Genomic DNA, 57,671 nt, shown 5'->3' with positions numbered 1-57,671 from the left:
CGAGGTCTAAACCAATAACGTACGGTTTTAATGTATTTTCAGTCATGTTACTTTTTAAATTAGTTAGAATTGTTTATTTATGCTGCAAAGATAATGAATCCTTTTGAAAATATCAACTTTTTCTTGTATAAAAAAGTATAATTTTAGAAGTTTTGGGCAAAAATATTGCAAATGTGCCCTTTTTTTTGTAACTTTGCCCGCTGTTATAGAATAATGTACGAAAAATGAGTTTAGCATTTCCAATAGAGATAAACATCCTTGACTTTATATTCAAAGGAATTATCATCGGAGTGATTGCCTCTGCCCCTATGGGGCCTGTAGGCATTCTTTGTATTCAGCGTACGCTCAACAAGGGACGCTGGTTTGGGTTCGTCACGGGCATTGGTGCTGCGTGCAGTGATATCGTATATGCACTCTTCACGGGTCTAGGTATGAGTTTCGTGATGGACTTTGTGAATAATGCGCAGAACAAGTTCTACCTGCAGATTTTCGGTAGTGTATTGCTGCTGGTGTTCGGAATCTATTGTTTCAAGAGTGATCCGATGAAGAATATGCATAAGTCGAGCAATAAGCAGGGTACTTTATGGCATAATGGAATAACGGCTTTCCTGGTTACCTTGAGCAATCCGCTCATCGTGTTTCTCTTTATGGCTACCTTTGCACAGTTTGCCTTTGTGGTTCCGGATATGCCGATAGAAATGGGAGTGGGATATCTGAGTATTATGTTTGGTGCCTTGTTGTGGTGGTTTGGACTCACTTGGCTCGTCGATAAGATCAGAGGTAAGTTTGATACTAATGGAATCCTTATCATCAATAAGGTGATAGGAAGTATCGTGATTATTTTCTCGATCATCGCTCTTTTTGGAACGATGTTTAATCTTTATCATTTACCAGAATTTTAAGTTATGTTTGTAGCACAGAAATTAAGAAAAGAAAGTATTGCTGAATACCTTTTATATATGTGGCAGATAGAGGATATCATCCGTGCCTACGGATGCTCGCTGCCGGTGATTAAGAAAAACTATATCGAACGGTTCGATTTTACTCCTGAGCAGAAAGACGAGGAACTCGATTGGTTTGGAAATCTTATTCGTATGATGAATGAAGAAGGTAAGCGTGAGAGCGGGCATCTTGATATTAATAGAGTGTTGTTGCAGGATGTCGTCGATCTGCACGGCAGACTCCTTCAGAGTTCGAAGTTCCCTATTTACAATGCTGAGTATTACAAGGTGTTGCCTTTTATTGTAGAGTTGCGCAATCGTGGTGATAAGGATATTAATGAGGTTGAGACCTGTCTTGATGCACTTTACGGAGTAATGATGCTCAGATTGCAAAAGAAGGAGATTACCCCTGAAACAGAGAAAGCTATCAAGGAAATCTCAATCTTCGTTGGATTGCTCAGTGATTACTATATCAAGGATCGTACTGAAGGCTTGAAGTTTGAAGATGACGATATGTAATCTGCTGGCGTAACAAGTGTTTTGTAGTAATTAGAGAGTAGTATTTATTTTTTTAGGATATACATATTATAGTATATATTATTGATGAAAGAGATTGAAAGAAGAAGAACGTTTGCCATCATTTCGCACCCTGATGCTGGTAAGACAACATTGACCGAGAAGTTCCTGCTCTTCGGTGGACAGATTCAGGTGGCTGGTGCCGTTAAAAATAATAAGATTCGTAAGACTGCTACTTCCGACTGGATGGATATTGAGAAGCAGCGTGGTATTTCCGTATCAACTTCTGTGATGGAGTTCGATTATCTGCCTGACGGACAGAGTGGAGAACCTTATAAGGTAAACATTCTTGATACTCCGGGTCACCAGGATTTCTGTGAGGATACTTATCGTACTCTCACCGCGGTGGACTCTGCTATCATCGTAGTCGATTCGGCTAAGGGTGTTGAGGCACAGACCCGTAAGTTGATGGAGGTGTGCCGTATGCGCAATACTCCTGTTATCATCTTTATCAATAAGATGGACCGTGAGGGTCGTGACCCATTCGATGTTCTTGATGAGTTGGAGGAAGAGTTGAAGATTTCTGTTCGCCCTTTGTCTTGGCCTATCGGTCAGGGTGCTCGCTTCAAGGGAGTTTACAATATTTATGAGCATCAGCTCAATCTTTTTACACCTAATAAACAGCGTGTTACTGAGAAGGTTGAGGTAGATATTCAGTCTAAGGAACTTGATGAGCGAGTAGGTGAGCGAGAGGCAAATCAGTTGCGCGAAGAACTGGAATTGGTGGATGGTGTTTATCCGAAATTCGATGTGGAGACCTATCGTTCAGCAGAAGTGGCACCGGTATTCTTTGGTTCTGCCTTGAACAACTTCGGTGTGCAGGAACTCTTGGATTGCTTCGTGCAGATTGCTCCATCACCAAAGCCTACCAAGGCAGAGGAGCGTATGGTGGAACCAGAAGAGCCTAAGTTTACTGGCTTTATCTTCAAGATTACTGCAAATATCGACCCTAACCACCGTTCATGTATTGCATTCTGCAAGATTTGTTCTGGTAAGTTTGTGCGCAACCAGCCTTACTACCATGTACGTCTCGACAAGACCGTACGTTTCTCTTCACCTACCCAGTTTATGGCGCAGCGTAAGAGTACCATCGAAGAGGCCTATCCTGGCGATATCGTTGGTTTGCCAGACAACGGCATCTTCAAGATTGGTGATACTCTGACTGAGGGCGAGAAGATTCACTTCCGTGGATTGCCATCGTTCTCTCCACTTCTCTTCAAGTACATCGAGAACGATGACCCAATGAAGAGCAAGCAGTTCCAGAAGGGTTTGGAGCAGTTGATGAACGAGGGTGTGGCACAGTTGTTCATCAACCAGTTCAATGGTCGTCGCATCGTGGGTACCGTCGGTCAGTTGCAGTTCGAGGTTATCCAGTATCGCTTGGAGAACGAGTACAATGCCAAGTGCCGTTGGGAGCCTGTTCATTTGCATAAGGCATGTTGGATTGAGGCTGACGATGAGAAGGAATTGGAGAACTTCAAGAAGCGTAAGTACCAGTATATGGCAAAGGATATTGAGGGACGTGATGTGTTCCTCGCCGATTCTGGCTATGTGTTGAGTATGGCTCAGCAAGACTTCGAACATATCAAATTCCACTTTACATCGGAATTCTAAAATAACAAAAGAATGATGGATGAAGAGTTATCAGAATACAAACAAGGCTGGATAGAAAGATTTGTTGTTTGGCAGAAGGAACATATTTCCGACCGCCAGATGACCCTTATCCTTGCTTTTGTGATAGGTTTGCTCGCTTCTGTAGCAGGTTTCTTCCTGCATGGTATCGTGCATGAAATACAGTTGCTGCTTACTTCCGGGTTCCAGCAGAGCAGTTATAATCTGCTCTTCCTGCTTTTCCCTATCATTGGTATTTATCTTACCTCACTTTTTATCAAGTATGTGGTGAGGGACAATATTTCGCATGGTATTACCCGTGTGCTTTACGCCATCTCGACCAAAAATTCCCGACTCAAGGGGCATAACTGCTGGTCTTCGGTGGTAGCGTCCGGTATTACCATTGGTTTCGGTGGATCTGTTGGAGCCGAGGCACCTATTGTACTTACCGGTTCTGCCATCGGTTCCAATCTGGGACAGATTTTCCGTATGGATAAGAAGACCATGATTCTGTTGGTGGGCTGTGGAGCCAGTGCTGCTATTGCAGGAGTCTTCAAGGCTCCAATCGCAGGACTTGTCTTCACTCTCGAGGTACTGATGGTTGATCTTAGTATGGCTTCACTTCTGCCAATCCTTATCAGTTGTGTCACTGCTACCTGTTTTACCTATATCTTTATGGGTGACAGTTCGCTTTTCGATTTTACTCTTACCAATCCATGGGAGTTGAATCGTACGCCAGCATGTATCTTGTTGGGTATCTTCTGTGGTTTGATGAGTCTTTACTTCATGCGCACGATGTCATGGTGTGAAGGTCTTTTTGCCAAGATGAAGAATCATCCTTATTGTAAGTTGGTTTTTGGTGGACTCATTCTCAGTTCGCTCATTTTCCTTCTTCCTTCTCTTTATGGTGAGGGATATTCGGCAGTAAATGTGCTTCTTAAGGGACAGAATGAGGCAGAGTGGGGGCAGGTGATGAACCGTTCTCTTTTTTCTGGTCATCAGAATCTGTTGATTCTCTATATCGGCTTGGTGACCTTTACCAAGGTTTTTGCCACTTCGGCTACCAATGGTAGTGGAGGATGTGGTGGAACCTTTGCTCCTTCGCTTATTATTGGTGGATTTGCCGGTTTCTTCTTTGCCAGACTCTGGAATGTTTACGAGGTAGGTGTTTATGTACCCGAGCAGAATTTCACCTTGATGGGTATGGCTGGATTGATAACGGGCGTGATGCATGCTCCACTTACCGGTATTTTCCTTATCGCCGAACTTACAGGTGGTTATCAGCTTTTTATGCCACTTATGATTGTGTGCATATCTTCGCTCCTTACCATCAGTATCTTTGAGAGCCATAGTATCTATGCCTTGCGTTTGGCTAGAGAGGGCAAACTTCTCACGCATCATATTGATCGTGCAGCGCTCACTCTGATGAGTATGCAGAGCTTGGTTGAGAAGGATTATCATCCAATCAAGGAAGATTTGCCGATGGAAAAACTGGTGAGCGAGATTAGTCGAAGTAATAATAACTTCTTGCCTGTGCTCGATGAAGCGGGTGTCTTGCTGGGAGTTATCGATATTACTAAGATTCGTCATATCATATTCCGAACCGAACTCTATAAGCATTTCAAGGTAAAACAGCTTATGTTGCAGCCTTCTGCCGTAATTAGCGAGAATGAGAGGATGGATGAGGTGATGCAGAAGTTTGATAAGACTGATGCCGCACAGTTGCCAGTAGTAGATATTAATGGCGTGCTGAAGGGCTATATCAGTCGTACCAAGGTGTATGAAGTATATCGACACATTGTGGCAGATATATCTGCAGAGTAATAATATTAATAATGAACAGTATGACAAAGAAAGATTTAAGAATCATATTTATGGGAACTCCAGAGTTTGCTGTGGAATCCCTCAAGCGCCTTGTAGAGGGCGGCTACAATGTGGTGGCTGTGGTTACGCAGCCTGATAAGCCTGTGGGCAGACATCAGGACACTTTGCAGCCTTCTCAGGTGAAGCTGTATGCTGTAGAGCATGGACTGCCAGTGCTTCAGCCTGTGAAGATGAAGGATCCCGATTTCCTGGAACAACTTAAGAGCTATCAGGCAGACTTGCAGGTAGTGGTGGCATTCCGGATGTTGCCAGAGGTTGTATGGGCAATGCCAAAGTTTGGTACCTTTAATGTTCACGCTGCCTTGTTGCCACAGTACCGCGGTGCAGCTCCTATCAATTGGGCTGTTATCAATGGTGAGACAGAGACGGGTGTTACTACCTTCTTCCTCGATCATGATATAGATACAGGTCGCATTATCATGCAGAAGCGTTTCCCTATTCCTGACGAGGCGAATGTAGAGTATGTATATGATGGATTGATGCATTTAGGTGCTGAAATTGCTTTGGAAACCATCGATCAGCTGATTGCATCAGATGGTAATATTTCGAGCATTGCTCAGGAAGAATTCATTGGTGAGGGTGTTGAGCTCAAGTCAGCTCCTAAAATTTTCAAGGATACTTGCTGTATTGATTTCCACAAGCCTGCTAAACAGGTACACGATTTCATACGTGGTCTCTCACCATATCCGGGTGCCTGGACCAACATCAAGAAGAAAGATGCTGTGAAAGAGCAGGTGCTTAAGATTTTCAAGACTACAGTTAGCGAAGACTCGCGAGGTATGGCACCTGTAGGATGTTTCAGAATAGAAGGCGGACATTTGCAGATAGCTTGTATCGACCATTGGCTCAATATCTATGAGTTGCAGCTTGCTGGTAAAAAGCGTATGGAAGCTTCTGCCTTCCTCAATGGAATGAAGGATATTGTATATTACGAATGTCAGAAAGCACCAGATTCTGATGCTGGATTACGGTAATTTAGATTTAAATTTTAGGGTTCAATTTTCAAACAGTTAAGAAAATGACTAAAGAAGAGGATATTAAGAATGCAGTAGAATGCATGCGTAAGGGTGGAGTGATTCTCTATCCTACAGATACAGTTTGGGGAATCGGTTGTGATGCTACTAATCCTGAGGCTGTGAAGAAAGTATATGAGATTAAGAAGCGCGATGATTCTAAGGCGCTTATCTGCCTCATTGACTCGGCAGACCGTATGGCTCGTTATTTCCGTAATGTGCCTCAGGTGGCTTGGGATTTCATTGATGCGGCTATGCCTGTTAAGCCTACTACCATCATCTTGGATGATGCGAACGGTGTGGCTAATAATCTTGTAGCAGAAGATGGAAGTTTGGCTATGCGAGTTACTTACGAGGAGTTCAGCAAGCAGCTTTGCTATCGTTTCCAGAAGCCTATCGTAAGTACAAGTGCCAATGTAAGTGGCGAGCCTGCAGCTCAGAACTATCGTGATATTTCAGAAGAGATTCTGAATGCGGTAGATTACGTGTGCTGGACCCGTCGTCAGGAGCATAAGCCTCACCAGCCTTCAAGTATTGTTAAGATAGCTAAGAACGGCGAGGTAAAGGTTATCAGATAATCATTTATATTGATTGCTGTATATAAACAAGCCTGCTAGGAGTTTTTTCTCTTAGCAGGCTTTTTCGTAGTCTATACCTTAACTGTAGATATATCATATAGCAAGAATTAATATGATAATATAACAAGAAACCCTGCAAGAAATAAATCTTGCAGGGTTTATCCTGGGTGGAAGGTGGGACTCGAACCCACGACATTCAGAACCACAATCTGACGCTCTAACCAACTGAACTACGTCCACCATATTGGTATGTTTTGCTTATCCGGAAAAGTTGGGTGGAAGGTGGGACTCGAACCCACGACATTCAGAACCACAATCTGACGCTCTAACCAACTGAACTACGTCCACCATTTTCTTGTAAGCGGGTGCAAAGGTACGAAAAAAAAATGATTCCACCAAATTTTTTCGTACCTTTTTTCTATTTTTTTATTTAGCAGGGCCATTTGGCACTACTGGAGCTGCCTTTTGAGCATCTGCACCTGCTGCAGGAGCCGCTTTCTGAGCACCTGCTGCTGCATCCTTGCTAGCACCTGGCATGGCAGGAAGAGCAGTCTGCTCCTGAGTTGCACCCTCCATAACGCTATTTTCGCCTGTTGCCTGCGGAGCAACGTATGCGCAAGCAACGCTGATTACTACCATAAGAGCTGCGAGACCCCATGTAATCTTTTCTACGATGTCGGTAGTCTTGCGTACACCCATGATGGAATTGGTTGAAGAGAAGTTAGATGCCAATCCACCTCCCTTTGACTCCTGGATCAACACGATGAGAACCATCAGGATTGAAACCAGGACGATTAATACTACAAATAATGTGTAAGCCATTTTTTAATTTTAAAACTAGTTTTATTATTATTATTTTATTTATTTTTTATCCCTTTGCAGAGCATATTATTTCTTAGCATTCAGTATCAGCTTCTCCAGAAACCTGAGTTGATCTACATAATAGGCACTCTTTTGTGGGTGTTGCTTATGCAGGCGATCGATAATCTGATAGGCTCTCTCATACTTTCCCTGCTTGATGTAGATTCTAGCAAGGGTTTCTGTAAAGATTCCGCCATTATCGCTAGACTCATTATGAGGAGCTGCTTCTGCAGGCTCTGTGTCTGCTGATGATTTTGGTTCAGATTCCTCTGTGCCGTTAATTTTTTCCAGATTAAAACCACCTTCTTCAATGAAGTCATCGATGAGACTGATTGTACGGGATGGTTGCTCCATCTTCTGTTCTGTCTCAGTCTCCATCAGATATGATACGTAATCTACTGCTGCATCTGCTGGTGTAGGTTTGCGTTTCTCTTTCTTCTTCTCGTTTTCTTCAGCATCGGTAGGGATGGAGTCGAGGAAGTGGTCGATGAGGCTGCTGGTGCGATCTTCTTTCTTCTTGGCATCAAGAATGCCCATACCTTGTGGCTTATTCTGGGTACGCTTGAGCTGATAGTGAGCTGCCTCTATCATCTGGAAGATGACTTTGCGGTCGGAGATATAGATGGCTGCTCGGCGAAGTTCTTCATCGAAGCTGGGGTCGTGGAGCAGGTATAGGTTTTTCAACATCAGCAGGCGAGCCGTCTGATAGTACGGATAAAGAGCCAAGAGCGCACGTAGGTCGTAGAGCGTCTCTCGGTCCATTTCCTCAGGATGTTGTATTAATCTATTTAATTCCACGATGTTTTGCTTTTTTCTTTGAACATTGAATTTTTTACCAGTTAGCTACAGTTGCATTGAATATCTGATCAACCAAATCCTTTACCATCTGGGTAACTAGCTCTTCTTGCACTGATGCCAGGCTCTGAGTGGTATCGTAGGTCTTGGCGGAGGTAAACTGTCGCTCGAAGTCCTCGTTGTGGTTTTTGGTATTGGTGAAGCGGACGTTCACTGTAATGCTCAATTCGGTCTGTGCAGAATATCCCTCTGCACTCACCGACTTGTTACGCTGTGAGTATTGGGTGATTTCTCCCTCAATCTTCAAATCTCCGTTTCGGGAAACCTGGCGCAGCTGAGTGTTGCTGGCAAACTTGTCTTTCAGCTCATTGTTGAACATCGGACCCATTGGTCCCCAAACATACGAGCTTCGGATAGGGAAGTCAGCCAACTGGATGGTCTTGGTCTTGGTGTAGTCAATGCTGGCTCCGTTAAACTTGTAGCTTACGGAGCAGGCAGCAGTAGTTCCCATTACCAATATGACGCCTATTATATATAGGTACGCGCGTAAGTGCTTCATATTTTTATTCTTTATTATTGTCTTTCCCAGCAATGAGTCATTAATCATTTCCGAGTCCGTATTTCTTGATTCTTCGATAGAGGGTGCGGTCGGAGATTCCCAATTCGTCGGCTGCTTTTTTTCTATTGCCATTGTTTCTCTCCAATGCTTTTTCTATCATCTGCCTGCCGAGTTTGCTGAGGTTAAGCGATTCGTTCTCGCTCATCTCTTCGTTGTCGAAATCCTTGATTTCCTCTGCCTCTACTTCCTGAGCTTCTGGTCGGGAATGTATCAGGTCTGGATGAGAGTTCAGCATATCCGAGTGCGACTGTATGATATCCGACGTACGAGATGGTGTCACATCTATTGGATAGTTTGCGGGTATGATACTGTTGTCTATCGGTTGTGATTGTGAGAACCCTTGGGCACCGTTCAGTCCGCGCGCTTCATCAAGTTGTTTTCTCAACGAGTTCATTTCGCGTCTCAAGTCGCTTACGTTTCCTCTCAATTCGTACAGAATCTTATAGAGAATTTCTCGTTCGCTTTCATAGCTGTGCTGCCCTACGCTCTGTTGAGGAATCGGGGCCAGCTGTGTACTCTCCTCATCTTTTGGGATGAATTGGAGAAGTGCATCCAGTCCGATTTCTCTTTCTTTTGAGAGTACCGACATCTGCTCTGTGATATTCTTGAGCTGTCTTACGTTTCCTGGCCACTTGTATTTCAACATCAGTTGTTTGGCATCTTCCGAAAGCGAGATTTTCGGCAAGTGGTATTTCTCAGCCATTTGCATGGCAAAGAGACGGAAGAGCAAGAGTATGTCACCGCCACGTTCGCGCAAAGGAGGCATCTGGATAGGAATCGTATTGAGACGATAGTAGAGATCCTCGCGGAATCTTCCTTCGCTCACAGCCTTGCGCATATTCACATTGGTGGCAGCTACGATACGAACATTGGTCTTTCGGATTTCTGTACCTCCTACTCGGATATATTCACCAGTTTCCAGTACACGAAGCAGTCGGGCTTGGGTCTGGATAGGGAGTTCTCCTACCTCATCGAGGAAGATGGTTCCCTTGTTGGCTATTCCGAAGTAACCTTCGCTTTCACCGATGGCTCCAGTGAAGGAACCCTTTTCGTGTCCGAAGAGTTCGCTGTCAATGGTTCCCTCTGGGATGCTGCCGCAGTTGATGGCGAAGTATTTCTCTCTTCTTCGTGGAGAATTGTCGTGGATGACTCTTGGAATGATTTCCTTACCCACTCCGCTTTCTCCGATGATGAGCACGGAAAGGTCTGTCGGTGCCACCTGTAAGGCAACATCGAGAGCATGATTCAATCCGTCGCTATTTCCGACGATATTGTATCGTTGTTTTATCTTTTGAAGTTCGGAATTATCCATTTAGCTGCCAAAATTACATATTTTTTTTGAATTATCTGCTTTTTTCGTCCAAAAATAGGTTATGGAGAGCAGAAAATAGGTGATTTTTAACTTTTTCGCCTATCTTTCTGCTCTTTTTCCTTAATTTCTAGTCACGTATCAGGCTGATATTGCTGCCGGAAACATACAAGTTCCAGCAGCTAATTTCGCCTTGTTTTTTACTCTTTAGAAGCAGGCTTCTGACCAGCCTGAACTGCAGAGAGAACAGCTGAGAGTGCTGCAGCAGCCTGTGCAGCCTTCTGCTTGTTTGGCTGTTGAGCTTTCTGGTTGTTGTTTTGCTGCTCGTTGTTTCTTGGAGCATTGTTCTGCACCTCCTTCTGCTCGTTGTTTCTTGGAGCATTGTTCTGTGCCTCCTTCTGCACCTCCTTCTGCTCGTTGTTTCTTGGAGCATTGTTCTGTGCCTCCTTCTGCTCGTTACCCTTTGGTGCTCCCTGTTTTCCGTTCTTTGAAGGGAATGGAGATGGAGCGTGCTTCTTAGGGATAGAGAAGCGAACCTTTTCACTTTCGTCTCGCTTCTCGTGATAGAGTTTTGGCAGCGGGTTTGTACCCACCTCGTCGCTTGTTTCGCGATGGCGGAAAGCATCGAGTGCCGTGAAGATAGCATGGCGGAATGATGTTGGGTCTGCCTCGTTGCAGCCTGCCATGAAGTAGCAAGGAGTTGTGTTGGCTGCGGTATGGATAAGTGGCAAGCCTGCAGTGTAGAGCACGCCATCCTCGTTGTAGAGAGCATGGAATGGTACGGTAGCCTGATCGTAGTACATTGCCATGATTCCATCGAATTCGCTGAAGTAACCGCTGCCGAAAAATTCGTCTGCAGGGTAAGGACCAAACGCCTGGATTCCCTTGTCAGCAAGGTGGTCGATAGCCGGGATGATGATTTCGCGTTCCTCTTTGCCACAACTCTGTTCCTCGTTGATGCTAGGATTCAGGGCTAGTACGGCGATACGTGGATTGGTGATGAGGAAGTCGCGCTTCAATGTCTGCCAGAGCAATGTTGTCTTGCTCACGATACTTTCCTGACTGATTGCACCAGCTACTTGAGCCAAAGGAGTCTTTTCTGTGATAGCTGCGATACGGAGGTCGTCTCCGATGAGGATGCTCAGGGAACTGTTGCGGTCGCCGATGCATGTTTCGATGTACTCCTTGTGTCCCTTGAAGGTATATCCTTCTATTTTGACGTTCTGACTGCTTACTGGTGCTGTAATCAAGACATCGTAGAGATTGTTGCGATAGTCGGTCATAGCACGGTCGAGTGCTTTGATGGCTGCAGCTCCTGATTCATCAGTAGGAAGTCCCATATCTACCTTAACCTCTTCATCTACGGCTGCGAGGAGGTTGATACGTCCATCTTCTGCATCTTCTGCTTTCTGGATGATAGAGAACTGGGCTGGCAGATTCATCGCCTTGCGATAATAAGCTGCCACTTTAGGTGAACCATAGATGATTGGGGTGCAAAACTCCAACATCTCTGGCTCACTGAATGCCTTAAAAATGAGTTCATATCCGATACCATTGGTATCTCCGTGGGTGATAGCCACCCTGATTTTCTTGTTGTCCATTAATACTTATTTTATAGTAGAAATCGCAGCTTCGAGCTGCTTGATTAATATTTTCTTTTTCATTTCGGGAGCATAGACGAAGCCAATGATGTAGAGGTCGTAGCCTTGCTGAATTTCTGCTTGGCTTGTTGACTTATGAATGCGATGCATGACATAAGGTCCTCCCATGGCATCCCCCTTCATCTCCCAGAGCCCTCTTTCTGAAAGAACTGGAATCTCCATATACATGCTGTCGGTTTCGCCGAGCATGTTGGTTCGAAGAATGCTGTCAATCTGAGTCTTGTCATTTACATAAAATGCATTTGAATTCTTCATTCTTCGTTCTTCACTCTTCACTTTAAACACAAGCAGGTTTTGCATTCCCGTACTTGCATTATTCGAGATCCAGATGAAGTCTTTTGCTTTTTTGCTGGCGTTCATCGAGACCGGAATCTTCATGTCAATTCCAAACATCTTCTTGATTTCGTCCTGCATCTCCTTGTTTTGTTTGCTGGGGTTGCAGGAGATGATATCTGCCAGATGTTTCAACTCTACCTCATTCACGATTTGGCGGAGTCTTTCGCCATTGAGCCTTTCCTGCAACTGCTGTGTCGAGCGGGCTGTAATGCGGATGATATTCTGCGGTGCAGCATTTTCGTCGTGGCTCAGCCTGACGGAGAAGTCCCGCTCTCCAATATTCACGATGATGCGGGTTCTGACGAGCAGATAGCTGCCCTGTGTCTTGCCCTTTTTTACCTGAATCAGTCGGCAGAGTGGTTCGGGTTGAGGTAGTCCTGTCACATCCTCCGTCAGCATCTTTGTCACGATGCTGTCGGTATCACCCTCGAGTACCACCTCGTAAGGTTGTCCCGTGCTGGCTGGCTTTTTCCTGTTCTTACCTGTTATATCGCAACTTGTCAGGAGAACGAATATAAGATAGAACGGGAAAAGGAACGTTATCGTTTTTCTCACCATTATGTTATTCTCTCTACATCTCCTCTTTCTGCTTCTCATCCTCATGATGTCGGATTTCTCCGATCTTTTTCGAGGTGCTGAGCAGACCGCAGGCTGCGTAGATGTCCTGGCCGCGGCTGGCACGGATAGTGGTGAAAACACCGTGGGAAGTGAGGTAATCACGGAACTGCTCCATCTTCTCATCGTTCACACCCTGCAGCGGGATGTCGGGAATCTGATGGAAGCGGATGAGATTGAAACGGCAATCAAGCCCCTTCACCAGTTTGATGATGGCCTTGGCATGCTGCATACTGTCGTTCACTCCCTTGAATACGATGTACTCGAAACTCAGGCGGCGCTGATGAGAGAAATCGTAGTTCTTCAGAAGCTCTACCACCTGTTCTATACTCATTCCGCGTTCAGCAGGCATCAGTTCTGCACGTTCTGATGGTATCGGGTCGTGCATCGAAATTGCCACATGGCATTCGCTCTCTTCCAGGAATCGCTTCAGCTTATTCTTCACGCCTACAGAACTTACAGTGATTCGTTTCGGACTCCACGCCCAACCGTAATTGGCGGTGAGAATTTCTGTGGCACGAAGCACATTGTCGAGATTGTCCATCGGCTCTCCCTGTCCCATGAATACGATATTGGTGAGCTTATCCACCTCAGGCAGCGAATAAATCTGGTTCAGAATATCGCCGGCAGGCAAACTTCCCTCGAATCCCTGCTTTCCTGTCTGGCAGAAGAGGCAGTTCATTTTGCAGCCCACCTGTGATGAAACGCAGAGGGTGGCACGGTCTTTATCCGGGATATAGACCGTTTCTACGAATTTGCCGCTTCGGGTAGGGAAGAGGTACTTGATGGTACCATCCACAGAGTATTGTGCGTCAGAGAATTCTGCGCATCCTATTTCGTATTCGGCAGCGAGCTTGGCACGGTTGGCTTTTGAGATGTTGGTCATCTCATCAATGCTCTTTACGTGCTGCTCATAGAGCCACTTCGCCATCTGTCCGCCGGTGAAGGCAGGCATGCCGAGATCCTTGGCCACCTGCTTCAATTCAGCAAGTGTAAGACCTAAAAGATATTTTTTTTCATTATTCATACTGCAAAGATACGCTTTTTTGCTGAAAAATTCGTATCTTTGCCACATATTTTAATATAATAAGCTAAAATAAGGTGAAAATGAGAGAAAAAATAGATCTTTTCTTGCCTTGTGACGACCTACAGGAAGCTAGATTTACGACCATAGATCTTCACGAAGACAAAACAGTACAGCATATCAACCTCCTGGTGAGCACTGACTTCGCAGCCCAGCATCCGGTGCCGGAAGGTTGCACCTTCATTGCCGTTGACCGCCTTGAGAGTTCTAACACAGTAGAGAGCATCGCTGAGAACACCGATGCCGACTATGTGTTGATCTGTACCAAAAATACAGATATCCAATGGGGCAATCTCGCATTGGAGCGTTTTCTCCGTGTGGCTGATGACACGGGAGCTGTGATGGTTTACTCCGACCATTATACGAAGGTGTTGGATGAGGAGGAAACAGCCAAGTTCCAGGCTTCATTGGGTGAAGATGCTTCTGAGCAGGAGAAATCACTGAGAGTTTCTAAGTTGGAAAAGCATCCGGTAATCGATTATCAGCAGGGTTCACTCCGTGATGATTTCGATTTTGGAAGCCTCTGGCTCATCAAGGCACAGGCTCTCCGTGATTATGTAGCTCAGCGCGATCGTCAGGAATACCTCTATGCAGGTCTCTACGACCTGAGACTTTATCTGAGTAGAGTGGGAGAAATCTTCCATATCAATGAGTATCTCTATACCGAGACTGAGAGAGACAATCGCAAGAGCGGTGAGAAGCAGTTTGACTATGTGAATCCTCGTAACAGGGAGGTGCAGATAGAAATGGAAAAGGCTTGTACCCAGCATCTTGGCAAATTGGGCGCTCTGATTGATACCTGTTACTATCGTCAGCCGAATTTTGATGAGCAGGACTTTGAATATGAGGCATCTGTCATCATCCCAGTTTTCAATAGAGAGAAGACCATCGCAGACGCTGTGCTTAGTGCAATGAGCCAGAAGACCAATTTCAAGTTCAATGTCATCGTCGTAGATAATCATTCTACCGATCGTACCGGTGAAATCGTGCAGAAAATAGCTGATAGTCCACGTCTCTTCCTGCTCCAACCTACAAGCAAAGACCTTGGAATAGGTGGATGCTGGAATCTGGCCATCTCTAGCGAGTTTTGCGGAAAGTTTGCCGTTCAGCTCGATAGCGATGACCTCTATTCTTCTACCGATACACTGCAGAAGATAGTAGATGCTTTCCATCAGCAGAAGGCTGCGATGATTGTGGGTTCTTATCGTATGTGCAACTTCGATCTGCAGACCCTTCCTCCTGGACTTATCGACCATAAGGAGTGGACCGAGGAGAATGGCTGCAACAATGCCTTGCGCATCAACGGATTAGGCGCTCCTCGTGCTTTCTTTACCCCGTTGGCTAGACAGATACCGTTTCCTAATACCAGCTATGGCGAGGACTATGCGATGGGCTTGGCTTTCTCTCGCCGCTACCGCATCGGCAGAATCTATGAGGAACTCTACCTCTGTCGTCGCTGGGGAGGAAACTCTGATGCTGCTCTTAGTATAGAAAAGGTGAACGCCAATAATCTTTATAAAGACCGTTTGCGCACCATGGAGTTGAAGGCACGTCAGCAGATGCTGTTGGGAAAGGCTGATATCATGGAAGATAGCAGTATCTCCCGATTCTTCAATCGACAGTTGGAGCAATGGGGGGAGGCTCGACATCGTTATCGCGACCTCAAGCACGTAGAGACCAAGACGCTCTCTGAGTTTGTGAAGTTGCAGTGGAATCCGGCCCGTATGGTAAGCACGGGAGCTAAAATCGACAAGAAGGCATTGAGCGAGCGCCCTTGCTTCCTCTGTGCTGCCAATCGTCCGGAAGAACAGATGGTGCAGCAGATAGACGATAAGTTCCAACTTCTGGTGAATCCGTTCCCTATCTTGCCAATCCATTTCACGATCCCGGCACGCAAACACCAGTATCAGCTCATCTATAAGAACTATGGTGAGATGCACAGATTCCTGAGTCTGCACAGCGACTTGATGGTATTCTATAATGGTCCGAAGTGTGGAGCTTCTGCTCCAGACCACCTGCATTTCCAGGCTGGTTCTAGTGGACTTCTTCCTTTGCAGGCAAACTGGCAGCGTCTTTCCCGCAATCTTACCGATATCATCTCGCTGAATGATGATGAGAAGATTGCATTGGTTCGCGATTTCATCGTGCCAGCCTTTGTTATCATCTCGAAGAGTGAAGAGAGTGATGAAACCCTCTTCCGCCGACTTTACAAGGCTTTGCCTCATCGTGGCGACGAGAAAGAGCCAATGATGAACATCGTAGCCTGGCGTAAGTGTGAAGAATTCATCACTGTGGTTATCCCAAGAGAGAAACATCGACCAGATGCTTACTTTGCTGAAGGGGATGCACAGGTGATGGTTTCGCCGGGAGCACTCGATATGAGCGGACTCATCATTACTCCTCGTGAGGAAGATTTCCGTAAACTCACCGATGAAAAGGCTACTGCTATCTTGCAGGAATGCGGTATCAGTCCAGAGAAGGTAGAGACTATCGTTAACAAGCTGAAGGCGGCAAAGGAGGCTAAGGCTGCTGTCGGAGCTTCTGCCTTATATAATAATGGTAAGGAGCCGGAAGTAACTGTTGGAATCGTGAGTGCGCAGAAGGTTCATTTCATACTCAACAAACCTTATCTTGCCAAGGGAGAAATCGTAATCGGTGAGCAGGAGGTGGAATTCTCAGAAGGTGGCGTGCTTTGGAACGGAAATCAGTATAGTTCACTGACTTTCCATCCGCAGAGCTCGAATGCCTCTTTCTCCTTGAGTGATGTAACCATCGGTGTGAACTTCCATTGGGAGCGTAAGGAAACCCAGACTTTCCTGGGTACGCTGAGATTCCTGGTAGAATCTGATAAGATTTTAGCCATTAATGAGCTGCCTGTAGAGAAATATCTGGAGAGTGTCATCAGCAGTGAGATGAGTGCCACATCCAGTCTCGAACTCCTGAAGGCGCACGCCGTGATTTCCCGTTCTTGGCTTTTGGCTCAGATGCAGCATCGCAGAGAGGTGGCGGAGAGTGGCAACAATTTCTTCTCTTTCGTGAAGAAGGAGGATATGCTCATCCGTTGGTACGATCGCGAAGATCATACTCTTTTCGATGTTTGTGCCGATGACCACTGTCAGCGTTATCAGGGAATTACGAAGGAGACCTCACCACATGTGGCAGAGGCGGTAAGACTCACCAGAGGACAGGTTCTGCTGGATGGTGATGAGATTTGTGATGCCAGATTCTCGAAGTGTTGTGGCGGTATTACCGAAGAGTTCCAGTATTGCTGGGAGAATACGCCGAAGAATTATCTCACAGCCGTAAGGGATATTGCCTTGGGTGTAGAGGATGCAAAGGTTATGCCTGATCTTACCAGCGAGGAAGAGGCTGAGAAGTGGATTCGCTCGAACCCACCTGCTTTCTGCAATACGACAGACAAGAAGATTCTTTCGCAGGTATTGAATGACTATGACCAGGAGACTGCCGATTTCTATCGCTGGAAGGTAACGCTCACTCAGGAGAAACTCCAGCAGCTTATCGCTGACAAACTGAAGATGGATTTTGGTGCCATCCTCGACCTGAAGGCCGTGGAGCGTGGTAAGAGTGGAAGAATCAGCAAACTCCAGATTATCGGTACCGAGAAGACCTTCACCATCGGTAAGGAACTCGAAATCCGACGTGCACTCAGCGATTCTCATCTTTTAAGTTCTGCTTTTGTGGTAGATAAACAGGATGAAGATGAGCAGGGAGTACCTCAGCGTTTCGAACTCATCGGTGCAGGATGGGGTCATGGAGTAGGTCTCTGTCAGATTGGTGCTGCTGTGATGGGAGAGGAAGGTTATCTGTATGATGCCATCCTCCTGCACTATTATCAGGGTGCTGAAATCAAGAAACTCTATAAATAGTGATGTAAAATGGTAACAAAGAAAAATAGTCGGAATCCATGGGCTTGGATTCCGACACTCTACTTTGCGGAAGGACTGCCTAACGTCATCGTGACAGCCCTCTCTGTGGTTATGTATATGCAGTTGGGCTTGACTGATGCTGAGGTGGGTCTCTATACCGGATGGCTCGCCCTGCCTTGGGTTATCAAACCCTTGTGGAGTCCATTCATCGACCTGCTGAAGACTAAGCGTTGGTGGGTATTGACGATGCAGGCGCTCATCGGAGCAGCTCTTGCCGGCATCGCTTTCTCGCTGCCTACTGCCTTCTGGTTCCAGGCCACGATGTGCTTCTTCTTCCTCATTGCCTTCTGTAGTGCCACCCACGATATTTCGGCGGATGGTTTCTATATGATAGAGTTGGATGAGCATACGCAGACCAAGTTCGTGGGTTTGAGAAATACCTTCTATCGCCTTGCCATCATCTTCGTGAATGGATTCCTGGTGATGCTGGCTGGTGTTCTCCAGGTGCTGTTCCGTAACCAGATTCGCTTCTCATGGGCGCTTATCTTCTACGGATTGGCAGGTATCTTCATCGGATTGTGGCTCTATCATAGCCGGTTCATGCCGCGTCCGAAGGAGGATGTGCAGACCGATAGAACGGTGGGCGAAGTGGCGCACGAACTGAAGAATATGTTCCGCACCTTCTTTGTGAAATTCGGATTGGGAGAAACCATCTGTGTGATGCTCTTTCTCCTGCTCTATCGTTTCCCGGAAGCACTCTTGAATACGATGACCAAAACCTTCGTTCTTCGTCCTAATTCGCAGGGCGGACTGGGATTGTCTCCGCAGGAATATGGCTTTGCCAATGGCACTGTTGGACTAATCGGTTTGCTGCTGGGTGGAATCATCGGTGGTATTCTGGTGAGTAGGGATGGTATGAAGAAATGGCTTTGGCCGATGGTTTGTGCCATTACCCTGCCTGATGTGGTTTACATCTATTTGAGTTACTCACTCAATAGCGACATCATCGTGGTTTCGAGCTGCCTCTTTATCGAGCAGTTCGGTTATGGTTTGGGCTTCACGGTTCTTACCCTTTATATGCTGTTCTATAGCCAGGGCAAGTTCAAGACATCCCATTATTCCATCTGTACAGGTATCTCTTATTTAGGTTTGATGTTGCCAGGTATGGTTTCGGGATATCTGAAAGATATGGTAGGCTATCGCTTGTTCTTCATCATCGTGATGGCATGCTGCGCCATCACCTTCCTGGTTACCGCTTTCCTGAAGATAGATCCTGAGTTCGGAAAGAAAGAGAAGGAAATCAAGGAGGAAATAGAAGAGGAAGAAATGGAAGTGATAGAATAATATTTCTATAGAAGACAGAATCTATCTCTATATGAAGATAGAATCTGTTTTCTATATATAAATAGGTGAAAATCTGAGAAAAGGTCGTTGGGTATCGTCCCAACGACCTTTTTACGTTAAAGTATTTGAAATCTTTTTCTTCTGCCCTTGTGATATCATTTTAATATCGTATATTTGCGATATCAAAATGATATCAACATCAATAACGTAATAAATAAAGTAAAATTATGGAGAATAAGGAATTTACGTATCAGGGAAAGACCTTGAATGGCATCCTGATGTTAGTGTTAAACATCATCGGCTTTCTGGCTGGAGTTGGCTTGTTTATATTTGCCTGCGTTTCGCAAGAAGGCTGGCTGGCAAATGTCTGTGGTGTTTGTGGCGTACTGCTTCTCGTCCTGAGTATCATCTGCGTCTGCGGTTTCATCCTGGTAGAGCCGGGTCAGGCTCGCGTGTTGCTTTTCTTCGGTAAGTATCGTGGCACTTTTACAGAGCCGGGTTACTATTGGCTGAATCCGTTTATCAGTCAGAAGAAGCTTTCGCTTCGTGTGCGCAACCTCGATGCCGAACCTATCAAGGTGAATGACAAGACGGGTAATCCGATTATGATTGGTATGGTGCTGGTATGGAAACTGAAGGATACCTACAAGGCTATCTTCGAGATTGATACCCAGACGATGGCAGAGGGTTCTACGGGGCAGGCTGGCATCGGTGCTTCTGCTGCACAGATCATGAACATGCTGGGCCGCTTTGTTCAGATTCAGGCAGATGCCGCTCTCCGACAGGTAGCTGGACAGTATGCCTACGATGATGACGAGGGTGGAAAGTCGAATCAGATTACGCTTCGAGATGGAAGTGATGAGATTAATAAGGAGTTGGAGGCTCGCATCGATGAGCGATTGGCAATGGCAGGTATCGAGGTGGTAGAGGCCCGCATCAACTATCTGGCTTATGCTCCGGAGATAGCAGCCGTGATGCTTCGTCGCCAGCAGGCTTCAGCCATCATCTCTGCCAGAGAGAAGATAGTAGAGGGTGCCGTGTCGATGGTGAAAATGGCATTGCAGAAGTTGAGTGATGAGGATGTGGTAGAGCTTGATGACGACAAGAAGGCTGCCATGGTCAGCAATCTGCTCGTAGTGCTCTGTGGCGATGATACCGCCCAGCCTGTAGTAAATACGGGAACATTGAATCATTAAAAAAGTATGGCTAAAAAGGAAACAAATACGAAGAGTTTTATATTGCGCATTGATTCGGAAACGATGAGTGCCATTGAAGCGTGGGCGGAGGATGAGTTCCGCTCAACCAACGGCCAGCTGCAATGGATCATCGCTGAAGCGCTGCACAAGGCTGGCAGACTGCCTAAGAAAAAGAAGGCTGCATCAAAGAAAACGAAGGAAGAAGTCGATTCAAATCAAATAGGAGGGGAAAAGAAAGATGAAGAATAAAATATTTAGTTTTGTGTTTGATTTATTCAAAAATGGCGATAAGGAAGAGCGGGTTGGCATCTTTGCGCAAGTCAAGATCTATCGTTCTACAAGTGCCAGGGTCTTTGAATTTATTGTAGGAATACTGGTTCTTGCCATGTGGCTGCTCACCATCAGAAACATCATTCATGCCACATCTGATGATTTGCCTTATCTTCTTCTGTTGGCTGGAATGGGTACTTTTTTCCCTATTGCTTGTTTGCTTCACAGCTATCATCCAAAGGCCAATGATTTTCCTTTCGTCAAGATAGTCAATGCCCGACAGGTATATTACCTGTCCCTGTTGGATCGCTATGCAGCTTTATGGTCAGCCCTCTTCTGGTTATGGATTAGTTGTATGGATTTTATCGGAAGTGAGCCTGTATTTGTGGGTGGAGTGATCGTTTGCTGTGTTCTTTTATGTCTGAACGGTGTATTCTTTTTTTATAAGATATACCAGTTGAGAAACCTGGTAGAAGTAGAGGATCCTGAGCCAGCTATCAAAAACGAGAAACTCTTGACTATCGGTGTGTTGGTATTGACGGCGGTTTTAGGTTTTGCGTTGCATCTCCTGCCGATTTGGGATTGTATGCCAAAGATATTAAGTGGATTTTTAAGAGGAATCCTCGTCATAGCAATGGTAGTAGGTATCGTCTGGGTATGCAAGAGATACTTCGGACTTTTCCGTGAAATTGATAAAGACGCCTCCGATTCATCCAGGAAATAGAGGCGTCTCCGAGTCGTCGCAACGGTTATTTATTCCCCGATAATCGTTGCGATGAGGTGTCGGCTTCCGCCTCCCTCTCTGAATTCACAGAAGTAAATCCCCTGCCATGTACCAAGGTTCAGTCTGCCATTGGTAATAGGAATGGTGAGCGATACACCCACCATGCTCGATTTGGCATGCGCCGACATATCCGTAGGTCCTTCATCCTGATGCAGGTATCTTGGGTCGCCATCTGGAACCAGTCTTTCGAAGATACCCTTTAAATCATGTCTCACATCCGGGTCGAAGTTCTCGTTCAGCGACAATCCGCAACTGGTATGTCTTACGAAGAGATTCAGTATCCCCGTCTTAGGCAGCGCTGGCAAGTTCCTCATCACCTCGTTGGTTACGAGGTGAAAGCCGCGAGGAAGCGGGCGCAATGAAAATTCTACTTGCTGTATCATATCATTCTTTGTTTTTATATTTCAATTGTTTGTATCTTTCTGATTGTCAATTTACAAAGGTAATTATAATTTTATTATTATAATACTATTATAATGCAAATATAGGAAAGTTTAACCATTAAAGGATATCTCTTTCAATCAAGTCGAGTACATCTCTTTTAATCAATTCGGGTATTTCGCTTGCTATCTGCTATCCTGAAAAATCTTCTTTTTTAGAAGAAGGAAAAAAACAAGAAAAATAATCCCGAAATAATTTGGTGGTTTCAAAATAATGATGTACTTTTGCACCCGAAATCAAGCATTAAGAGTTGCCCAGTTGCGGCACACCAACCGAGTTTCGCATAGAGATAACCACGGTGGTAAAAGAATGCGTAAGTGTTTAACAACTTAAAATAATTATCTTTATGAATCCGAATTCAGATTTAAAGAACAATGAGAGTGTAATGGCAGCTAATGCCGAGTCATCAACAATTAAGGCAGCTAATGCTGAGTCATCAACTGTTGGTGCAGGTTATGCCGAGTCAAGAATTTCAGAGTATGCTGCCCGTTTTGCCGCATACAGCGATGAGCGTTTGAAGCAGACCGTGGATCACGAGCGCAAGGTTCGTGGTTGGGGCAGCGAACGCAGCTACTTCCTCGCCGCCCTGCGAGGTGAGTGCGAGAAACGGGGCATTGATTACTGCTAATCAAGCCCCATCTGTGTAAATCTGTGAAATCTGTGGGAGTTTATGACTTGAATTCCTCGATGAAGGGTTGCAGGTTTCCACCTCTTGGCGAGTTATGGTCTTCAAGGATGGAGAAGGCGATGAGCTTGTACTTGTCCTTGAACTCCTTCTCGTTGATGACTTCGTGAAACAGTCTTGCGATATGTTTCGGAGGATTGTGAAAGGCACCGCAACCGAAAGCACCGAGCACGATGCTGTCGTGTCCGTTCAGCAAACCGATACGCAGCATCGTCCGCATTTTGTTTTTCGTCAGAGCGGCATCTTCTTCGCAGATGTTCCCATCTCTATCTAAATCAGGATGATTGATGGCAGCTACTGCCACGAACGACATATAATAAGGAGTATCGAGCAAGGCGAAGTCATCCTTAACTCCAGCTCTGAACACGGTAGCGTATGGCACATAGATGCCTCCGAATCTCACAGGCATCGGATATTGGAACTTGCTTTTTTCCAGACCGTAATCCTCGGCATATTCTGCATAACGATACATTGAGAGAAAGAGGTTGGTGCTGCGGAAGAGGCTCTCCTCCTGAGCCCGGCTTCCGTTCTTCACTCCACCGCCCGGGTTGCGACGGCTTGCCAGGTTGAGAACCACGGGATTGTATCCTTCCTGTTGCAACAGATGACCGCAATGAATGCTGTCGTCATTCTTCACGATAATCTTGGTGGAACCATCTGCAAGGGTAGGTATGTTTGAAGCATCCAGTGGCTTGGTATAGAATCTGCTTCCCTTCAGCATCTTCGTGTTGTCGGGCAGTTTCACTTCCTCCCCATTCTCAGAGGTATAATGTCCCTCCTGTACAATATCTATAGTTTGCTGATACACGTCAGCCAGTTGTCTTCTGTCGTTTATCATGATTTCTTCTGTTTTAAGCTAAGTATCTTTAAATACTTCATTAATCTTCTGCCAATAAGTCACAATACATGAGTCTCGTATTAAGGTGTATAGCCTGTTTGTCACAACATTTATCATCGTGTAGATGCATGTATCTAAATTCATCTTCTTCTGATTTGAATAAGAATTTGAAATGGCATTTCTTTTGATAGAACTGAAGAACATTTGGCTTGTTCTTAGCATCAACGATAGCCAATCTGCAACCAGATCTGTTGTCCTCATCAACAAACCATTCTTTGATAAATCTTATGACATCTGTTCCTATGCCTTTGTTGGCATATTTGGAAGCGACAGCTAATCTTCCTATTAAAACTCCAGGATATCTGCTTAAACGTTTTTCTCGATTGGAAATTTCTTTCCACATTTTGTTCTTTTTGGAAGATCCTAGGTCGAATAGACGAATACTATCGTTTGATACAGTGAAACATGCAATGATTTCTTTGGGGTTGTCAATTAGACGAAAGCAGTATGATTTTCCCATTCTGAATTTTGTATAATCAAGAGCGTCTTTGCAGAAAAACTCATCCATATCAGGGTCATCTCCGCAAGTGAAAAGATTGCATTCATCTATAACTTCCTTTGTTAGTACACAAAGAAAACCAATATCTTCTAATTTCATTTTCTTAATTATCTTAATCCAGATTTGCGTAACATTTCTCTCATTTTTATAACAAAGGGGTCTTTATTTCTATCCCTTTTCGATCTTGAAAGAAATGCTCTTTCGTTTGCTTCCATTTCCTCACGAAAGCGAATTGCATCTTCGCCATGTAAAGTAGGGATTGCTTTTATTGCTGTTGCCATATTTATGTCCTCCTATTAATTAATTTATTATATGTGCTGCAAAATTACAAGTTTTCTTTGTATTCTCCAAACTTTTATATATAAAAAATGTGGTATTCTCGATATTTCTTTGTAAATTTGCCCACAAAAGAAAAAATATATAATTATGGGAGGACAAACAAAACTTTCTGCCGATAGTTACGATATCTATGTTTCCCGATATTAAGAGTCTGAGCAAGAAGCAGAGAGAGGATTATATGATTATGGATGACCAGTATTTCTCCTTTGATGCTTCTAGTAAAATTTACTCGATAAAAGATATTTTGAGGTATTAAGTTGCATCTTTCATTTATTTTTTGTACCTTTGCCCTCGAAAAGGGAAAGGTTGCCCCAGGCGGCTGCTCCCTTGTAACATAAGTTGAACAAATAAAATAGAATAATAAGAAACAGAAAGAATAAACTTTAGACATATAATATAATAATATACAAGCGTTTACGATTATTTGGAGTCTCTTGAAATTTGGCGATTGAAACAGACATTCATATAGTAAATAAGGTAGATGCTCACGCTCATAAGGCGTGAGCTAAACTTATCTATATGAGTAGGTCACGCCAAATACCTAAGAGACTGATAAGTGAGGCTTACGCCTTTCTTATATAGTTTCGCAAAAAGGTATTTGTCTCTTCTGCATTGTTTTAGTAAGCCTGGAAGTTTGCCCAAGCATAGCAAAAATGTGACCTGCTAATTCCGATAAAGTTTACGCTCATAATCCCTTATAAGCGACGATGAAACAGGAAATCCCTTATTCATCTGCGCAGCTCTTGTATTATGCCTGGCAGTTGTCACGCAATAGGGGCGGTGCAGATGATGATAAGTTGACGGGTGTCTTGTCGGAGGCACGTGTCGATCTGAACCCCCATCAGGTGATGGCGGCTCTTTTTGCATTCCAATCTCCTTTCTCCAAAGGTGTTATCCTTGCCGATGAGGTGGGATTGGGAAAAACGATAGAGGCTGGTATTGTTATCAGCCAGTTTTGGGCTGAACGTAAGCGTCGTATCCTCATCGTTGCTCCAGCTACCCTTCGCCGACAGTGGAGCATGGAGCTGGAGGAAAAGTTCTTTCTGGATTCTTTTATTCTCGAAAAGAAAAAGGGGATTTCTTTAGACCATCTTTCCGATGGCAAGCAAATCTATATCTGCTCTTATCAGTTTGCTTCCAGACAAGCCGAAATCTTGTCGCGCACTCATTGGGACCTGGTGGTTTATGATGAGGCTCATAAACTGCGTAACGTTTATAAGTCAACCCCTTCGATGGCTTCCCGTCTGAAATCAGCTTTTTCTGATAGTCATAAACTCCTCCTTACCGCCACTCCGCTTCAGAATAACATTGAGGAATTATATGGTCTGGTAAGTATCATCGATGACCATTACTTTGGTGACTTGAAGAGTTTCAAGGCTCAGTATTGCTATAGTAACAAAAACGATGATATTGCTTTTGGTGATCTTCGCAGGCGTCTTCGCCCCATCGTGCATCGCACGCTTCGCAAACAGGTTACGGAGTATGTAAAATATACTTCCCGTATCCCGATGGCGCAGGAATATTATCCTGCCGTTGAAGAGCAGAAACTCTATAATCAAATCAGCGAGTATCTTCGCCGAGATGATACTTACGGATTACCAACCAGTCAACGTCAGTTGATTACGCTGATATTCCGCAAACTCATGTCTTCATCAACCTTTGCCATCGGCTATACGCTCAAAACGCTTATCGACCGTTTGCAGACCAAGCTAGCTCCTTATTCAGCCGATAAACAGCAAGGCTGGTATGGAGAAAATGGAAAAATTGCTATGGTTGCCGAAGATATGTTGGGCGATGATTGGGATGAATGGAATGAGCAGGATGAGAACGAACAGGAAGGAGAAATCCTTACTTCCGATGAGATAGAAGGTATCAAGGATGAAATCAAGGAACTCCAACGTCTATATGATCTTGCTAATAGTATCAGTAGCAATAAAAAAGGTGATTGCCTCTTGTCGGCACTCCATACAGGATTTCAGAAGATGGAAGAGTTGGGAGCCAACCGCAAAGCATTGATATTCACGGAAAGTACCCGTACCCAGCTCTATCTGAAACAGCTTTTAGAAGAGAATGGTTATATGGGCAAGATAGTCCTCTTCAATGGTTCCAACAATGATGAAACTTCCCGGAAGATATATAAGGCATGGAAAGAGCGGAATATAGGCACATCAGCCTTTACCCCTTCTTTGTCGGCAAACAAGCGCCAGGCTATTGTAGATTATTTCAGAGACGAAGCCGAAATCATGATTGCTACCGAGGCGGCATCAGAAGGTATCAACCTTCAGTTTTGTTCACTTATCGTAAATTACGATTTGCCGTGGAATCCTCAAAGGGTGGAACAGCGCATAGGTAGATGCCATCGTTATGGACAGAAGAATGATGTTGTGGTTTTCAACTTCATCAACAAGGCAAATGCAGCTGATGTGCGTGTGTTCCAACTGCTTTCTGAGAAATTCCATCTCTTTGATGGTGTCTTCGGTTCGAGTGATGAGGTGTTGGGCAGCATCGAGTCGGGTGTTGACTTTGAGAAGCGGATGCTCAACATCTATCAGCAGTGCCGTACTCCCGAAGAAATCAATGCAGCCTTCGACCAGATTCAGCAAGAGATGGATGCGAGTATCAAGGCAACGATGCAAGATACGCGCAAGCAACTGCTTGAAAACTTTGATGAGGATGTGGTGGGACTGCTGAAGATTCGTCAAGGCAAGGATATGGGAAATCTGAATAAGTTCCATCGCTGGCTTTGGACGATAACCATTGCTACGCTTGGTAAGGAGAATGTAGAAGTAGTAGATGAAACCAATCTCGTCTTTCGCTTGAAGCACAATCCTTATCCTGATGTGGCAGCAGAATGTGGCATGTATCAGATAACGACGCTGCAATCGCAATACATCAATTATCGTTTGTCTCATCCTTTGGCTCAAAAGGTCATTGCCTTGTGTAAGCAGAATATACAAAGCCAGCAAAATCTCCTCTTCGATTATAGCCTATACCGTTATAAGGTGGCAGATATAGAACAATGTGCTTATGAAAGTGGATGGCTACAGGCTCATCTTGTTTCTTTTATATCCGAAGGGCAACAGGAACAGCACATTGTGCTGACGGCACTTGCGGAAGATGGAACGGCTTTGGGTCAGGAGTTTGCTGAAAAACTATTGAATGTTCCAACGATAAGTACCGGAAATGTTCGTGTGCAGGAGGAAGCAAGTCAGAAGTTGGCTTCCCTGTATGATAACCGGCGAGCAGCCTTGACCGTTCAGATAGAAGAACGAAACAAGGCTTTGCTTGATGCTGAAATTCAGCATATCGAGAAATGGGCAGAAGACCAGCAGCTCACTTTGGAGAATGAACTGAAAGACATCAAGGCTAAAATCAAGGAGAAGAAAAGACTTTTGAGTCGTTCGGAGAATGCACAGCAAACATTGACCCTGGAAAAGGATTTGAATACCCTTACTCGTCAGCAGAAGCGTAAGCGAGCCGAAATCTTTAATCTCGAAGATGAGATAGAGGAGAAGCGAGACGGAATGATAGACAAAGTGAAGGCATTTATCCAGCAGCATATTACGGAAGAAGAACTCTTCTGCGTGCATTGGACTTTAAAGAAATGAATCGGAATCAAAGCAAAAATAATATAACTAAGGAATAAACAATGACACTATACGAACAGAAATTTAGAGATATACTTGCAGAAATACTGCAACTCGACCAAGCCGAACTCGACTTTGGTATATATCGCATCATGAATCAGAAGCGTAAGGATATCGAGGCGTTCTTGAACAATCGCCTTGTTCCTGAAATTACAAAGATTTTGAAGACTCAAACTTCTGCAGGAACTGATATTTCTGCCATGGAGAATGAGGTGTTTTCTCATTTGGCTAAATTCTTTAGCCGTTATTATGAGGGTGGCGATTTTATCTCTAAACGTCGCTATAAGGACGATGCCTATGCCATTCCTTATAGCGGAGAGGAAGTGAAGTTGTATTGGGCAAATGCCGACCAGTATTACATCAAGACTTCTGAGTATTTCAAGAATTACTCGTTCGTGTTGCCGACCAGCCGTCGTAAGGTACACTTTGTTCTTCGTGATGCGGATACAGAGCAGAACAACAACAAGGCTGCCAACAATATGGAGCGCCGTTTCCAACTTTGTGAAGCGGACTGTATCGCAGAGGAAGATGGTGAGCTTAACATCTTCTTTACTTATGAGTTGATGCCGAAGACTACCAAGCAGGATGCACTTATCAAGGATGCTGAGGCTAAGATTATTTCTTCGTTTGCAGAAGGAAAATATGCCGACTTTGCAGAGTTGGTCAATGAAAAGGTGCCAACAGAAAAGAATAAGGAACGCACTTTGCTGATGAAGCATCTGCAAGACTATACGGCAAAGAACAATTTTGATTATTTCATCCACAAAGACTTGGGCGGCTTCCTTCGTAGAGAACTTGATTTCTATATCAAAAACGAGGTAATGTTTTTGGATGATTTGGATGCTACTCATATCATGGAGCATTTGGCACAAGTGAAAGCCATCAAGTTGGTAGGAGAGAAGATTATCACCTTCCTTGCCCAGCTCGAAGATTTCCAAAAGAAGTTGTGGCTCAAGAAAAAGTTTGTAGTCGGTTGTGATTATTGTATCACACTCGACCGAATTCCTCGTACCCTTTACCCAGAGATTATTGCTAATGATGAGCAGCGTAAAGAATGGGTTCGCCTCTTTGCCATCGATGAAATCAAAGGGGATATGATGACCGAGGGCTATTGTGAGCCATTAACAGAAAAGTTCCTGGAAGACAATCCGTTCCTTGTGCTTGACACTAAGTTCTTTAGTGTCGAGTTCAAGCATAAACTCGTGGGAAGTATGGAGAAAGTAGATGAGGAGTGTAATGGATTGCTGATTAATAGTGAGAACTTCCAGGCTCTGGAATTGTTGCAGGAGAAGTATCGTGAGACTGTGAAATGTGTTTATATTGATCCGCCTTATAATACTGATGGTGACGATTTTATGTATAAGGATAGTTTGAAAAATTCATCCTGGCTGACAATGTTGTCTAATAAAACAATTAGTGGATTGTCTCTTATTGCAAAAGATGGCGTGCTGTTTTCTTCTATCGACGATAATGAACAGTCAAATTATAAAGAGTTGTTGGATTCAATTTTTGGACAAGGTAATTTTATTTCGCAATCAATGTGGCATAAAAATTATGCTTCAGCTAATGACTCGAAAACATTTTCTAGTGTTTTAGATTATATATTAGTTTATCGAAGAAGTTCATCATTTATAAGGAATCTTTTGCCAAGAACAGAAAAGCAAAACTCTTTGTATAAATATGATAGTAATGATGGTAAAGGCAGATGGCGTCCGGATAATTTGTCTGTTAGAACTTATTCTGCTAATTATGATTTTCCTATAGAAAATCCTAAAACAAATAAAATATATTATCCTCCTAAAGGTCGTTCTTGGATGACTAATAGAGAGAGAATTCAAGAATGGATAAAAGAAACAAGAGTGTATTTTGGGTTAGATGGAAATGGAGCACCACAGTTGAAGCGCTATTTAAATGAAGTTCAGCAAGGTGTTGTTCCTACTTCTTATTGGAGTTATGAAGAATGTGGACATAATGATGAAGCTCGTAAAGAAATTAAAGATTTATTTGGACAGCCTCCTTTTAAATCACCCAAACCTTCTAGATTGATAAGGCAGATAGTGCTTATAGGTGCGAACAAACAATCTGTAATAATGGATTATTTTGCTGGCTCTGGTACAACAGGTCATGCGGTCATCAATCTCAACAGAGAAGACACCGGAAATCGCAAGTATATCCTCTGCGAAATGGCGGAATACTTCAATTCTGTAACCAAGCCTCGCATTGAAAAAGTAATCTATTCCGAGGATTGGAAGGATGGCAAGCCTGTTTCTCGTAAAGGCATTTCTCAATGCTTCAAGTACATCCGTCTGGAGCAATATGAGGATACCCTAAATAATTTGCAGCCGAAGAACCAGCGACTCGACTTCGATAACGAGAATGGCAAGGGAGATTTCGAGGAAACCTATTTCCTTCGTTATATGCTCGATACAGAAACCAAGGGAGATCTCTTCAACCTGGAATGGTTTAAGAATCCGTTTGCCATGTCTATCAAGACAACCAAGGATAATGAGTTGGTAGATACCCATGTTGATATGGTGGAAACATTCAATTACCTTATCGGTCTGAATGTTGAGACGCTCCGTTATCCTAAGGATGGCTACTGTGTGGTGGAAGGAACTACCCATATCGGCAATGAGCGAACTCTCGTGATTTGGAGAAACTGCAACAAGGTGAGCAACGAAGACTTGAATGAATTCTTCCGTAAGCAAGCCTACTGCACCACAGACTCAGAGTTCGATAAGATTTATGTAAATGGTGATAATACATTACCGAATATCAAGACGGATGAGGAGCATTGGAAAGTAGTACTCATTGAGGAAGAATTTAAGAAGAGAATGTTTGAATAGGTCTTATTATGGCTAAGAAAATACAGAAAAAAGGAAAACTGCAGCAGGCACTGGTCCTGTTTCATTATATCTTGCAGCTGTTTGGCTGTAAGGACTTGGAGGCTTGGTCTCGTGATCTCAAGGATCCTGCATACGAAGGATTGAATGATGACCACGAGTCAAAACTCTATCATGAGCTTTGTCATAAGCTCTATGCTACAGGTCCTTTGTCCATAGAACAGTTGTACTTTTATGACCAGCATATCGTGAAGTTTACTGATGAGATTAACGAGAAGCGAAGTGAACCAATCAAGTGGAAGTACTTCCAGTATCTATCCCTCTTGTTCACGGAAATCTATCTCGACCAGTATTTCAGTAATCCGCAGGCACTTTGCGACAACCTGAATCGTTTTCTGCATGATGACTTCAATCATCGTGCAGAAACCTGGCACGAGTTGCCCGACTTTACAGTTGATGACTTGAATAAGTTGGCTTATTGGAATGCAACAGGTTCAGGTAAGACTCTGCTGATGCATGTCAACATCAAGCAATATCAGGAGTATGCCAGGATTCATCATGCCAAGAAACTCAACCGCATCATCGTATTGACTCCAAATGAAGGATTGAGTCGTCAGCATTATGAAGAGTTGAAGGCTTCTAATATGGATGTTGCTATGTTCAGCAAGCAAGGTGTTGGTGGTTTGTTTCAAGGCAAGGCTGTAGAAATCATCGATATCAATAAATTGGCAGATAAGGATGGAGATAAAACGGTAGCTGTTGAGGCTTTCGAGGGCAACAACCTGGTATTGGTAGATGAAGGTCACAAAGGTTCCAGTGGCGATGTCTGGATGGGGTATCGCCAGAAGTTGACCGAGGAAGGCTTCTCTTTTGAGTATTCCGCTACCTTTGGTCAAGCCATTTCTGCAAAGAGTAATGCCAAAGACCGGAAGGCGATGTTTGACCAATATGGTAAGGCAACACTTTTTGATTATTCCTATCGTTATTTCTATGCCGATGGATATGGCAAGGATTATCGTATCATGAATATGAACGACTGGAATGATGATGATTTGCTCAATATGTATCTCACGGCATATTTGCTATGTCTTTATGAACAGACTAAAATCTATCAGAGTGATATGCGGATTCATAACAGGTTTCTGGTGGAAAAGCCTTTGGGAATATTTGTGGGAAGTAGCGTAAAGGCTGTGAGCAAGGAAAATAAGAATCAGGTATCGGATGTAACTCAGATACTCTTGTTCTTGCAGGATTTTATCCGGAATCGTACAGAGTTTTCAGGTTATATCCGTCGTTTGCTCAGTTCGGAAGATGGATTGAAAACAAAGAATGGTTATTCTGTATTTGGCAATTCTTTCCTGGCGCTTAAAGGTGGTTATCTCGTAGAAGATGACAAACAGAAGTTTGCCGAGAATATCTACGATGCTATCCTGCGGGATCTTTTCCACTCCAATATCCATAGTGCCCAACTTCATATCGATCTTCAAAAAGGAGGTTTTGAGGAGATTGGATTGAGAGTAGGAAGTACTAAGGATTATTTCGGCGTCATCAATGTGGGTGATGGTAAGGAATTGCTGAAACTCTTGCAGGATAAAGGATTTCTTTGTGAAACGAAAGCATTCGGAACTTCCAGCCTCTTCAACAATATCAATTCTCAAGATTCAACCGTCAACATCCTGATTGGTTCCAAGAAGTTTACTGAGGGATGGAGCAGTTGGCGAGTTTCCGTGATGGGTCTGATGAATGTGGGACGCAGCGAAGGTTCTGAGATAATTCAGCTTTTCGGTCGTGGCGTTCGTCTGAAGGGATATAGATATTCCCTGAAGCGAAGCAAGATGCTGGATGCCTGCTATCAGGAAGAGATGATTCCAAAGAATTTGTCAACCATAGAGACTCTGAATATCTTTGGCGTGCGGGCTGATTATATGGAAGCCTTCAAGGCATATTTGGAGGATGAAGGTTTACCTACCAATGAGATAGACTATGAGAAGATTGTCATCAAAACCATTAAGTCTGTTGATTTAGATGCTCTTCATCTCTCATTGCCGAAAGTCGTGGATGGCTATAACTTCAAGAAGTCTGCCGTGGTGGAACCTGCCGATGAAAGCCTGATGAAAAAGGTGAATGTAAAACTGGACAAATATCCAAAGGTGGATTTGCTGAGAAGCAAGAATGTTCAAACTGCTAATGCAGCAAGTCGCTATATTGGTGTTTTGGGACAGGAGCATCTGAATTGGATAGACTGGACGGAAGTGTTCTTTGCCTTGCAGGGTATGAAGGCAGAGCGAGGTTGGTATAATCTGAAATTGCGATTGGAAGACTTGAAGTATCTGATGGCAAATCCTTCCTGGTACGAATTGTCAATTCCTGAAGACCGTTTGAACTTTCATGATTTCGGAAAGAATGTGGAGTTGTGGCAGGATGTTACAATCAGTCTGCTCCGTGGCTATATGGATATGGCTTACAAGAAGGCCAAGTCGAAGGAAGAGCAAAAACATCTGAAGGAGACACGCGTTACCTATTATAATATAGGTATGCCTGACGAATATGAAATAGAGGTTCGTAACGACTTGTATAATGTGGTGGATTATTTGAAAATATTGCAGGAGCAGGTGGAGACCAATGAATTTGGTAAAGACTTAGTTCTTGATGCTCCTTATTTCAAGGCTTTGAATGTGGAGGAACATCTGTATAAACCTTTGGTCTTCCTTGCAGAGAAAGATGTCAATGGTAATCGTCCTTATGTAGATGTTGTAACTGGTGAGCCAACGTTGAAGGTGTCTCCTGTGGCATTAAACTTAGGAGAACAGAACTTTGTTACTTCCTTCCGTGAATATTGTAGGGTTCATCAAGACGATGTGCTGGCTGGTAAGCAGGTTTATCTGCTTCGCAATGAGAGCAAGAGGGGATTGGGTTTCTTTGATGCAAACAACTTCTATCCTGATTTTATCTTATGGATATTGGATGGAGAGAAGCAATACATCACCTTCATCGACCCGAAAGGTATTCGCAATCTTAAAGGATTGGAGGATGATAAGATTCAACTCTTCAAGTATTTACAGACAGAAGTGGCTTCTCAGTTGGGCAACGCTCACCTGATGTTGAACAGTTTCATTATCAGCAATACACCAATGGAGCAGGTGGAGTTTTGGTTGAAGAATCCATTTGAGAAAGGTGAATTCCAAAAGAATCATGTGCTGTTTAAGGATGATAAAGGCTATCTGGACACAATGGTGAATATGATTTTGCAGTATATATAGAAAAAAGTTTTTTCTAATTTAATGCCACATCTACCACGCTGATGTGTAAGTGGTTGATTCAGATAGAATAATGGGTGGCAATAAGGTGCTTTCTTGTTGCCACCTATTGCCACACAGATATGTTCTGATATATGACGCAAGTACTTACGATATTTAGAAGACGCAAGGCAATGCAGAAAGCTGCTGCATGACGAGTGCCAGGGTAATCAGTGTTTGTTTCTTCATTGCTAGTTTGTTTTTAATTCTTTTTCTGAGTGCAAAGGTACGTCAAAAATCTCATACCGAGCTATATTTTTTGTTCAAATATCACTCTTTTTCTGCTTTTTTTTGTAATTTTGCAGCCGCAAATAAAATAGGTATATATAAATAAAGGTATTAATAGGGATGACTGTAAGTTTGAATCACTTGGGAGATTTAGCCCGCAAGCGAGTGGCTGTTGCGGCTTATTATTTTGTGCCGGGAGTGGTGTTTGCCAGTTGGGCAAGCCGTATTCCGGATGTTAAACAGATGTTGCACTTGAGCAACGGCCAGTTGGGAACGGTGCTTTTTGCCATTCCTATCGGCCAGCTTCTGATGATGGCTTTCTCGGGCGTTTTGGTGAGTAAGTTTGGCAGCAGGAAGATGATTCTGCTTGCTGAGGTGCTCTATGCTTTCGTGTTGTTCTGTATGGGAAGCAGCAGTACGGTGTTCCAGCTGATTCTTTCTCTGATGGCTTTCGGAATGATGGCGAATCTGATGAACATCGCTACCAATACGCAGGCTTGTCTGGTGGAGAAAATGTATGGGCGCAACATCATGTCTTCTTTTCATGGTCTGTGGAGTTTGGGCGGATTCTCGGGCGGTATCATCGGAGCCGTCTTTGCCAATACCCTGCTTCCGATAGAGGTTCACTTTGGAGCTGTCTTGGTGATGAGTCTTCTCATTATCGCCATCGGATTCAGATATCTGGTAGATGATGCTACGGCAAAGGCTGAAGAGGAGGATGTGCCGAAGTTCTCTTTCAAGACCATTGACCCGATTCTGTTTCTCCTGGGATTGATGGGATTTGCCGGCATGTTCTGTGAAGGTACTGTTTACGATTGGAGTGGTGTGTATTTCTCATCAGTAGTAAAACCCGATGAGGCTTTTATCCGTGCGGGCTATGTGGCAGGTATGGGAGCGATGACTCTGGGTAGATTCCTTGCCGATGGCTTTGTTACGAAATACGGCCCAGCCAGGGTGTTGAAGGTTTGTGGTGCTTTGATATTGGGCGGTTTGTGGCTGGCTGCTGCCTTGCCTTATCTGATTCCTGCCACTTTGGGCTTCCTGCTGGTAGGTTTCGGCATCTCTTCATCGGTGCCTATCTGTTACAGTATCGCCGGAAAACTGGGAACCATCAAGGCGAGCATTGCCATCACCATCGTTTCGAGCATCAGTTTCTTCGGTTTCCTGGTAGGACCACCGGTTATCGGATGGCTTGCTGAGGCTACCGGTCTCCGCATCGCCATCAGTATTGCCGCCTGCCTGGGTCTGATGATCGCGTTTGTTGCCGCAAAGGTGGAAAAGAGAATATCTTGACTGCTGGCGAATATGATTCATAGTGATGTTATCCACCACGATATTTCTTTTTATCCTTAATGGTAATTGTTTCTGCCCTTAATGATAATTGTTTCTGCCCTTAATGGAATTCTATGTTCAACACTGCTGAATGTAAGTTCAACACTGCTGAACATAAGTTCAACACTGCTGAACATAGGTTCAATACTGCTGAACATAGATTTCTATTAGGGACAGAAACATTTTTCTTATGGCTTACCAAGAACTTTCCTGCTACTCCTGACATTTCCTGCAGGTAAGAACGGCCTTCATTCTTATGAGCAACAAACAAAAAGGGTGTGACTAATCGACTAGTCACACCCTTTTTGTTTGAATTTACGTTGTTATATTAGATGAACAAGCTTCCTATCTGGAAGACCAGGGCTGATACTACCCATGCCAATAGCGTGGTGTAGCCGGCGGCGAAGCCTGCCCATTTCCAACTGCCCGTCTCGCCCTTGATGGCTGCTATCGTGGCGATGCAAGGGAAGTAGAGCAATACGAAGAGGAGGAAACAGTAGGCGGTGAGCGTTGCCTTAGATTCCGCCTCGGCATCGCTGTAACCGTAGGTCTTCTTCAAATCAGAAGTCATCTGCTTCTTCAAAACCTCGTATTTTCCGTCTTCATCGTTGTAATCCTGATCATCAGAGAAACTGTCGTTGTTGCTGTAGAGCACGCCCATTGTTGAGGCTACAATCTCCTTGGCACCTACACCGGAAACCAAGCCCACATCTAACTTCCAGTCAAAACCCTGTGGGGTAAAGATAGGCTCGATGGTCTTACCGATTCTGCCGATATAGCTCTGCTCCTGCTGTGCCTGGTTGTCAAGTTCCTCATTGTGAGGGAAGTAGCCCAAAGCCCAGACGATGATACTTGCCACGAGGATGATGCCACCCATCTTCTTCAGATACTGCTTACCCTTTTCCCAGGTATGGCGGCCTATCGCCTTCCAGGTAGGGAAGCGGTAAGGAGGCAGCTCCATTACGAATGGAGTATCTTCGCCCTTCACCACGAAACTGGCAAAGATGCGGCTCAATATCACCGCAAGGAAGATGCCGATGAGATAGAGCGATACCATGATGAGCGAACGGTATTGGATGGCAAAGAATGTTCCGATGACCATGATGTAGATTGGCAGGCGAGCCGAACAGCTCATCAATGGCAATATCAGCATCGTTATCAGACGGGAACGGTGACTCTCGATGGTTCTTGTTGCCATCACGGCTGGTACGTTACAGCCGAATCCCATAATCAGCGGGATGAATGACTTGCCATGTAGGCCCATCTTGTGCATCAGCTTATCCATGATGAAGGCGGCACGAGCCATATATCCCGAATCCTCCATATAAGAAATGAAGAAATACAGAATCAGAATCTGTGGCAGGAATACGATGACCGCACCAACACCACCAATCACACCATCTACCAGCATATCCTTCACTGGTCCATCCGGCATTGTATTGCTGATGAACTCGCCCAGCCATGCCACGCCGTCCTCAATCCATCCCTTAGGAATCTCGCCCAGCACGAAGGTGGCTGAGAACATGATGAACAGCAGGAGGACGAAGATAGGGAAGCCTACATATTTATTGGTCAGGATGCTGTCGATGAGATGGGTTACCTGATAGGTATCCTTTGCCTTGCCCGGTTCATAGCCCGCTTCCTGCAATGCGCCATGGATAAAACCGTATTTGGCATCCATGATGGCGGTTTCGCTATCTTCCAGAGTCTCTTCCTTCACACGCTTGGCTGCCTCATTGCGGGCTGCGAAGATTTCCTTGGCCGATTTCAGATGACTTATGTATTCCTCTGCGTGCTTATCATTCTCCAACAACTTGATGGAGAGGTAACGGGTAGAGTAGCGCTGGCGGATGGAATCATCTGCCTTCAGATATTTCTGGATATGCTCGATGCCGTGCTCTATCTCATGTCCGTGGTTGATGTGGATATGGCGATAGTGAGCGCTGGAATCTTCCTTGCCTTCGTAGAGTTCGATGATAGTCTCGAAGAGCTTATCCACGCCTCGACCATTGGTGAAGACGGTAGGAATCATCGAGATACCGAAGAGTTCGCCCAGTTTGTCGTAGTCGATGTTATCGCCACGCTTTTCGGTTTCATCAAACATGTTGAGGGCACAGACCATGCGGATGTGCATGTCTATCAACTGAGTGGTGAGATAGAGGTTGCGCTCCAGGTTGCTGGTGTCGATGACGTTGATGACGATATCCGGCGTATGCTCGATGAGCTGCTTGCGTACATAGAGTTCTTCTGGAGAATAGGCTGAAAGCGAATAGGTGCCCGGCAAATCTACCAGATTGAAGTGATAGCCGTTGTATTCAGCTTCGCCCACCTTGGCATCCACGGTTACTCCGCTGTAGTTGCCCACACGTTCGTGAGCACCCGATGCGAAGTTGAACAATGAAGTCTTTCCGCAGTTTGGATTTCCCACCAGTGCCACGTTGATGACGCGGTGGAGTCTTTCTGCTTCCTGTTCTGCCAAGGCTTCGTTGCTGGCAGAGTCTTTTCTTTCTGCCACGAGCATCTTGTCGCCGAGCGCCTGCTCGTCGCTATCGTTGGAATCTACTACTTTTGAGTCAATTACCTGCTGGCGGTCTTCTTCTTCCGCCTTGCAGAGCTGTGCATCATGCTTGGCTTCCTCGATGGAAACCACCTCGATATGGTCAGCTTCGCTGTGTCGGAGTGACACCTCGTAACCCATAATCTTGTATTTCACAGGGTCCTGGAGTGGGGCGTTCAGGAGCACATCAACCTTCTTTCCCTTGATGAATCCCATCTCAATGACTCTCTTTCTGAAGCCACCGTGTCCTGAAACCTTGACGATAACGGCGCTTTCACCTGTTTTAAGTTCTGATAATTTCATATATCTTTCCTTGAATTAACCTTATTTTCTCTAGAAACTGGCTTTATTGCCAGCTCTTTTTTCTTTTCGACTGCAAAAATACTAATAATTATTTGCAACTCGGTAGCAATGAAGTTATTTATAACAAAAATACCTAGAAATGATGAGAGTATCATCAAATCTAGGTATTCTTATCATTATTTCTTGTGATGGCAAGATTTCGTTGTCATCACTTATCATCCTTTCTGGTGATTAGATGTTTCTGCCGTGGCAGTTCTTGAACTTCTTTCCGCTGCCGCATGGACATGGATCGTTAGGACGAGGCATATGCTCGGCACGGTATGGAGTGCGGTTCACCTGGTCAGCTCCCTCTCGGGTATCCTGGTTGGCTGCTGCCTCCTGTGCTGCACGCTCTGCATCGATATCCACCTTGCTCTCTACGTAGTTCTGCTGGGTGTGCTGCTCTGGTGCTGCCTCCTGAACTGGCTGCTCCTGCTCCATGACAGGAATCTGACCACGCATCAGGATGCTGGCGATGCGGTCGTTCATATCATTGATCATAGCGTCCCATACCTTTGCACTCTCCAACTTGAAGATGAGCAATGGGTCCTTCTGCTCGTAGCTGGCATTCTGTACAGAGTGCTTCAACTCATCGAGCTTGCGGAGGTTCTCCTTCCAGTCATCATCGATGATGTGGAGTACTACGCTCTTCTCGAACTCCTTCACTACGTTCTTTGCCTCAGTCTCGTAAGCTTCCTTCAGGTTGCATGCGATGTTGTACATACGCTTGCCGTCGGTGATAGGCACCATGATGCGCTCGTACATCGCACCCTGGTTTTCATACACCTGCTTGATGATAGGCATTGCTGTAGCCTGGATGCGGTCGGTCTTGCGCTTGAAGGCAGCCATAGCCTCCTGGAAGGCACGCTCTGCCATCTCGTCGCGTCTGCCGTTCTCGTATTCCTCCTCTGTGAAAGGAATCTCCATGGCGAGAACCTTCAGGAACTCTTCCTTGGCACCGGTGAAGTCGTTGTTGTTCACGATGTTCAGTACGCGGTCCCAGATTACGTTGGCGATATCCATACCGATACGCTCACCCATCAGGGCGTGGCGACGCTTTTCGTAGATAACGGTACGCTGACGGTTCATCACGTCATCATACTCCAAGAGGTGCTTACGGATACCGAAGTTGTTCTCCTCAACCTTGCGCTGTGCACGCTCGATGCTCTTGCTGATCATTGGGCTTTCGATACGTTCGCCATCCTCGAAACCGAGACGGTCCATTACCTTGGCAATACGCTCAGAAGCGAACAGACGCATCAGCTTATCCTCCAATGATACATAGAATACAGAAGAACCTGGGTCACCCTGACGTCCGGCACGACCACGGAGCTGGCGGTCAACACGGCGGCTCTCATGACGCTCTGTACCGATGATGGCGAGACCACCTGCAGCCTTCACCTCTGGGGTCAGCTTGATATCGGTACCACGACCTGCCATGTTGGTAGCGATGGTTACGGCACCCTTGCCATTTACTGAGCGACCAGCCTCGGCTACGATCTGAGCCTCCTGCTGGTGCAGCTTGGCGTTCAATACATTATGAGGAATGTTGCGCATCTTCAACATCTTGCTCAACAACTCAGAGATTTCTACAGATGTGGTACCAACCAATACTGGGCGACCAGCATTGCGTGTCTCCTCAATCTCATCGATGACGGCACGATACTTCTCGCGGGCAGTCTTATATACACGGTCATCCAAGTCCTTACGCAGGATAGGGCGGTTGGTAGGAATCTCAACTACATCGAGCTTATAGATATCCCAGAACTCACCAGACTCGGTGCTTGCCGTACCGGTCATACCTGCGAGCTTGTGGTACATACGGAAGTAGTTCTGGAGTGTGATGGTAGCGAAGGTCTGTGTTGCAGCCTCTACCTTTACATGCTCCTTAGCCTCTACAGCCTGGTGCAAGCCATCGCTCCAGCGGCGACCCTCCATGATACGACCTGTCTGCTCATCCACGATCTTCACCTGACCGTCCATGACAACATACTCATCGTCCTTATTAAACATGGTGTAAGCCTTCAAGAGCTGCTGCAAGGTGTGAACACGCTCGCTCTGTACGCCGTAGTGAGCCAGCAACTCGTCCTTGATATCCAGACGCTCCTGGTCTGAGATGTCTGTGCGAGCTTCCAGTTCACTCATCTGTGTAGTGATATCAGGCAATACGAAGAGCTCTCTATCGTTCACCTGCTTAGCCAACCACTCTGTACCCTTATCGGTCAGGTCGGCAGAGTTCAGCTTCTCATCAACCACGAAGTACAAAGGCTCAACAGCCTTAGGCATCTCACGGTTGTTGTTTGCCATATAGAATTCCTCGGTCTTGAGCAATCCTGCCTTGATACCCTCCTCAGAGAGGTACTTGATCAATGGCTTGTTCTTAGGCAGCGCCTTGTAAGAACGGTAGAGTGAGAGGAAACCTTCCTCGAGCATCTGCTGGTTCTTGGTCTTGCCGCCCTCTGTAATCTTCTGCTTAGCCTCGGCGAGCAACTCGGTAGCCTGCTTGCGCTGTACCTCGTAGAGCTTCTCTACCAGTGGCTGGTACTGCTCGAACATCTGGTCGTCGCCCTTTGGAATAGGACCAGAGATGATCAATGGAGTACGGGCATCATCGATCAGCACGGAGTCAACCTCATCGACGATGGCGTAGTTGTGCTGGCGCTGTACCAGGTCGCTAGGGTTGGTAGCCATGTTATCACGCAGGTAGTCGAAACCAAACTCATTGTTGGTACCGAAGGTGATGTCTGCCATATATGCCTTGCGGCGCTCGTCGGAGTTAGGACGATGCTTGTCGATACAATCTACAGAGAGGCCGTGGAACATATAGAGAGGTCCCATCCATTCAGAGTCACGCTTAGCCAGGTAGTCGTTCACGGTTACTACGTGTACACCGTTACCAGTCAATGCGTTGAGGAAGATAGGGGTGGTACCTACGAGGGTCTTACCCTCACCAGTAGCCATCTCGGCAATCTTACCCTGGTGCAGAACGACACCACCGAAGAGCTGAACGTCGTAGTGGATCATTTCCCACTTCATATCGTTGCCGCCGGCAGTCCAGTGGTTGTGATAGATAGCCTTGTCACCGTCGATGGTCACGAAGTCGTTGGCTGGGTTTGAAGCCAGCTCGCGGTCGAAGTCTGTAGCAGTAACTACGGTCTCCTCGTTCTCAGCGAAGCGGCGTGCTGTATCCTTTACGATAGCGAAAACCTGAGGCAAAACCTCGTTGAGTGCAACCTCATACTTGTCGAGTACTTCCTGCTCCAACTTGTCGATCTGGTTGAAGATACCTTCACGCTCGTCGATAGGAGTGTCCTCGATCTTAGCTTTGAGTTCGGCAATCTTAGCCTTCTCTTCCTTAGCGTACTCCTGTACGTACTTCTGGAGTTCCTTTGTTTTTGCACGAAGTTCGTCATTGCTCAAGGCATTCATCTTAGGGTATTCTGCCTTGACTTTCTCTACGATTGGCTGGATCAACTTCATATCGCGAGTTGACTTGTTGCCAAACAATGACTGAAGAATTTTGTTAAAGTTCATTGTATATTTATTTTTTATTATTATTCGATGTATGATATAGGAGTTAGAGAAGTTAGGGAGTTTTAGGAGCTAAGACAAATGTGGTCTGTCAGTCCTTTTTCCTCTTCTGCTTTTTCCTGTTGTTTGTTTACTAGCTTGCAAAAATACAAAAAATATCTGTAAATCTGCAATATTTTACCAATTATTGCCCTTTCTGGCTGCATTTCTTGCTAGTTTTGCAGTCAGAAAGCACATAATCAGCAGTTTGGACCTCGAATAACAATGCTTCCGAAGGGTGCTTTGTACTTATGCACCACAACGGGGTGAAAACAAATATTTAAATGTGAATCTGTCAGAATGTCAGTCTTGACAGCTGCAAGCACAGCTGCCTGATGGTAATGATGCTCTGACATGTTTTCCTCTTCGGAAGCCTGCTTGATGGCTTTGATGACATAGAGGATGTCCTCCTCCAATGCCTTCGCCTCCGGTTGCTGGATGAATTCATCGTAGGATATATCCGTGAGCGCAAACTTCAGCGCCTGCTGATAAGTCTGCGCCTCCATGCCGGTTGCCGCCAGGACAACCAAAAGGGCTGTGATATATCTGTTTACCATCATTTTATTTCCTTTATTTATGTAACTTTTGAAAGTCTTTTTTAGAGCATCTTCTCTCTGTTTCGGTTTGGAGAAGTGTCTCTACTTGTCTTTTCTGAGTTTATTCATTAATTGTTTCTGTATAGCCAGCTTGCTGCTGTTGAGGTCGAGCAGGGTTGACTTAATCGCATATCTCATCAGCAAAGAGAATGCCAAAGTGCTCATTCCTTCGGCATAGCTCTGCCAGATTTGCAGGAGCAATGCTACGAGCAGGCACCATCCCCATACCTCGTAATACCAGTAGAGCTTGCCTTTTCTCATCTTCGAGATGGTTTTCCAAGCGAAGATGAGGTTCACTGGGTTCAGCAGCAGAAGCTGGAAGTTGATCTGCACGGTAGGGTGCTGCGAGAAGATCATCGCAAAGAGGATAATGCCCGGCAGACCCGTCAAGATGAGCAGGAAGGCATCAAACCCCCAGAAGTTCTTCTTCTTGCGCCATTCGATGATGCTCACGCCTATGATGATGATGGCGATGAATGTTGCCACCATGATTGGGGTGATGGGTTCCGATTCTGTCACCTGTGCCTGCTTCGGTATCAGGTAGCTGGTGCTATCTACCATCGTGATATAGCCCTCCTTGCCGTTGTAGTATCGGGTGCTTGCCAGATCCTGGGTCGCATTCATATTGTCTTTTCTGCCTTCTGTGGCAAAGTCACGGCTCAGGTTGTCCGGCAGGAACTCCCATTCACGCTTGCTGATAGGCCGGTCGGAAAGATAGCCCAGGAGCAGGTCGTTGCCGAAACGGCTCCATCGGTGGTCTCCGTTCAGCTTGTGGATTTCCTGGCGATAGGTGGATTGGGTTTCCTTATCATCAAAGTTGGTGTTGCAGTAACCGATGTTGGTGAGAATCATCTCCCTTGCACGGGTGGTGCAGTTGTCGAAGAAGAAGTTGTACCGGTAGGTACGGTTCTCCGGCTTGGCATTCTCCTCGATGGCATGCAGGATGTTGATCTTCTCGTCCCTGGAGAGATTGATGCGCTGCTGGCGTACCCATCTTCCTTCTGCTGCATATTCGGCGAGGAAGTCGGTCATTGGGTAAATGCCGATCTGGTAGTCGGTGAGTCCGAATACGAAGCGCAGGATGAAGAAGTTCTGCCTGAAACTGAACATGCCCCAGTTGACTGCCACGTCGCTTCCGTGCATCTTGTCCTGGATGCGCAGGGCTGAATGACCGTAGTACGACCATACCTCGTTGCCTGGTCCGCAGGTGAGGAGCGAAATATCTACCGAGTCGAGCCAGGATGTAGCATCCTCATTGACACGACTGTTCTGCACAGAAATGTCAGGAGTCTGATAGCCTGAAAAATCCTGTGCTGTCACATTAGTAGTTAAATTGGTTAAAATAACCGCTAAAATGACGCCAAAAATATGCTTAAATCGTTTCACGATGCAAAAATAACTTATTATTTTGGAATATCCTTCTTTTTTCTAGATTTTTTTTAATACTTTTGCACTCTGAATATAATTTTGACTGATTTATATATAAATGAGAAAGTTTATTTTAGCAGCCCTCTTGTTGGGTTCTACTCTTATGGTTAATGCCCAAAGCGGTACTAATTCTCCATACAGCCAGTATGGTTTAGGCGTTTTGTCTGAACAGACTTCTGGCTTCAACCGTGGTATGAATGGTGTTGGACTTGGTTTTCATGAGCATAATCAGATTAACTATCTGAACCCTGCTTCCTATGCTGCCATCGACTCCATGACTTTCATCCTGGATGCAGGTATCTCGGGTCAGGTAACCAACTTCAACGAGAACGGGGTGAAGAAGAATGCCAATAACTCCAATCTCGAATATGTGGTAGCAGGCTTCCGCCTCTTCCGCCATCTGGGTATGAGTTTCGGTATTATCCCTTTCACCAACGTGGGATACAACTATTCTACCAGCGGATGGGTGAACAAGAACGACAAGGATGTTACCTACACCAACTCCTACGAGGGTGAAGGCGGTTTGCATCAGGTATATGTGGGTGCCGGCTGGTCTCCGCTCAAGGGCTTGTCTGTCGGTGCCAATATTGGCTATATCTGGGGTTCCATCGACAGAACCGTGCAGAACTACTATAGCAACAGCTATTATAAGTCTCTTTACCGCACCTATGGTACTCGTGTGAACAACTACAAGATCGACCTGGGTGTGCAATATACCCAGAAGTTGTCGAAGAAGGATGAGGTAACCCTGGGTGTCACTTATTCGCCAGGTCATAACCTGCATGCCGATGCCGATATGAGCATCATTTCTTCCAATGTGCAGACCAGTACATCTGATACACTTGCCTTCAGCATCAAGAATGCCTACGAGTTGCCTACGATGTATGGCGCCGGTTTGATGTGGAATCACAACAACCAGTGGAAGATTGGTGTAGATTACAGTCTGCAGAAATGGGGCAGCCTGGGCTATCCTACCTACGAGGCTAACAGCAGCGAGCCTTGGGCATTGCGCGATGGGGTGTATAAGGATCGCAGCAAGGTGAATGTCGGATTCCAGTACTGCTATGGTGAGCGCAGCCGTGCTTTTCTCAAGCGTGTGGCTTACCGTGCCGGTGTGAGCTTTGCTACACCATATTATAAGGTGAACGGCGTGGATGGCCCTAAGGAGCTTTCTGTAAGTGCCGGTTTCGGTATTCCTATCATGAACTCCTACAACAACCGTTCGCAGTTGAATATCAGCGGCCAGTGGGTGAAGAATTCGGCTACCGGACTTATCAAGGAGAATATCTTCCGCCTGAACATCGGATTCACTTTCAACGAGGATTGGTTCAAGAAGTGGAAGATGCAGTAATCTGCCCATATTGTGGTGTCTTCTTCGGGAGATGCCACATCTTCTATATATATAATAATGTATAAGATTAAATATTTCATAGTAATAGGTGTCATAGTTTCCTGGGTTTTGGTTGCCTGCCAGAATCCGGTAGAACATACTGCGCCTGCTATCCACAACAGAGACTCTGTGGCGATGATGACTTCGTATGGCGTCAATACGCTCATCAGTGATTCGGGTGTCATCAAGTACCGCATCGTTACCGAGCGATGGGAGGTGAATACCAACCGTGTGCCTTCCCGCTGGATTTTTGATAAGGGTATGCTGCTCGAACAGTTTGACGAGAAGTTCCACATCAACAGTTATATCCAGTGCGATACGGCTTATTACTTTGATCAGGAACGTGTCTGGAAGCTTTATGGCCGTGTGCGCATCCTCACTAAGGATGGTCTTCGTTTTACCAGCGAGCAGCTCACCTGGGATGAGAACAAGCATGAACTCTCCAGCCATGTGTTCAGTAAACTCGTTACTCCGGAGCGTACCCTTCAGGGTTCCTATTTCTGGAGCGATGAGCGTATGACCCGCTATTTTGTGAGCAATTCTAAGGGTAGCTTCGAGAAGGACGACTTCGGTGGTGGAGGCAGTTCATCTTCTACTTCATCATCCGATTCTACCAGTGCGCCTATGCGCCAGCCGGCAACACCGCAACGAGCCACCACCATTCCTGTCATGCATTGATAGGGTAGGAGGAAATATGTTTTTTAACGATATAATGTATCATGGAAGAAGTTGATATAAGTCTGATAGTGAGTATCCTCATCACGATGGTGTTTTCTGCATTCTTTAGTGGAATGGAAATAGCCTTCGTCTCCTCCAACCGTATGTTGGCGGAAATGGACAAGGAGAAAAACGGACTTACGCAGCGACTCTTGTCGCTCTTTTATAATCATCCCAACGGATTCGTCAGCACCATGCTGGTGGGCAACAATATAGCCCTCGTAGTATATGGTATCCTGATAGCCCGTCTGTTTGATAATACCATCTTTGCTGGTCTGGATGATGGTGTCAAGGTTACCTGCGATACCATTCTCTCTACACTCATCGTGTTGTTTACGGGTGAGTTCCTGCCGAAGACGCTTTTCAAGTCGAATCCAAACCGACTGCTGTCCATCTTCAGTCCGTTTGCGTATCTGTGCTACGTCATTCTCTGGCCTATCAGCAAGTTCAGTACCTTCCTCAGCAAGGGATTGCTGCGCATGGTGGGTATGAAGATGGAGTCTGAAGAGGGGGATGAAGGCTTTTCTAAGGTAGATCTTGACTATCTGGTGCAGTCGAGCATCGACAATGCCACCAATGAGGACGAGATCAACGACGAGGTGAAGATTTTCCAGAACGCCCTGGATTTCTCAGATACCAAGGTGCGCGACTGTATGGTGCCACGTACCGAGATTCAGGCGGTGGAGATTGATACCTCGCTGGAGGAACTCCGCCAGAAGTTCATCGAAAGCGGAAACTCCAAGATCATCGTCTATGAGGATGATATCGACCATATCGTGGGCTACATCCACAGTTCTGAACTCTTCCACAATCCGAAGAGATGGCAGGATCATATCCGCACGATGCCTTTCGTGCCGGAGACCATGCAGGCGCAGAAGCTGATGCAGACCTTCCTGCAGCAGAAGAAGTCGCTGGGCGTTGTGGTAGATGAGTTTGGCGGAACCAGCGGACTGGTGAGTCTGGAGGATATCGTGGAAGAGATCTTCGGCGATATCGAGGATGAGCACGATTCTGCGAAGTATGTAGCCAAGAAGACCGATGACGGCGACTATCTGCTGTCGGCTCGTCTGGAAATAGACAAGGTGAACGATCTGTTCGACCTGGATCTTCCGGAGAGTGATGAGTATATGACTCTGGGTGGACTCATTCTTCACGAATATCAGAGCTTCCCGAAGCTGAATGAAGTAATTAAATTCGACAAGTTTGAGTTTAAGATTATCAAGTCCACATCCCGCAAGATAGAACTTGTGAAACTCCACGTCATCAAATAGTTGGATGAGAAGAGGGAATTTTTCGACTTTTTTGCGTTTTCAGCCAAAAAAGATACCGAAAAATTCCCTTTTCTCGTATTATTTTTGTATTTTTGCAACCAATTGGCTACTTGCATCAAAAGCAGTACAATCCTAATAAGGAAAAAATAAAATAATAATAATAATTAAAACGTAATGGCAGCATTAGGAACAATTAGAAAAAGAGGCGTGATACTGGTATGTATTATCAGTTTCGGTCTTTTCGCCTTCATTGCTGAGGAAGCTTTCCGCTCTTGCGATTCTGCAAAGAACAATGAGCGTCAGCAAATCGGTGAGGTGTATGGCGAGAAAATCAGCGTGCAGGATTTCCAGAAGCTCGTTGATGAGTACACAGAGGTTATTAAAATGCAACAAGGTCAGGAAAACCTTCCTGAGGAGCAGATGAATCAGGTGAAGGACATGGTATGGAATACATACGTACAGAACCAGATCATTGCCCAGGAGGCTAGCAAGTTGGGTCTTACCGTAACAGACGCAGAGCTTCAGGATATCTTGAAGACTGGTACAAACCCAATGCTTCAGCAGACTCCATTCGTAAATCAGCAGACAGGTCGTTTCGACGCATCTTCTCTCCAGAAGTTCCTGGCTGATTACAAGGCTCAGAAGGCTAACCCATCTGCTAATCCTCAGATGATGGAACAGTACACCAAGATTTTCAACTACTGGTCATTCATCGAGAAGACACTCCGTCAGCAGACTTTGGCTCAGAAGTATCAGTCACTCCTGGCACACTGCTTCCTTTCAAACCCTGTAGAGGCTAAGATGGCTTTCAAGGAGGAGAACGAGGAGAGCCAGATCCAGTTGGCTGCCTTCCCTTATTCTGATGTTCAGGACGACAAGGTGAAGGTAGAGGAGAGCGACCTGAAGGCTAAGTATGACGAGATGAAGGCTCGTTTCAAGCAGCCTGTAGAGAGCAGAGATATCAAGTTCATCGATGTTCAGGTTGAGGCTTCCAAGACCGACCGTGCAGCACTCAACAAGGAGTTTGCTGAGTATCATGCACAGCTCGCTGCTGCAGCTGATCCTGCAGAGCTTGTTCGCAAGTCAGCTTCTACTGTAGCTTACCTGGGTATCCCAGTGAGCAAGGAGGCTTGGCCATCAGACATTGCTTCGGCTATCGATTCTATGGCTGTAGGTGCTACTTCTGCAGTAAAGGTTAATGCTTCTGATAATACATTGAACATCGTGAAACTGATGAGCAAGCAGCAGTTGCCAGACTCTATCCAGTATCGTGTCATCCAGGTGGCAGCAGCTTCTCAGGCTGAGGCTAAGACCAAGGCAGACTCAATCCACAGCGCTCTTGCTGCTGGTGCAGACTTCGAGGCACTCGCTAAGAAGTATGGTCAGACTGGTGAGAAGGCTTGGATGACTACCAAGCAGTATGAGTATGCTCAGACTATGGATAAGGACAACAAGGCATTCATCAACACATTGAATACAGCTTCTGTCAATGCATACAATGAGCTTCAGCTCGGTCAGGGTTATGTCATCCTCCAGGTTTGCGACCGCAAGGCAATGGTAACCAAGTATGTGGCAGCAGTCATCAAGAAGGAGATTCAGTTCTCTAACGATACTTACCGTACAGCATTCAACAAGTTCTCTAGCTATGTAAGTGCTAATCCTAAGTCAGAGGATCTCTTGAAGAATGCAACCAAGAGCGGTTATCGCGTACAGAACCTGAATGATATGACAACAGCTACTCACTATGTAGCCAACATCCATTCTACCCGTGATGCCTTGAAGTGGATCTTCGAGAGCAAGGAGGGTGAGGTTTCTCCTATGTATGAGTGTGGCGACAACAACCACTTGCTCGTAGTAGTATTGGATAAGATTCATCGCATCGGTTACCGCGACTTGAGCGATCCTCAGGTTAAGGAGATGGTAAAGGCTGAGGTCATCAAGGACAAGAAGGCTGAGCTGATTATGGCTAAGGTAGCTGGTGTGAAGAGCATCGCTGCTGCTAAGGCTAAGGGTGCCAAGATTGCTACCGTTAATCAGATTACTTTTGCAGCTCCAACCTTCATTTCTGCTACAGGTGCCAGCGAGCCAGCTGTTTCTGGTGCTGTTTCAGCTACCAAGAAGGGCGCTTTCGTAGCTAACGCAGTAAAGGGTAACGCAGGTGTTTATCTCTTCCAGGTTACTGGCAAGACCAACCGTCCTGTTAAGTTCGATGAGAAGGCTTATGAGCAGAAGTGCCGCCAGAAGGCTATGCAGTATGCCGGCAACTTCATGAACGAGCTTTATATGAAGGCTCACGTAGTGGATAACCGCTACTTGTTCTTCTAATTATAGTAATTATCATTTTCTATTATTTGGGCGTGTCACGATTCTTTTGTGATGCGCCCTATTTTTTTGATGCATAAAAAAACGTGCAGCACTTTGATTCAAGTGCTGCACGTCGTTTTTTTATCGTGATTCAAGATCTAGATCTTGATGCTGTCATCATTGGTGTTGTTGCTGAACAAACCGTAGGAACCGAAAGAACGGTTGCCGTTTTTGCTGTATTTGCCAAATCCGTAACTGTATGCGAACTTCTTCTTGGAGAGGTCGATATCGTTGATTACGATTGAGATATTTGGCAGTTTCTTCTGCTCATCGAGCTTGTTGATGTAAGTGAAGCTAGACTTGGTTGAGAAGTCTGCGCGGCAAACGAACAGGGTTCTGTCTGCCAACTTGCTGAGCTGCAGGGTATCTGCTACCAGACCTACAGGCGCTGTATCAATGATCACATAGTCGTAGTGCTCTTTCAGCAGAGCGATGGTCTGCTTCAGGCTCTTTCTTACCATCAGTTCACCAGGGTTGGCTGCTGTTGGACCTGCCATCAGCAAGTCGAAGTTGTGGTTCACGCCAGATGCTACGATCTGATCTTTTACTTCCTCCCAGTTGCATTCCTCTTTGGCAAGGATGTTGGTGATGCCGTGCTGGCGGTCGCTGATGCCGAAGAGTTCTGCCATTCTAGGCTTTCTGATATCGAGTCCCACCATGATGGTCTTCTTTTCCAGCAGAGCGAGGCTCATGGCAAGGTTCGAAGCGATGAAGGTCTTGCCTTCTCCGGTAGTGGTAGAGGTCACGATGAATACCTTTTCCTTGTCGTCACCTGCCAGTTGCAGGTTGGTACGCAATCCTCTGAAGATTTCCGACATCAGGTTACTCTTGTTTTCCTGTATCACGATGTTACCCTTGCTTCCGTTGGCGCTGGCAGTAGGGATGTCTCCGATGATAGGGAGCTGAGTCAGTTTCTCTACATCGTCGTGGCCCAGAATCTTGTTGCGCAGCAGTTCGCGCAGGTAGATGATACCGGCAGGGATGGCAACACCCAGGATGAATGCGATGAGCAATGCGATGATTCCCTTAGGGCTTACCTTATCTACGAAGGCTGCAGGCTCGATGATCTTTGCCTTGTCGGCGGTTGATGCCAGCGACATGGAAGTTTCCTCACGCTTCTGCAGCAGCATCAGGTAAAGACCTGAGGTAACCGACTGCTGACGGCCGATCTGTGTCAATGCCTTCTCCTGTTCTGGAGTCACACCGATGGTCTTCTCGTATTTGCTTGCCATGTCGGCGATGCTGTTACGCTGGATCTTCATATTGATTCTTGCCTGGAACATAGCTCGCTTGATGGCAGTCATCAGGTCTTCCAGCTGTGCTGTGATAGGGGTTACCACTGGCGAATCCTCGCTCGCACTGTGCAGCAGCTGCTTGCGGGTCAGGGCAAGGCTGTTGTATTGTCCGATCAATGCCGTAGCACTCTCATCCTCCAGACCTACGTTGGTAGGGATAGGCTGATACTTGTTGGCTGGCTGATCCATATACTTACCGATCTCGTTGAGCAGTTCCACCTGCATATTGGCCTTGTTCAACTCCTGGTCAAACTGGTCGGAACTCAATACAGCCTGCTTGGCGTTCAGTCCGATGTCCACCATACGGTTCTTCTGCTTGTACTTCTCCAGGTTGGTATCGTTGCCGGTCAACTCTGTAGAGATCTTTGCCAGTCGGCTGTTGATGAAGTCTTCTGTGCGCTTCTGTATCTCGTTCTTGTCGATGTTTGCCTGATAGTTGTAGGCATCAATCAGACCATTGAGGAAGTCAACGCCTCTTTCTCTGCTCTCATCGTTGAAGGTCAGCTCCACGGTGTTAGCCGTCTTCTTGGTCTGGTTCATGGTCAGACGCTTGAAGTATTCCTTAGAAGCCTTGAAAGGAGATATCATCTCCACCTTCAGCTCAGTACCTTCCTTCAGCTCATAGACAGGGTTCTGTGTCAGGGTCAGTGTACCCGCCTTGGTTCTGATCTGTGCCGGGAGTTTGGCGATGGTTTTGTTGATTTCGTAAGGAGCCTTTTCGAAGGTTTCTGCATCGATAGGCTTGAAATACTTACCCTTTACGTGGTAGCTGCCTCCCTCACGGGTGATGGTCAGCTTCATCGGAGCATTCAGCTGCTTCAGGCTGGTGGTGTCCATGTCCACGTTTACTTCCTGCTTGGCATAGATCAGCGTATCTACCAGCATGCCGCCGTGCTTGTACTCTGCGTAGAGCTTCAGGTTCTTGATGGTCTGCTGTACTAGAAAGCGTGAGTTCAGAATTTCCGTCTCGTTGTCGATACCGTTGGAACTGGACATGAATCCCAGACTCAGGTTCGACATCGCCGCAGCCGCTGCACCGGCAGCACCGCCGCTCTTCTTGGATTCATCATCCTTGATCAAAATCTTCGTAGAACTCTGGAATACCTTTGGTGCCAGCTTCACGTAAGCCACTGCAAGGGCACAGCAGAGAACAATCGAGAGAAGGAACCATTTCCAGTTCAGGATCAGAGTGGAATAGATGGTCTGAAAGTCGAGCGCCGACTGTTCTTCCTGCTCCTGCAAGTCCTCAAGTTCGTAATTCTTGTTTTCTTCCATTTTACTATTAATGATATTCTTATTTTATTCTGTTGAAATCTCAGTCTTGAGTCAGAGCTTATCTGTTGTCAGTAGCAATAGCCATCAGATACTGTCCGTATCCGTTCTTGAGCATCGGTTCTGCCAGTTTCTTCAGCTGTTCCTTGCCGATCCATCCCTGGTTGTAGGCTATCTCTTCCAGGCAGGCTACCTTCAGTCCCTGGCGCTTTTCTATCACCTCTATGAAGGTGCTGGCTTCCGAAAGACTGTCGTGGGTACCGGTATCAAGCCAGGCAAAACCGCGCTGCAGGGTTCTTACCTTCAGGGTCTTCTCTGCCAGATAGTGCTGGTTCACTGTGGTAATCTCCAGCTCTCCACGCGCACTAGGCTTGATGTGGTTCGCCACTTCCACCACGCTGTTCGGATAGAAGTAGAGTCCCACTACGGCATAGTTGCTCTTAGGCTGTGCCGGCTTCTCCTCGATGCTCAGGCAGTTGCCGTCCTTGTCAAACTCCGCCACGCCGTATCTTTCCGGATCGTTCACGTAGTAGCCGAATACGCTTGCCTGTCCTGCTTCGGCTGCCTTCACGCTCTCCTTCAGCAGTCCGGTAAAACCGGCTCCGTAGAAGATGTTGTCGCCCAGCACGAGGCAGACGTCATCCTTCCCTATGAATTCCTCACCGATGATGAACGCCTGAGCCAGTCCGTCAGGCGAAGGCTGTTCAGCATACTCGAAGTGAACCCCCAGTTCGCTTCCGTCGCCCAGCAGTCTCTTGAATCCAGGCAGGTCGAAAGGCGTAGAGATAATCAGAATTTCCTTGATACCAGCCAGCATCAGTACCGATACGGGATAATATATCATAGGTTTGTCAAAGATAGGAATCAGCTGCTTGCTGATGCCTTTTGTGATAGGGTACAGTCTGGTACCCGAACCACCTGCTAATACGATTCCTTTCATATCTTCTTCTTGTTTCTTTCCTTTATTAATGGGAAAAGTTCTTATTATACCTTATATTATATGTTGCACGTTCCGCAGTCAGTGTAGTCTCTGGGCGGAACAGAAAAAACGTCTTTAAAAACGTGGCAAAGTTACTAAAAAATATTGAGCGGTGAAAATAATCAGCCTAAAATCTTCATATAATATAGGAAAAATATACTTTAAGGGAAAAAAACTACTTCTTAATTTGGGTATTTTGCGATTTTATTGTATTTTTGCAGAACATTTAAGAACATTAATGAATAAATAAGATTAAGAATGGGAATATTTTCTAAACTATTCAGTCGTAAAGACGAAGATAAGAAAGTAGGTGGAATGGAAGACTACATGACCCTGGTCCGTGTATATTTCCAGGCAGCCTTGGCTTCACAATTAGGTATCACCAATCTGGCTATGCTTCCAGACCTCCGTGTCTTCAAGACCAGCCTCCATGTTCCTACCGTCAACAACCGTCTGGGCATCGGCGAGAAGGCTCAGGTCAAGAAGATGATGAAGAACCTCTATGATACCGACGATAACTTTTTCAAGGAGATTGATGCCAGCATCCGCAAGAACTGCCAGAAACTCCAGGATGTCAATACCTATCTCATCCAGTTCCAGAACTTCACCCAGGATCTGATGATGCTCATGGGCAACCTGATGAAGTTCAAGCTTCGTCTGCCAAGCTTCATGAAGAAGACCCTCTATAAGCTCACTGCACAGACTGTGGACGATATCTTCAACAAGAACGATTTCTCGGATGCCAGCGTGCTCAAGACCGTGGTAGGCTTGCGCCACTTTAACACCCGTCTGAAGTTCAGCCAGCAATGGGTTACCGATTTCACCTTCCAGGTACTGATGTTGGCAAAGAAGGAGCCACGTCCATCCGATGAAGAGGTGGAAAAGGCAAAGCAAAAGATGGGAAAGTAGCCAATATTCTCCCAAAAAGATAAAAAAATAGGAGAATATTTGTTTTTTTCAAATTATTCTCTTAAATTTGTAGCCAAAAAATAAAAAGGCATGAGTGCTAGTGAGAAAACAATCAATACGTTTGCCACAAGAGTAAGGCAGATGATTCTCAAGTTTGAAGATATCAAGCATGAGAATGCTGAGCTGTATGCGATGGTGGATGAGCGCGATGCCAAGATCAAGGAATTGCAGGAGAAGTTGACTCAGGCAAAGCATGATTACGACAGTCTGAAGATGGCGAAGATGATGACGATTTCCGACTCCGACATGGAGACCACCCAGAAGCGCATCGCCAAGCTCATCAGAGATGTCAACAAGTGTATAACGCTACTGAGCGACAAGTAATAACTATTGGAGCGGAGGCAGATCAGATGGAAGATAAATTACAGATCAGATTACATGTATATGATACCGACCTCACGGTAAGAATACCGAGAGAGGATGAGGAGTATTATCGTAAGTCGTCTAAGTTGATCGATGAGATCGTCAATTCGTATGCGAAAATCTTTAAGGGGCGCAAGAGCGACAAGGAGATTTTGTATATGGCTCTCATCGACGTGGCTTTGAGATTCGAGAAGGAATCAGATAAAAATGATACCCAACCATATAATGATATTCTGGACAAGCTGACTGCGGAGATAGAAGATACCTTGGCTAAGTAAGAATATTAATAATTATAATATATATATGGTAACAATAATAGCGGCCCTGATAGCTCTCGTGTTGGGAGGTATCGTGGGGTATGTCATTTTCCGTTATGTCATTAAGGGAAAATATAATGAAATGATAGATGCTGCCAGCAAAGAGGCAGAAGTGGTAAAGGAGAAAAAGCTTCTCGAAGTGAAGGAGAAGTTCCTCAATAAGAAAGCCGAGTTGGAGAAGGAGGTGCAGCAGCGCAACTCCCGTATTCAGCAGAGTGAAAACAAGCTCAAGCAGCGTGAAATCTCGCTCAACCAGCGACAGGAAGACCTCGGTCGCCGCAAGCAGGAGGTAGAGCAGTATCAGCAGCGCATCGACAATGAGAAGAAACTCCTCGCCGTGAAGCAGCAGGAACTCGAGAAGATGCAGAAGCAGGAGCAGGCTAAGCTCGAAGAGCTTTCCGGTCTCAGTGCCGAGGAGGCGAAGAGCCGCTTGGTAGAAAGCTTGAAGGATCAGGCTCGTCTTGATGCAGCCAGCTACATCAATGAGATCATGGATGATGCCAAGCTCAATGCCAACCAGCAGGCTAAGAAGATTGTAATCCAGACCATCCAGCGTGTGGCTACCGAGACAGCTATCGAGAACTCTGTCTCTGTATTCCATATCGATAATGATGAGGTCAAGGGACGCATCATTGGTCGTGAAGGCCGTAACATCCGTGCCCTCGAGGCAGCCACCGGTGTGGAAATCGTGGTAGATGATACTCCTGAGGCTATCGTTATTTCAGCCTTCGACCCTGTGCGCCGTGAGGTTTGCCGTCTGGCTCTCCATCAGTTGGTAGCCGATGGCCGTATCCACCCAGCCCGTATCGAGGAGGTGGTAGCCAAGGTGAAGAAGCAGTTGGATAATGAGATCATCGAGACCGGTAAGCGTACAGCCATCGACCTCGGTATCCATGGTCTGCATCCTGAGTTGATCCGTATCATCGGTAAGATGAAGTACCGTTCATCTTATGGTCAGAACCTCTTGCAGCATGCGCGCGAAACCGCCAATCTCTGTGCGGTGATGGCTTCTGAGCTGGGCTTGAACCCTAAGAAGGCAAAGCGTGCCGGTCTGTTGCACGATATCGGTAAGGTGCCAGACGAGGAGAGCGAGTTGCCACACGCACTCTATGGTGCCAAGATTGCCGAGAAGTACAAGGAGAAGGCAGATATCTGCAATGCCATCGGTGCTCACCACGACGAGATGGAGATGAACACCCTTCTGGCTCCTATCGTACAGGTGTGTGATGCTATCTCAGGTGCCCGTCCAGGTGCCCGCCGTGAGATTGTAGAGGCATATATCAAGCGATTGAACGATCTTGAGGCTATTGCCATGAGCTATCCTGGCGTAACAAAGACCTATGCCATCCAGGCAGGTCGTGAACTTCGTGTCATCGTGGGTGCCGACAAGATGAGCGATGAGCAGAGTATCAAGCTCTCTGATGAGATTGCAACCAAGATTCAGAACGAGATGACCTATCCTGGTCAGGTGAAGATCACCGTGATTCGTGAGACTCGCAGTGTAGCTTACGCTAAGTAAGAAGGAATCAAGCGATAAAACGCGTTTTCATATATTCGAAGTTTAAATTGTCGTTTCTCTCCTTTATAGGATGAGGAATGTATTTGATAAAGTCGCTGTTCTCTAGGGGACAGCGGCTTTTTTCTTTCATATCATGTACGGCTACATTTATATAATATAATGTGATGAAAGCAGAACAGAAGATTTTAAAGCGATTCAATAAAGGATGCGTGGATTATCACCTTTTGGAGGATGGTGACCGGATTCTCATTGCCTTGAGCGGCGGAAAGGATTCCCTGGAACTGTTGCGCCTCTTGGCTCAGCGTGCCCGCATCTATAAGCCGCATATCGAGGTGGAGGCGGCGCATATCATTATGGATAACATCCCTTACGAGACCGACCGTTCTTATCTGCAGGCATTTTGTGCAGAGAATGGCATCAAACTCCATATCCTGCATAGTTCTTTCGATGAATCCACCGATCCCCGCAAGACCCGTTGTTTCCTTTGTGCCTGGAACCGCCGCAAGACACTCTTCGAGTTTGCGGTGAATAATGGTTTCAATAAGATAGCCCTGGGTCATCACATGGATGATATCCTCGTAACTTTCCTGATGAATATCACCTTCGAGGGTTCTGCCTCCACGATGCTTCCTAGTCTGCGGTTGAAGCATTATCCGCTCACCATTATCCGTCCCCTCTGTCTGGCGCATGAGAAGGATATCCGAGAGGTGGCAGAGGAGTTGCAATTCACGAAGCAGAAGGCGCTGTGTCCGTACGAGGAGACCACGCGTCGCAGAGATATGCAGCAGATCTTCCAGCAGCTGGAACAGCTGAATCCCGAGGCGAGATACAGTCTTTGGCGGGCGATGATGAATAGGGGATAAGGTCTGGTAGGTTTTAGCAGGTATCTCTGATAGTACTTACGATGCGTAAAGCGGCTTGTATCGCTTATTGCCTCACTATGGCACAACATTGCCCCTTACCAGGGCAATAATCTGCCATTGCCAGGCACAAAACGATACGTCGGGAGTTTTTTATAAAAGCACCACTCTTCTTTTTACTCTTCACTCTTCACCAAATCGGCTGAAACCCCGATAAACACTGGGGGTGCGAGAGGTGAAGAGTTACGCACCACTCTTCACCACTCTTCACCTTATCACAAAGTCCTGAC

At 45.7% G+C, this 57,671-nt stretch carries 42 protein-coding genes, 2 tRNA genes, 1 pseudogene and 1 riboswitch (1 of these 46 running past the window's edge); of the genes and pseudogenes, 25 read left to right on the top strand and 20 right to left on the bottom strand.

The annotated features are described in order from the left end of the window. Nucleotides 1-46: the 5' portion of an ROK family protein gene (locus CFT61_RS09720; RefSeq protein WP_089544243.1), read on the bottom strand. The gene continues 932 nt to the left of window position 1, outside the view; 46 of the gene's 978 nt are visible here — the first part of the coding sequence; the start codon lies at nt 44-46; its stop codon lies beyond the left edge, outside the window. A 178-nt stretch (nt 47-224) separates the two neighbouring features. Here CFT61_RS09720 and CFT61_RS09715 point away from each other — a divergent pair, with 178 nt between their 5' ends. The 6 genes from CFT61_RS09715 to CFT61_RS09690 all read left to right on the top strand — a co-directional run bounded on the left by CFT61_RS09715 (nt 225) and on the right by CFT61_RS09690 (nt 6,603). Beyond that, the gene (locus tag CFT61_RS09715) at nt 225-902 is read left to right on the top strand and encodes a LysE family translocator (RefSeq protein WP_089544242.1); all 678 of its coding nucleotides are present in this window, start codon (nt 225-227) and stop codon (nt 900-902) included. Nucleotides 903-905: 3 nt separating this feature from the next. Continuing rightward, a complete protein-coding gene (locus CFT61_RS09710) occupies nt 906-1,460 on the top strand; it encodes a DUF4924 family protein (protein WP_089544241.1) in 555 nt (184 codons plus the stop codon). Between the two features lie 84 nt (nt 1,461-1,544). Further along, nucleotides 1,545-3,131: a peptide chain release factor 3 gene (locus CFT61_RS09705; RefSeq protein ID WP_089544240.1), complete on the top strand. Its 1,587-nt coding sequence runs from the start codon at nt 1,545-1,547 to the stop codon at nt 3,129-3,131. Nucleotides 3,132-3,146: 15 nt separating this feature from the next. Further along, nucleotides 3,147-4,952, top strand: coding sequence for a chloride channel protein (locus CFT61_RS09700; protein ID WP_089544273.1), 1,806 nt, complete (start codon nt 3,147-3,149; stop codon nt 4,950-4,952). A gap of 20 nt (nt 4,953-4,972) precedes the next feature. Further along, on the top strand, nt 4,973-5,986 hold the full coding sequence (gene fmt, locus CFT61_RS09695; protein ID WP_089544272.1) for a methionyl-tRNA formyltransferase: 1,014 nt from the start codon (nt 4,973-4,975) through the stop codon (nt 5,984-5,986). Nucleotides 5,987-6,030: 44 nt separating this feature from the next. Further along, on the top strand, nt 6,031-6,603 hold the full coding sequence (locus CFT61_RS09690; protein WP_089544239.1) for an L-threonylcarbamoyladenylate synthase: 573 nt from the start codon (nt 6,031-6,033) through the stop codon (nt 6,601-6,603). Nucleotides 6,604-6,768: 165 nt separating this feature from the next. On the opposite strand, the gene CFT61_RS09685 is transcribed toward CFT61_RS09690, so the two are convergent. The 9 genes and pseudogenes from CFT61_RS09685 to rlmN all read right to left on the bottom strand — a co-directional run bounded on the left by CFT61_RS09685 (nt 6,769) and on the right by rlmN (nt 13,826). Further along, a tRNA-His gene (locus tag CFT61_RS09685) sits at nt 6,769-6,844 on the bottom strand. Nucleotides 6,845-6,876: 32 nt separating this feature from the next. After that, nucleotides 6,877-6,952: transfer RNA gene (locus CFT61_RS09680), tRNA-His, on the bottom strand. A 77-nt stretch (nt 6,953-7,029) separates the two neighbouring features. Further along, nucleotides 7,030-7,425, bottom strand: coding sequence for a preprotein translocase subunit SecG (gene secG / locus CFT61_RS09675; protein ID WP_089544238.1), 396 nt, complete (start codon nt 7,423-7,425; stop codon nt 7,030-7,032). A gap of 66 nt (nt 7,426-7,491) precedes the next feature. Further along, nucleotides 7,492-8,262 (bottom strand): hypothetical protein, encoded by a 771-nt coding sequence (locus CFT61_RS09670; protein WP_089544237.1) that lies wholly within the window; start codon nt 8,260-8,262, stop codon nt 7,492-7,494. 34 nt (nt 8,263-8,296) lie between these two features. Then, nucleotides 8,297-8,818 carry an LptE family protein gene (lptE, locus tag CFT61_RS09665; protein WP_176425570.1) on the bottom strand — a complete coding sequence of 174 codons (522 nt, stop codon included), beginning with the start codon at nt 8,816-8,818 and terminating at the stop codon, nt 8,297-8,299. Nucleotides 8,819-8,858: 40 nt separating this feature from the next. Further along, the gene (locus CFT61_RS09660; RefSeq protein ID WP_089544235.1) at nt 8,859-10,190 is read right to left on the bottom strand and encodes a sigma-54 interaction domain-containing protein; all 1,332 of its coding nucleotides are present in this window, start codon (nt 10,188-10,190) and stop codon (nt 8,859-8,861) included. 509 nt (nt 10,191-10,699) lie between these two features. After that, nucleotides 10,700-11,788 (bottom strand): annotated as a pseudogene (locus tag CFT61_RS09655) (PdxA family dehydrogenase); the annotation flags it as partial. A gap of 6 nt (nt 11,789-11,794) precedes the next feature. Further along, the gene (locus CFT61_RS09650) at nt 11,795-12,742 is read right to left on the bottom strand and encodes a DUF4837 family protein (protein ID WP_176425569.1); all 948 of its coding nucleotides are present in this window, start codon (nt 12,740-12,742) and stop codon (nt 11,795-11,797) included. 13 nt (nt 12,743-12,755) lie between these two features. Beyond that, entirely contained in the window at nt 12,756-13,826 is a 1,071-nt protein-coding gene (rlmN, locus tag CFT61_RS09645; RefSeq protein ID WP_089544232.1) for a 23S rRNA (adenine(2503)-C(2))-methyltransferase RlmN, read from the bottom strand. 80 nt (nt 13,827-13,906) lie between these two features. Here rlmN and CFT61_RS09640 point away from each other — a divergent pair, with 80 nt between their 5' ends. The 5 genes from CFT61_RS09640 (at nt 13,907) to CFT61_RS09620 (ending at nt 21,304) form a co-directional block, all read left to right on the top strand. Next, a complete protein-coding gene (locus tag CFT61_RS09640) occupies nt 13,907-17,770 on the top strand; it encodes a DUF4922 domain-containing protein (RefSeq protein ID WP_089544231.1) in 3,864 nt (1,287 codons plus the stop codon). Nucleotides 17,771-17,779: 9 nt separating this feature from the next. Further along, nucleotides 17,780-19,114 (top strand): MFS transporter, encoded by a 1,335-nt coding sequence (locus tag CFT61_RS09635; protein WP_089544230.1) that lies wholly within the window; start codon nt 17,780-17,782, stop codon nt 19,112-19,114. A 227-nt stretch (nt 19,115-19,341) separates the two neighbouring features. Further along, complete coding sequence (locus tag CFT61_RS09630) at nt 19,342-20,310, top strand: SPFH domain-containing protein (protein ID WP_089544229.1); 969 nt, start codon at nt 19,342-19,344, stop codon at nt 20,308-20,310. Between the two features lie 6 nt (nt 20,311-20,316). After that, nucleotides 20,317-20,559 carry a DNA-binding protein gene (locus CFT61_RS09625; protein ID WP_089544228.1) on the top strand — a complete coding sequence of 81 codons (243 nt, stop codon included), beginning with the start codon at nt 20,317-20,319 and terminating at the stop codon, nt 20,557-20,559. Beyond that, on the top strand, nt 20,549-21,304 hold the full coding sequence (locus CFT61_RS09620; RefSeq protein WP_089544227.1) for a hypothetical protein: 756 nt from the start codon (nt 20,549-20,551) through the stop codon (nt 21,302-21,304). Before CFT61_RS09625 ends, CFT61_RS09620 begins: the two co-directional genes overlap by 11 nt. 29 nt (nt 21,305-21,333) lie before the next feature. On the opposite strand, the gene CFT61_RS09615 is transcribed toward CFT61_RS09620, so the two are convergent. After that, nucleotides 21,334-21,747, bottom strand: a complete 414-nt coding sequence (locus tag CFT61_RS09615; protein WP_089544226.1) for a secondary thiamine-phosphate synthase enzyme YjbQ — start codon at nt 21,745-21,747, stop codon at nt 21,334-21,336. A 293-nt stretch (nt 21,748-22,040) separates the two neighbouring features. After that, a riboswitch (SAM-I-IV-variant riboswitch) is annotated at nt 22,041-22,152 on the top strand. On the opposite strand from CFT61_RS09615, the gene CFT61_RS09610 reads away from it, so the two are divergent. Beyond that, complete coding sequence (locus CFT61_RS09610; RefSeq protein ID WP_089544225.1) at nt 22,152-22,433, top strand: hypothetical protein; 282 nt, start codon at nt 22,152-22,154, stop codon at nt 22,431-22,433. Its footprint overlaps the riboswitch before it by 1 nt. Nucleotides 22,434-22,473: 40 nt before the next feature. Here the strand turns inward: CFT61_RS09610 and CFT61_RS09605 are convergent, their stop codons facing one another. Genes CFT61_RS09605 through CFT61_RS16970 form a run of 3 tightly spaced genes read right to left on the bottom strand, consistent with a single transcriptional unit; the run spans nt 22,474 to nt 24,168 of the window. Further along, on the bottom strand, nt 22,474-23,328 hold the full coding sequence (locus CFT61_RS09605) for a TIGR02452 family protein (RefSeq protein WP_089544224.1): 855 nt from the start codon (nt 23,326-23,328) through the stop codon (nt 22,474-22,476). A gap of 40 nt (nt 23,329-23,368) precedes the next feature. Next, entirely contained in the window at nt 23,369-23,986 is a 618-nt protein-coding gene (locus CFT61_RS09600; RefSeq protein ID WP_089544223.1) for a GNAT family N-acetyltransferase, read from the bottom strand. Between the two features lie 8 nt (nt 23,987-23,994). After that, nucleotides 23,995-24,168 carry a hypothetical protein gene (locus CFT61_RS16970; RefSeq protein WP_153073944.1) on the bottom strand — a complete coding sequence of 58 codons (174 nt, stop codon included), beginning with the start codon at nt 24,166-24,168 and terminating at the stop codon, nt 23,995-23,997. 765 nt (nt 24,169-24,933) lie between these two features. Here CFT61_RS16970 and CFT61_RS09595 point away from each other — a divergent pair. The 4 genes from CFT61_RS09595 (at nt 24,934) to CFT61_RS09580 (ending at nt 35,533) form a co-directional block, all read left to right on the top strand. After that, nucleotides 24,934-27,834 carry an SNF2-related protein gene (locus CFT61_RS09595; RefSeq protein ID WP_089544222.1) on the top strand — a complete coding sequence of 967 codons (2,901 nt, stop codon included), beginning with the start codon at nt 24,934-24,936 and terminating at the stop codon, nt 27,832-27,834. A gap of 41 nt (nt 27,835-27,875) precedes the next feature. Then, nucleotides 27,876-30,719: a site-specific DNA-methyltransferase gene (locus CFT61_RS09590; RefSeq protein ID WP_089544221.1), complete on the top strand. Its 2,844-nt coding sequence runs from the start codon at nt 27,876-27,878 to the stop codon at nt 30,717-30,719. An 8-nt stretch (nt 30,720-30,727) separates the two neighbouring features. Continuing rightward, on the top strand, nt 30,728-33,976 hold the full coding sequence (locus CFT61_RS09585) for a DEAD/DEAH box helicase family protein (protein ID WP_089544220.1): 3,249 nt from the start codon (nt 30,728-30,730) through the stop codon (nt 33,974-33,976). A gap of 384 nt (nt 33,977-34,360) precedes the next feature. Continuing rightward, nucleotides 34,361-35,533, top strand: coding sequence for an MFS transporter (locus tag CFT61_RS09580; protein WP_089544219.1), 1,173 nt, complete (start codon nt 34,361-34,363; stop codon nt 35,531-35,533). Between the two features lie 367 nt (nt 35,534-35,900). On the opposite strand, the gene feoB is transcribed toward CFT61_RS09580, so the two are convergent. The 4 genes from feoB to CFT61_RS09560 form a co-directional block, all read right to left on the bottom strand. Further along, entirely contained in the window at nt 35,901-38,432 is a 2,532-nt protein-coding gene (gene feoB, locus CFT61_RS09575; RefSeq protein ID WP_089544218.1) for a ferrous iron transport protein B, read from the bottom strand. Between the two features lie 231 nt (nt 38,433-38,663). After that, nucleotides 38,664-42,005, bottom strand: coding sequence for a preprotein translocase subunit SecA (secA, locus tag CFT61_RS09570; RefSeq protein WP_089544217.1), 3,342 nt, complete (start codon nt 42,003-42,005; stop codon nt 38,664-38,666). A gap of 236 nt (nt 42,006-42,241) precedes the next feature. After that, nucleotides 42,242-42,601, bottom strand: a complete 360-nt coding sequence (locus tag CFT61_RS17265; RefSeq protein WP_254918926.1) for a hypothetical protein — start codon at nt 42,599-42,601, stop codon at nt 42,242-42,244. A 78-nt stretch (nt 42,602-42,679) separates the two neighbouring features. Further along, on the bottom strand, nt 42,680-43,957 hold the full coding sequence (locus CFT61_RS09560; RefSeq protein ID WP_254918925.1) for an Lnb N-terminal periplasmic domain-containing protein: 1,278 nt from the start codon (nt 43,955-43,957) through the stop codon (nt 42,680-42,682). A 166-nt stretch (nt 43,958-44,123) separates the two neighbouring features. Here CFT61_RS09560 and CFT61_RS09555 point away from each other — a divergent pair, with 166 nt between their 5' ends. From CFT61_RS09555 to CFT61_RS09540, 4 genes are all read left to right on the top strand, one after another. Continuing rightward, nucleotides 44,124-45,416, top strand: coding sequence for a hypothetical protein (locus CFT61_RS09555; RefSeq protein WP_089544215.1), 1,293 nt, complete (start codon nt 44,124-44,126; stop codon nt 45,414-45,416). 57 nt (nt 45,417-45,473) lie between these two features. Continuing rightward, nucleotides 45,474-46,133 carry an LPS export ABC transporter periplasmic protein LptC gene (gene lptC / locus CFT61_RS09550; protein ID WP_142990605.1) on the top strand — a complete coding sequence of 220 codons (660 nt, stop codon included), beginning with the start codon at nt 45,474-45,476 and terminating at the stop codon, nt 46,131-46,133. 41 nt (nt 46,134-46,174) lie between these two features. After that, on the top strand, nt 46,175-47,443 hold the full coding sequence (locus CFT61_RS09545) for a hemolysin family protein (protein ID WP_176425568.1): 1,269 nt from the start codon (nt 46,175-46,177) through the stop codon (nt 47,441-47,443). Between the two features lie 174 nt (nt 47,444-47,617). After that, nucleotides 47,618-49,768, top strand: coding sequence for a peptidylprolyl isomerase (locus CFT61_RS09540; RefSeq protein WP_089544213.1), 2,151 nt, complete (start codon nt 47,618-47,620; stop codon nt 49,766-49,768). A gap of 137 nt (nt 49,769-49,905) precedes the next feature. Here the strand turns inward: CFT61_RS09540 and CFT61_RS09535 are convergent, their stop codons facing one another. Both CFT61_RS09535 and rfbA read right to left on the bottom strand, forming a co-directional pair. Continuing rightward, on the bottom strand, nt 49,906-52,377 hold the full coding sequence (locus CFT61_RS09535; RefSeq protein ID WP_089544212.1) for a GumC family protein: 2,472 nt from the start codon (nt 52,375-52,377) through the stop codon (nt 49,906-49,908). A 58-nt stretch (nt 52,378-52,435) separates the two neighbouring features. Next, nucleotides 52,436-53,314, bottom strand: a complete 879-nt coding sequence (gene rfbA, locus CFT61_RS09530; protein WP_089544211.1) for a glucose-1-phosphate thymidylyltransferase RfbA — start codon at nt 53,312-53,314, stop codon at nt 52,436-52,438. Between the two features lie 297 nt (nt 53,315-53,611). On the opposite strand from rfbA, the gene CFT61_RS09525 reads away from it, so the two are divergent. The 5 genes from CFT61_RS09525 to CFT61_RS09505 all read left to right on the top strand — a co-directional run bounded on the left by CFT61_RS09525 (nt 53,612) and on the right by CFT61_RS09505 (nt 57,384). After that, nucleotides 53,612-54,262: a hypothetical protein gene (locus CFT61_RS09525; protein WP_089544210.1), complete on the top strand. Its 651-nt coding sequence runs from the start codon at nt 53,612-53,614 to the stop codon at nt 54,260-54,262. 90 nt (nt 54,263-54,352) lie between these two features. After that, nucleotides 54,353-54,646: a hypothetical protein gene (locus tag CFT61_RS09520; protein WP_089544209.1), complete on the top strand. Its 294-nt coding sequence runs from the start codon at nt 54,353-54,355 to the stop codon at nt 54,644-54,646. 26 nt (nt 54,647-54,672) lie between these two features. Next, a complete protein-coding gene (locus CFT61_RS09515; RefSeq protein ID WP_089544208.1) occupies nt 54,673-54,963 on the top strand; it encodes a cell division protein ZapA in 291 nt (96 codons plus the stop codon). A 25-nt stretch (nt 54,964-54,988) separates the two neighbouring features. Then, the gene (gene rny, locus CFT61_RS09510; RefSeq protein ID WP_089544207.1) at nt 54,989-56,521 is read left to right on the top strand and encodes a ribonuclease Y; all 1,533 of its coding nucleotides are present in this window, start codon (nt 54,989-54,991) and stop codon (nt 56,519-56,521) included. 164 nt (nt 56,522-56,685) lie between these two features. Then, nucleotides 56,686-57,384, top strand: coding sequence for a tRNA 2-thiocytidine biosynthesis TtcA family protein (locus tag CFT61_RS09505; RefSeq protein WP_089544206.1), 699 nt, complete (start codon nt 56,686-56,688; stop codon nt 57,382-57,384). Nucleotides 57,385-57,671: the final 287 nt, after the last annotated feature.

The sequence above is a fragment of the Segatella copri genome (assembly GCF_002224675.1).
Taxonomy (GTDB): domain Bacteria; phylum Bacteroidota; class Bacteroidia; order Bacteroidales; family Bacteroidaceae; genus Prevotella; species Prevotella copri_U.
This window is presented reverse-complemented; position numbering and strand designations above follow the sequence as displayed.

Coding starts and splice junctions, on each gene's coding strand:
- CFT61_RS09630 (WP_089544229.1), top strand. CDS start 19,342: ATGGAGAATAAGGAATTTACGTATCAGGGAAAGACCTTGAATGGCATC.
- CFT61_RS09595 (WP_089544222.1), top strand. CDS start 24,934: ATGAAACAGGAAATCCCTTATTCATCTGCGCAGCTCTTGTATTATGCC.
- CFT61_RS09690 (WP_089544239.1), top strand. CDS start 6,031: ATGACTAAAGAAGAGGATATTAAGAATGCAGTAGAATGCATGCGTAAG.
- CFT61_RS09620 (WP_089544227.1), top strand. CDS start 20,549: ATGAAGAATAAAATATTTAGTTTTGTGTTTGATTTATTCAAAAATGGC.
- CFT61_RS09535 (WP_089544212.1), bottom strand. CDS start 52,377: ATGGAAGAAAACAAGAATTACGAACTTGAGGACTTGCAGGAGCAGGAA.
- CFT61_RS09700 (WP_089544273.1), top strand. CDS start 3,147: ATGGATGAAGAGTTATCAGAATACAAACAAGGCTGGATAGAAAGATTT.
- CFT61_RS09660 (WP_089544235.1), bottom strand. CDS start 10,190: ATGGATAATTCCGAACTTCAAAAGATAAAACAACGATACAATATCGTC.
- CFT61_RS09505 (WP_089544206.1), top strand. CDS start 56,686: ATGAAAGCAGAACAGAAGATTTTAAAGCGATTCAATAAAGGATGCGTG.
- CFT61_RS09615 (WP_089544226.1), bottom strand. CDS start 21,747: ATGATACAGCAAGTAGAATTTTCATTGCGCCCGCTTCCTCGCGGCTTT.
- CFT61_RS09605 (WP_089544224.1), bottom strand. CDS start 23,328: ATGATAAACGACAGAAGACAACTGGCTGACGTGTATCAGCAAACTATA.
- rlmN (WP_089544232.1), bottom strand. CDS start 13,826: ATGAATAATGAAAAAAAATATCTTTTAGGTCTTACACTTGCTGAATTG.
- feoB (WP_089544218.1), bottom strand. CDS start 38,432: ATGAAATTATCAGAACTTAAAACAGGTGAAAGCGCCGTTATCGTCAAG.
- lptE (WP_176425570.1), bottom strand. CDS start 8,818: ATGAAGCACTTACGCGCGTACCTATATATAATAGGCGTCATATTGGTA.
- CFT61_RS09640 (WP_089544231.1), top strand. CDS start 13,907: ATGAGAGAAAAAATAGATCTTTTCTTGCCTTGTGACGACCTACAGGAA.
- CFT61_RS09585 (WP_089544220.1), top strand. CDS start 30,728: ATGGCTAAGAAAATACAGAAAAAAGGAAAACTGCAGCAGGCACTGGTC.
- CFT61_RS09590 (WP_089544221.1), top strand. CDS start 27,876: ATGACACTATACGAACAGAAATTTAGAGATATACTTGCAGAAATACTG.
- CFT61_RS17265 (WP_254918926.1), bottom strand. CDS start 42,601: ATGATGGTAAACAGATATATCACAGCCCTTTTGGTTGTCCTGGCGGCA.
- secA (WP_089544217.1), bottom strand. CDS start 42,005: ATGAACTTTAACAAAATTCTTCAGTCATTGTTTGGCAACAAGTCAACT.
- CFT61_RS09600 (WP_089544223.1), bottom strand. CDS start 23,986: ATGAAATTAGAAGATATTGGTTTTCTTTGTGTACTAACAAAGGAAGTT.
- CFT61_RS09715 (WP_089544242.1), top strand. CDS start 225: ATGAGTTTAGCATTTCCAATAGAGATAAACATCCTTGACTTTATATTC.
- CFT61_RS09710 (WP_089544241.1), top strand. CDS start 906: ATGTTTGTAGCACAGAAATTAAGAAAAGAAAGTATTGCTGAATACCTT.
- CFT61_RS09545 (WP_176425568.1), top strand. CDS start 46,175: ATGGAAGAAGTTGATATAAGTCTGATAGTGAGTATCCTCATCACGATG.
- rny (WP_089544207.1), top strand. CDS start 54,989: ATGGTAACAATAATAGCGGCCCTGATAGCTCTCGTGTTGGGAGGTATC.
- CFT61_RS09555 (WP_089544215.1), top strand. CDS start 44,124: ATGAGAAAGTTTATTTTAGCAGCCCTCTTGTTGGGTTCTACTCTTATG.
- CFT61_RS09515 (WP_089544208.1), top strand. CDS start 54,673: ATGGAAGATAAATTACAGATCAGATTACATGTATATGATACCGACCTC.
- CFT61_RS09525 (WP_089544210.1), top strand. CDS start 53,612: ATGGGAATATTTTCTAAACTATTCAGTCGTAAAGACGAAGATAAGAAA.
- CFT61_RS09705 (WP_089544240.1), top strand. CDS start 1,545: ATGAAAGAGATTGAAAGAAGAAGAACGTTTGCCATCATTTCGCACCCT.
- fmt (WP_089544272.1), top strand. CDS start 4,973: ATGACAAAGAAAGATTTAAGAATCATATTTATGGGAACTCCAGAGTTT.
- CFT61_RS09625 (WP_089544228.1), top strand. CDS start 20,317: ATGGCTAAAAAGGAAACAAATACGAAGAGTTTTATATTGCGCATTGAT.
- CFT61_RS09650 (WP_176425569.1), bottom strand. CDS start 12,742: ATGGTGAGAAAAACGATAACGTTCCTTTTCCCGTTCTATCTTATATTC.
- lptC (WP_142990605.1), top strand. CDS start 45,474: ATGTATAAGATTAAATATTTCATAGTAATAGGTGTCATAGTTTCCTGG.
- CFT61_RS09520 (WP_089544209.1), top strand. CDS start 54,353: ATGAGTGCTAGTGAGAAAACAATCAATACGTTTGCCACAAGAGTAAGG.
- CFT61_RS09580 (WP_089544219.1), top strand. CDS start 34,361: ATGACTGTAAGTTTGAATCACTTGGGAGATTTAGCCCGCAAGCGAGTG.
- CFT61_RS09635 (WP_089544230.1), top strand. CDS start 17,780: ATGGTAACAAAGAAAAATAGTCGGAATCCATGGGCTTGGATTCCGACA.
- secG (WP_089544238.1), bottom strand. CDS start 7,425: ATGGCTTACACATTATTTGTAGTATTAATCGTCCTGGTTTCAATCCTG.
- CFT61_RS09610 (WP_089544225.1), top strand. CDS start 22,152: ATGAATCCGAATTCAGATTTAAAGAACAATGAGAGTGTAATGGCAGCT.
- CFT61_RS09540 (WP_089544213.1), top strand. CDS start 47,618: ATGGCAGCATTAGGAACAATTAGAAAAAGAGGCGTGATACTGGTATGT.
- rfbA (WP_089544211.1), bottom strand. CDS start 53,314: ATGAAAGGAATCGTATTAGCAGGTGGTTCGGGTACCAGACTGTACCCT.
- CFT61_RS16970 (WP_153073944.1), bottom strand. CDS start 24,168: ATGGCAACAGCAATAAAAGCAATCCCTACTTTACATGGCGAAGATGCA.